Here is a 46,552-nt window from a genome sequence, read left to right on the forward strand (position 1 = left end):
GGGAGGCCGCTGTGCTCTTGATTTTGATCTGACTGCCCCATCCAGCCCGAGGCCGAACGCAGGCAGTGCGCAGCAGCCAACCTGCAACTACAGCCCCATCACCCGAGCCAAGGATTGGCCGCCAAATGCTCACGCTCAAACGCCTTGATCTGCTCACTGCGCTGCAACGTCGTGCCAATAGCATCCAACCCCAACAACAACGCAGTCTTGCGCAACGTATCGATCTGGAACGCAATCACCTGCCCGTCCGCCAAAAGGATCTCCTGCGCCTCCAGGTCCACACTGATCTGCGCCTGCTCAGGCTGACTCACCATCTGCCCCAACCGCTGCAACACCGCCTCCTCCAGCGTGATCAACAACACCCCGTTACGCTGGCAGTTGTCATAGAAAATCCCCGCAAAGCTGCTGCCGATCAACGCGCGAATGCCCATCTGCTTCAAGCCCCACACCGCATGCTCCCGGCTGGACCCACAGCCGAAGTTCGGCCCCACTACCATGAAGCTCGCGCCCTGCCAGGCCGGCTGGTTCAGCACAAATTGCGGGTCAGGCTCACCCGAGGGCAAAAAGCGCAAATCAAAGAACAACCCGCGATCCAGCCCGTTGCGGTCGATGCCCTTGAGAAACTGCTTGGGCATGATCACGTCGGTGTCGATATTGGCCGCCAGCATCGGCGCCGCCTTGCCGGTGATCCGAGTGAAGGGTTGCAAGCTCATGTGCGGTCTCCAAAGTGGCGAATATCCGTCAGCCGGCCAGTGATGGCCGCAGCGGCGACCATGGCCGGGCTCATCAGGTGCGTGCGGGCACCCGCGCCCTGGCGGCCTTCGAAATTGCGGTTGGTGCTGGAAGCGCAGCGGTCGCCCGGCTCCAGCACGTCGTCGTTCATCGCCAGGCACATCGAGCAGCCCGACTGGCGCCATTCAAACCCGGCGTCGATAAAGATCGCGGCAAGGCCTTCGGCTTCGGCCTGGTCACGCACTTCGGTGGAGCCCGGCACGATCATCGCCCGCACATGGTCGGCCACGTGCTTGCCGCGCACCACGCTGGCGGCGTCGCGCAGGTCTTCGATACGGGCGTTGGTGCAGGAGCCGATAAACGCGTGGCTGATCACAATGTCGCTCAACGGCATGCCGGCTTCCAGGCCCATGTAGTTCAAGGCGCGGCGCATGTCCTGGCGCAGGATCAGGTCGCTGATGTCTTGCGGGTCCGGCACGCGGGCGCCGATGGGGGCGGCCTGGTCGGGGCTGGTGCCCCAGGTGACCATCGGCTCAAGGGCGCTGGCATCCAGCTGCACTTCGAGGTCGAACACCGCGTCGGCATCCGAGTGCAGTTGGCGCCAGCCCACCAGGGCGCGTTCCCACAACTCGCCCTTCGGCGCGCGTGGCTTGCCCTTGAGGTAAGCGAAGACTTTTTCATCCGGCGCCATGAACGCTCCACGTGCGCCGGCTTCCACCGCCATGTTGCAAATGGTCATGCGCGCCTCGACGCTCAAGGCATCGATGGTCGACCCACAAAACTCAATGGCGTAGCCGGTGGCACCCGAGGCACCGATCTTGCCGATCAGCGCCATGATCACGTCCTTGGAGGTCAGCCCACGGGCCAGTTCGCCGTCCACGGTCACACGCAGGCTTTTCAGACGCTTGTAGACCAGGGTTTGCGAGGCCAGCAAATGCTCGATTTCCGAAGTGCCAATGCCAAAGCCGAACGCGCCCAAGGCCCCGTAGGTGGTGGTGTGGCTGTCGCCGGCGGCGATCACCATGCCCGGCAGGATAAAACCCTGCTCCGGGGCGATCACATGTTCGATGCCCTGGCGCTTGTCGAGGATATCCAACAGCTCGATCCCGAAATCCAGGCAGTTTTCCGCCAGGTACGACACCTGGCGCGCGCCGCCCGCATCCGGCATGGTCGCTATGCGCTTGGGCGTGGTGGGGTTCACATGGTCGACCACCGCCAGCGCCGTACCGGGCCGCCACACACCACGGCCCGCCTCGCGCAAGCCGCTGAAAGCTTGCGGGCTGGTGTATTCATTGATCACCTGGCGGTCGATGTACAGCAGCACATGGCCCTGGTCATCCAGGCGGCACACCGTGTGGGAATCGATGTGTTTGTCGTAGAGGGTTCTGGCAGAAGTCATTATGGGGCTCGCTCAACGGTATGACCCCATCATAGGCAGCGCCCCCGCCCTATCAATCCCGCCTTGGTGATGGCTCGGAACATGTTTCGTGTTGCATGAATGCGTATCTGAAACATTTACTTTCATATCCGCCTTAGGGTTTTGTGTTTCTCATCCGTCTTAACTTAGATACAGCCGCTCGCGTCAGCAAAAGCTACGGGTGGCGTTTTCCGGGCCTTTACCGCCTCCCTCCGATCAAGACCCTCATTCACATGTCGAAGAAGTCACGCTCAAAACTCTGGTTTCTCGTGCACAGCTGGCTGGCATTGCCCATCTGGTTCTTTGTGCTGATCGTCTGCGTCACCGGCACCCTGGCGGTGGTCAGCCAGGAGATCGTCTGGCTGGCCAACCCGGACATCCGCGCCAGCAAGCCGTCGGACGATGCCGAACCGCTCACCTACGACCAGGTGATCGGCGCCATCAAGCGCGCCGAACCCCAGGTGATCGTCGAATCCCTGAGCCGCCCGGACGAATCGCACTTCGCCCTCAGCGCCGACCTCAGCTACCCCGACGGGCGCTCGCTGGAGGTCTACGTCAACCCATACACCGGGGTGATCCAGGGCATCAGCCCATCGTTCAACTTCCAGCAATTTACCCGTGCCCTGCATGGCTGGTGGCTGGTGCCTTTCACCAATGGCTACAGCTGGGGCTGGTACCTGGTCTCGCTGCTGGGCTTGCCGCTGCTGGCCTCGCTGGTCACCGGCCTCGTGGTCTACAAGCGTTTCTGGAAAGGTTTTTTCAGGCCGACCCTGCGCATTCGTCACGGTGCGCGGATTTTCTGGGGCGACTTCCACCGGTTGAGCGGCATCTGGTCGATCTGGTTTATCGCGGTGATCTCGATCACCGGCACCTGGTTCCTGATCCAGGCGATCCTGGGCGATAACCAGATCACCATTTCCAGCGAGCCGATCGTCCCGGCGATTGCCCGCGACAAAGTGCCGATGTCCGCCCCGGGCGTACCGGCGCCCATGATTCCCCTGGACGAGGCGATCAACATCGCCACCCAGCGCATTCCCGGGCTTGAGGCCAGCTTCGTGAGCCTGCCCAGCAACGCCTACAGCCACCTGCGCATCGGCGGGCGTGGCTGGTACCCGCTGATGTTCCAGACCGCGGAAATCAACCCGTACAACGGCGAAATCGCCGCCTCGCACCTGCTGTCCGACCGTTCGGCCCTGGAGTTCGTCACCGAATCCATGCGCCCGTTGCACACCGGGGACTTTGGCGGGATCTGGATCAAGCTGATCTGGGCCTTCTTCGGCCTGGTGCTGAGCATGATGGTCTTGAGCGGCTTGCTGATCTGGACCAAACGCACGGCCCTGGCCACCCTCAATGCGCTGAAACGCGAAGCCAAGGCAGCCCGTCAACCGGCGAAAACCCAGGCCTTGCAGGCTGAGACCACGGAGGCCAACCCATGAACAAGGCCATGACGGTTCAACCCCCCTCGCCCCTGCGGGCCTTCTGGCTCAAATGGCGCTTCCACATCAATATCCTGCTGTTGCTGGTGCCCCTGGGCTTCATGCCCAAGTACTTTGCCGACGCGGCACTGTTTCGCGGCGACAGCGGCCTGGGCGAACGGGAGATCGGCGAAGTACAGGTCGGCCCCTGGAGCCTGAAGCTCGCCGAGCTACGCAACGAGCCGCCGCGCCCGGACCCGGCAGGCCCGATGAAATCCTTCAACGCTGCCCTGTGTGCCACGTGCATCGACCAGGTCAAGGCGACCTACCTGCGTATCGGCAAGCCCCGCAGCCTGCGGGCGGCCGGGGTGATTTTCTTTGGCACCCCATACCGCATGGGCGCCGCGTTGCCGATCCCTGAGCGCACCCCGCTGGACGCCGAAGTGTGGATCACCATGGAAGGCTGGGACGGCGCCATGCACCAGGCCTCCATTCCCTTGAGCCAGGCATCGCCGGCCACCATCGACTGGCTGAAAAAACGAGGAGTTAAACCATGACTTTGCCGCAACTGGCCCGCACCGTTGGCGCGCTGATCCTCAGTGCCGGTTTCAGTACCGTCGCCCTCGCCCACAACCCGATGTGCGAATGCAAGGAAATCGCCGGCGAGCAGATCCAGTGCACCGGTGGTTTCTCCGATGGCAGCGGTGCCCCCGGCGTGACCCTGGACGTGATCGGCTACGACGAGACCATCCTGGTGCCCGGCAAGCTGGGAGAAGACTCGAAGCTGACCTTCAAGAAACCCTCCGCCGAGTTCTACGTGTTGTTTGATGCCGGCCCCGGCCACGTGGTGGAAATCGACCAAGCGGATATCCAGCCCCAATGAGCCGTACAACCCAAGTCGTGCGCCCGGCCGGTGCCGGGCACGAAACCCTGTATGTCCTGCTGTTGTGCCTGATCATCCTCGCCGTTGCCGGCACGGTGGTGGCCTTGCGCGGTGAAAGCCAGGAGATCGCCGCCGTGCCCAGCCACCAACTGGACGCCCGCCGCGACCTCAGCGCCGCCGAGCAAGGCATCTATGCCGACCTGCGGGTGACCCTGGATGAAATCCACTTGCTGCAGGAGGAACACAGCGCCCTGCCGACGCCTGAACAGCTGGCCGAAGAGGGCTTCGCGCCCTTCGCCCAGGACGCCAGTTCGGTGAGCCGTGGCGACCACCGCTGGCAGTTGCTGGACGCGGCCTATCTGGGCCTGAGCCAGACGCCGGACCTCAGCGGTTCGCTGTTGATGCGCATCCGCGGCGCCGAGCCGGATATCTGGCTCAACCGCAGCGCCCACCTCACCGCCCCCACCGACCTCACTGACCAGGCGCTGATCAGCGCGGGCTGGCAGCAGGTAGTCGCGCAATTCGATGCCGGTGTCACCCGCCAGCATCGTCACTGAATTCACGTTGCAGCCGAGAGAAGACCATGTCTATTTCATCTCCATTATTACGCCTGGTGCTGGTCGGCCTGATCACCGTGCTGCTGGCCCCGTTCGCCAGTGCCGACCCGGCAAAACGCCTGCGCATCGGCATCACCCTGCACCCGTATTACAGCTACGTCGCCAATATCGTCGGCGACAAGGCTGAAGTTGTCCCGCTGATCCCGGCCGGTTTCAATCCCCATGCCTACGAACCCCGCGCCGAAGACATCAAACGCATCGGCACCCTCGATGTGATCGTGCTCAACGGCGTCGGCCATGACGATTTCGCCGACCGCATGATCGCCACCAGCGAGCGCCCGGACATCCCGGTGATCGAGGCCAACGCCAACGTGCCGCTGCTGGCCGCCACCGGCAACGCTGCGCGCGGTGCCGGCAAGGTGGTCAACCCGCACACCTTCCTGTCCATCAGCGCCTCGATTGCCCAGGTGAACAACATTGCCCGGGAACTGGGCAAGCTCGACCCGGACAACGCCAAGACCTACACCCAGAACGCCCGCGCCTACGGCAAGCGCCTGCGCCAGATGCGCGCCGACGCCCTGGCCAAGCTCACCAGCGCGCCCAACCCCGACCTGCGGGTGGCCACCGTGCACGCGGCATATGACTACCTGCTGCGGGAATTCGGCCTGGAAGTCACCGCCGTGGTGGAACCGGCCCACGGCATCGAGCCGAGCCCCAGCCAGTTGAAGAAAACCATCGACCAACTGCGGGAACTGGACGTGAAAGTGATCTTCTCGGAGATGGATTTCCCGTCCAGCTACGTCGACACCATCCAGCGTGAATCCGGGGTGAAGCTGTACCCGCTGTCGCATATTTCCTATGGCGACTACAGCGCGGAAAAATACGAAGTGGAAATGACCGGCAACCTCAACACCGTGGTGCGGGCGATTCAGGAGTCCGGGGCATGACGGCGGCTGAACACCTGAGTGTGGCCAGCGTTGGCCCGACCCTCGACTTCGATAACGTCGCGCTGACCCTGGGCCGTACGGTGATCCTCGATGCAGTGAGTTTCCAGGTGCAGCCCGGCAGCATCCATGCGCTGGTGGGCCCCAACGGCGGCGGCAAAAGCTCGCTGATCAAGACCCTGCTGGGGCAAACGCCGCACCAGGGCCAGTTGAGCCTGCATTGGCCGGATGCATCCGGCACCATCGGCTACGTACCCCAGGCGCTGGAGTTCGACCGGGGCTTGCCGATGACCGTCGACGATTTCATGGCCGCGATGTGCCAGCGGCGTCCGGCGTTTCTCGGGCTGTCCAAACATTACGCCGCCGCGATTGGCGACGCACTGGAACGGGTCGGCATGCAGGACAAGCGCAAGCGGCGCATGGGGGCCCTGTCTGGCGGTGAACGCCAGCGGGTGCTGTTGGCCCAGGGCTTGATCCCGGCACCGCACTTGCTGGTGCTGGACGAACCGATGTCGGCGCTGGACGAAGCCGGGATCCAGGTGTTCGAGCGGCTGCTGAACGATTGGCGCCAGGCCGGGATCACCGTGCTGTGGATCGAACACGACCTGGAAGCCGTCGGCCGCCTGGCCGATCGCGTCACCGGCCTGAACCGCCACGTGCTGTTCGACGCCACGCCGAAAGAAGCACTGACCCCGGACCGCCTGCTGACCCTGTTCTCCACCCACCCACGGAGCCCGGCCTTATGAGCTATGAAGCCTTTCGCCTGATGGTCCAGGGCTGGGCGTCTTCCGGGTATCTGCCGGAAGCGCTGGCCTATGGATTTGTAGTCAACGCCCTGCTCGCCGGCCTGCTGATCGGCCCGGTGCTGGGCGGTTTGGGCACCCTGGTGGTGGTCAAGCGCTTTGCGTTCTTTTCCGAAGCCGTGGGCCATGCCGCACTGACCGGCGTGGCCGTGGGCATTCTGCTGGGGGAACCCTACACCGGGCCTTACGGCAGCCTGTTCGGCTACTGCCTGTTGTTCGGGATCCTGCTCAACTACCTGCGCAACCGCACCGGCCTGGCGCCGGACACGCTGATCGGCGTATTCCTCTCGGTGTCCCTGGCCCTGGGCGCGAGCCTGCTGCTGATTCTGGCGGGCAAGATCAACGTGCACATTCTCGAAAACGTGCTGTTCGGCTCGGTGCTGACCGTCAACGGCAATGATCTGTTGGTGCTGGCGATTGTCGGCGCATTGGTGATGGCCCTGGCCCTGCCGCTGTACAACCGCATCATGCTCGCCAGCTTCAACCCGCAGTTGGCGGCGGTGCGCGGGGTGGCGGTGAAGACCCTGGACTACCTGTTCGTGATCCTGGTGACCCTGATCACCGTGGCGGCGGTCAAGGTCATCGGTGCGATCCTGGTGGGTGCGTTGCTGGTGATTCCGGCGGCCGCCGCACGCCTGTTGAGCCAATCGCTCAAGGGCTTCTTCTGGATCTCGGTGGTGATCGCCACCGTCAGCACCCTGTGCGGGATCCTGCTGCCGATCATCTTCGACCTGCCGATTCCGTCCGGTGCCGCGATCATCCTGGTAGCCGGTATCGCCTTCGCCCTCGCCGCCATCGCCCGCGGCACGGTCCCCAGCCTGAAAGGGAATCTTGGATAATGCGCCCGATGTTTCGACCACTGCTTCTGGCCCTGGCCATTGCCACACCGGCATTCGCCGCCGACGGCGTCAAGCCGCTACAGATCACCGCCAACCAAGGCGTTGGCCATGTTGCCTTGAACCAGGCCAAGGCGACAAAACCGGTAAAAGTCCTCGCCGCCTTGCCGATCACCTATGGCTTGGCGCAGGTGTTGCTCAAAGGCACTGACGTACAGCTTGAGCGCGCGGCACCGGCCAACCTGCCCGGCTCGCGGCAAGTCGCCTATTTCACCGGGCGCGGTGCGCAGGCGCTGAACACCCTGGCGCTGGACGCCGATGCAGCCATCGGCCTGCGCTCGCTGTGGCCCGACGACCCGCTGTACCCGGTGGCCCGGCGCAGCAATATCCGCATCGTCGAAGTCGACGCCGCGCGCCCGGTGGACGGCGGCTTGCCGGGGATTGCCGTGCAGCCGGGCGCCACCGACGGCCTGAACAGCCAGCCGTGGCAAGCCATCAACAACATGGGGCGTATGGCCGATGTGATGGCCGCCGACCTGAGCCGTCTGGCGCCCGAGGCCAAGCCGCAGATCGAAGCCAACCTGGCCGCGCTCAAGCAACGCCTGCTCAAGCTCACCGCCGACAGCGAAGCGCGACTGGCCAAGGCCGATAACCTGACGGTGGCCAGCTTGAGCGATCACTTTGGTTATCTCGTCAGTGGCTTGAACCTGGAGCTGGTCAGCACCGATGCAAGGGCGGATACCGAGTGGACACCCGAGGCGTTGCAGCAACTGAGCGAAGGCTTGAAGGAGAATGAGGTGGCCGTGGTGCTGCATCACCGCAAGCCAAGCGATGCGGTACAGGCGGCGGTCACGGCGGGCGGGGCGAAGTTGCTGGTGCTGGGCACCGATGGCGCCGACCCGGTGGCGGAACTGGAAGGCAATGTGGATCAGGTGATCAAGGCGCTGTAACGCGCCTCTCACCGGCGAAACACAGTAAATGTGGGAGCGGGCTTGCTCGCGAATGCGGTGTGACAGTCAACACATACGGTGACTGAAACAACGCCTTCGCGAGCAAGCCCGCTCCCACATTTGAGTCGGTGTTATGCCCGAGGTCCGGGTCAGCCGGCAAGTGCCTGGCTATCCATCTTCTGGCGCAGGCTCAGCGGACGCATGTCGGTCCACACTTCTTCGATGTAGGCCAGGCACTCCTTCTTCATCCCGCTCTTGCCCACGGTGCGCCAGCCTTCCGGCACGGCCTTGTAGTCGGGCCAGATGGAATATTGTTCTTCATGGTTGACCACTACCTGAAACAGGATGTCTTCGCGGTCGAATACTGAGGTCATTGCTGTTCTCCGTCGGTGTAAGGCTGGCTGCGCACCACGCACAGCTGATGTAAGAAGGAACGTGCCAGCCCGATAAAAAATTAGAGGCTGGTGACTGACGCCGCCAGGGCGCGACCAAAAATCTCGGCCACACGGTCGATTTCTGCGGCAGTAATCACCAGCGGCGGCAGGAAACGCACGACGCTGCCGTGTCGCCCGCCCAGTTCGAGAATCAACCCGCGCTTGAGGCATTCACGCTGCACCAGCGGCGCCAGTTGGCGATGCACCGGCGGGTGGCCCTGGGCATCAGGCGCACCGGCGGGGTCCACCAGTTCCACACCGAGCATCAGCCCACGGCCACGAATGTCCCCCAACTGCGGGAAGTCGCGCTGCAGGATGCGCAGGTGTTCGCCGAGGCGCTCGCCCATGGCGGCCGCGTGGGCGGGAATGTCGTGGTCCTTGAGGTAACGCATCACCGCCGAGCCGGCCGCCATGGCCATCTGATTACCGCGGAAGGTCCCGGCATGGGCGCCCGGCAACCAGGTGTCGAGCCAGTCGCGATACACCACCACCGCCAGTGGCAGGCTGCCGCCAATGGCTTTGGACAGCACGACCACGTCCGGGACAATGCCGGCATGTTCGAAGGCAAACATCTTGCCGGTGCGACCAAAGCCGCTCTGGATTTCGTCGACAATCAACGCCACACCAGCCTGCTCGGTAATGCGCCGCAGGCCGCGCAGCCAGTCGAGATCAGCCGGGATCACGCCGCCCTCGCCTTGCACCACCTCGACGATCACCGCCGCCGGCAGCAATACACCGGCCTCGGGATCGTTGAGCAGGTTTTCCAGATAATGCAGGTTGACCTTGACCCCTTCCGCGCCGCCCAGCCCGAACGGGCAACGGTAGTCGTACGGGAATGGCAGGAATTGCACGCCATTGCCGAGCAAGGCGCCCAGTGGCTTCTTCGGCCCCAGGCTGCCCATCAGGCTCAGGGCGCCTTGGCTCATGCCGTGATAACCGCCCTGGAATGACAACACCGTGCTCCGCCCGGTGGCGGTGCGCACCAGTTTCAGCGCGGCCTCCACCGCATCGGTGCCGGTGGGGCCGCAGAACTGGATCTTGGCTTCCTGCGCCAGCGCCGGCGGCAGCAGGCCGAACAGGTCCTGCACGAATTGGTCCTTGACCGGCGTGGTCAGGTCCAGGGTGTGCAACGGCAATTCATCGCTCAGCACCTGGCGAATGGCATCGATCACCACCGGGTGGTTGTGCCCCAGCGCCAGGGTGCCGGCACCGGCCAGGCAATCGATAAAGCTGCGGCCTTCGACGTCCTCGACATAGATCCCACGGGCGCGCTTGAGCGCCAGGGGAATGCGCCGTGGGTAGCTGCGGGCATTGGATTCCTGCTGGCGCTGGCGGGCCAGCAGCGGGGTTTCATCGAACTGGTAAAGCGTTTCCGCAGGGACCGCCTGGGTCTCTTCGATACGGCTGGTAGCGACTGACATCTCTCGATCCCTCAATACGCTGATGATGGTGACCAAACTGCCCACCCGTTGGCGCCAGGCCCAAGGGCCGCGCACGGATTTCCTGTTCTGGAAACGCATCAGCGAAGGGAGGATTTACACCTGTGGTCGTTAAAAACAGCTTTAGCGGATTTACCCGGCCACCCCGGTGTATTTTTCATTCAACGCATACAGGATCGCGCAGGTCTGCGCATCCAGCCGCCCACTGTAGTCAGAGGGCCGAAAATGCATCTGGAACGCACGGACACGTTGCTGGAAACCCAGGCGATTTTTCGCCGGGGCATAACCGTAGCGCTGGAACGCCCGCTCCACCTCAACCTCTGGCGGCAGGCCGATGTCGAACCGACGTTGATAGGCCATCTTGGCCACCTCTTCATACCAGGCCCCCACGCCCGCCTCGAACAGGCAGCGCCATGGCAAGCGGGGGCCGGGGTCGCTCTTGCGCCAATAGGCAATGTCGGAATGCCCGAGGATGTCGGTAGGACCGATCGCCGGGTAACGCACCTGAATGTCACGAATCAAGGCGATCAACACGTCAATCTGCTCTGCGCCATACGCCGGGAAGGTCAAGACACCGGCGTCATCCCGGGCCTGGTTGACGATTTCAATGCCGATGGAGCGGCTGTTGAGGTTATCGCGCCCGGCCCAGTGGCTGGTGCCGGCGTGCCAGGCGCGTTGCGCTTCGTCCACCAGGCGAAATACCCGCAACTCGTCATAGCCGGCGGCGTGGTAGCTGGCGTCATGGGGGTCGGCCAACAGGTAGTGGGCACTGAAACCGTCGCGGGTCAGTGCACGCAATGACGAGGCAAAGGGCGCGGCGGTGTAATGCACAATCACCTGGCGCACGGCCTGGCCATTGCGCTCATTGAAGTCGTTTGCGGGATACGTGGAATCGATAACCAACATAAGGGCTGTCCTTTTCAACACAGGCCGAGTCATTCAGCCGGTTCAAACACAAAAAATTACCGCCATCCTGAAGCGTTGCGCTTGAGGATGGCGGTAGCTATGTGTGCTGTGAAAAGAAGGTTTCAGCGCCGCAACGGCATGCCCAGGTCGACGCGCATGCCATCGGCCTGGCTGTCGAATTTCAGGGAGCACGAGCAGCGCTGCACGATGGCCTGGACGATCGCCAACCCCAGACCGCAACCCGGGCTGTTGCCGTTGCGCCAGAAGCGCTGGGTCAAGTGTTGCAAGTCTTCGCTGGAAATCGGCGCGCCATGGTCACGCACCCGGAACACCACATTGTCGCCAGCGCTGGACACACTCAGCTCCACCCGGGTATCGGCCGGGGTGTGGCGCAACGCGTTGTCCAGCAGGTTGCGCAGGGCGGCGACGGCCAGGCCCACCGGCATTTCCAAAGGTTTTTCGGACAAACCGTCTGCCAGGATCAGGTCAATACGCTGATTGTCGCCGCCGTTGGCATCCTGGATCGCCAGTTGCGCAACTTGCTCGGCACTCGATTGCAGGCCGTCATCAAACGACAGGCTGCCTTCGACCCGCGCCAGCAGCAGCAACTGCTCAAGGGTGCGGTGCAAGCGGTCGGCGCCCTCTTCAGCATGGGCCAGGGACTGGTCACGGGCGGCGCCTTCGGTCATGCGCGCCACTTGCAGGTGGGTCTTGATCGCGGTCAACGGGCTGCGCAGTTCGTGGGCCGCGTCACCGGTCAAGCGGCGTTCGCGTTCGATGGTCTTGGCGATGCGTTGCAGCAACTGGTTCTGGGTGTCGAGCAGTGGCTTGAGTTCGCTGGGCAGCGGGCTGATCTGCAACGGTTCGAGGGAGTCGGCACTGCGGCGCATCAAGGCGTCACGCATGCGGTTGAGCGGCAACAGGCTCTGGCCGATCCCCAGCCACAACAGGCACAGGCAGCCCAACAATGCCACGCCCACCGGCACCGAGGCGGCCAGCAGGATCGACAGGTTCAACGCTTCACGCTCCACCTGCCGGTCGGCGGTGGTGATAAACAAATCGCCACGGGACAGGGTAAAGCTGCGCCAGCCCACGCCATCAATCATCTGGTCGCGAAAGCCGCTCTTGCGCGACTCCAGGCCCTGGTCCGGAGTGGTGTGGCTGCGGGCGAGCACCACGCCACGCAAGGAACTGACCTGGCACGCCATGCCGCCCGGTACATTCAACTGTTCGGCGCTGAAGTGCGCGCCCTCCCCCGTGCTGGAAAGGCCGGGCATCTGCTCCATCAGGCCCGCCACCATGCGTGCCGACGCCACCAGGCGCTGGTCGAGGGAAAACATCATCTGGTTGCGCAGGTCGTTGAGCATCCACGCGGCGGCCAGGACCCAGATCAGCACGAAGGCTGCGCCGAGCTTGAAGGTCAGCCGCAGGCGCAGGCTCATCACGAAGCGTCCTCTCCACCGTCAGCCGGGCCCAGGCGATAGCCCAGGCCGCGCACGGTTTCGACGATGCCGTTGCCGAGTTTGCGCCGCAGGTGGTGGATGTGCACGTTGAGGGCGTTGCTTTCCAGTTCGTCGTTCAGGCCGTAGACGCTGTCCTTGAGCTGCTCGCTGGAGAGCACCCGACCACGGTTTTGCAACAGGGCCTGCAACAGCGCCTGCTCGCGGCGGGACAGGTCCACCGACTCACCGCCCAGCAACGTTTCGCGGCTGCTGGGGTTGTAGGTCAGGCGCCCGTGCTCGATCAGGTTGACGCTGCGGCCGGCTACCCGGCGCAACAGGGTGTGCAGGCGTGCGGCGAGTTCGCGCAGGTCGAAGGGTTTGAGCAGGTAGTCGTCGGCACCGGCCTGCAGGCCGTCGACGCGGTTGGTCACCGAATCCCGTGCGGTCAGGATCAGCACTGGAATCTCCAGGCCCTGGCTGCGCAGTTGCTGCAACAGCTTCAAGCCGTCTTCATCCGGCAGGCCGAGGTCGAGTACCATCACGTCGAATTCCGCCACCTTGAGCATCGCCCGGGCAGCCGCAGCCGTGCCGACGCGCTCGACCGTCAGGCCCTGGGCGCTGAGCCCGGCAACAATGCCGCTGGCGATCAGCTCGTCGTCTTCACAGACCAGTACGTGCATGGTGAACCCTTTGCAAAATGTGAGGGTGATTAAAAAGGCAGTGGATTAAGCGTGCATTATGCCGCCAACGCCAAGAATCCCGGATAATCCCTTCTTTCTAGGATAGCCCGGTTAATCATCGGTTAATCAACGCCACACATTGTGTGTCCCACTTGCTTCGAACTAAGGCTTGATCATGCGGCATCTGTTTATCTTCCTGCTGGTGTTGTTTGCTGGATTCACCCAGGCCGCGCCTGGCAACAATCCATTCGAGACCAAACCCGACTTCCTCCCGGTGGGCAAAGCCTTCACCTTTACCTCCGAGCGTCTGGCCTCCGGCGAAACCCAGTTGTATTGGCAGATTGCCGACGGTTACTACCTGTACCAGCAGCGCATGAAATTCGATGGCCTGGCCGAAAAGCCGACGTTGCCCCAGGGCGAAGCCCACAGCGACGAGTTCTTCGGCGAGCAGCAAGTCTATCGCCAGGGCCTGGAAGTGAAGATTCCCGCTGGCGCCACCGGCCAGGTCAAGCTCGGCTGGCAAGGCTGCGCCGATGCCGGCCTGTGCTACCCGCCGCAATCGATCACCGTGGACCTGGGCGGCAACCCTGCCGTCGCCGCCACCGGCCAGGCCCAGGACCAAAGCCTGGCCAGCGGCCTGCAACAACGCAGCCTGGGCTGGAGCCTGCTGGTGTTCTTCGGCCTGGGCCTGCTGCTGGCCTTCGCCCCGTGTTCCCTGCCGATGTTGCCGATCCTCGCCGGCCTTGTGGTCGGCAGCGGCGCCAGCCCACGGCGCGGCTTTGCCCTGGCCGCCAGCTACGTGGTGTGCATGGCGCTGGTGTATGCCGCGCTCGGTGTATTGGCTGCGCTGCTCGGCGGCAACCTCGCCGCCCTGCTGCAAACCCCGTGGATCCTCGGCAGCTTCGCTGCGTTGTTTGTGATTCTCGCCCTGCCGATGTTCGGCTTCTTTGAACTGCAACTGCCGGCCTTCCTGCGCGATCGCCTGGACAACGTCAGCCGCAACCAAAGCGGCGGCAGCCTGGTAGGCGCCGGCGTGCTCGGCGCCCTGTCCGGCTTGCTGGTGGGCCCGTGCATGACTGCGCCCCTGGCCGGCGCGCTGCTGTACATCGCCCAAAGCGGCAACGCCTTGCACGGCGGCCTGATCCTGTTTGCCATGGGCATCGGCATCGGTGTGCCACTGTTGCTGCTGGTGACCGTGGGCAACCGCTTCCTGCCCAAGCCTGGCACCTGGATGAATATCCTCAAGGGCATCTTCGGCTTCCTGTTCCTCGCCACCGCCGTGCTGATGATTCGCCCGGTGGTCGGTGAAACCCTGTGGCTCGGCTTGTGGGGTGTGCTGGCGCTGGTCATGGCCTACTGCGGCTGGCGCCTGGCCCGCGATTTCGGGCGTACCGCCATGCTGTTCGGTGCCGGTTCGCTGGTGTTGGGCCTCTGGGGCAGCGTATTGGTGATCGGCGCGGCCGGCGGCAGCGACGACCTCTGGCAACCGCTGAAGGTCTACAGCGGCTCGCGGGCAGCCGGTGCTCCCACCGCCCACGAAGCCTTCATGACCATCAACGACCCGGCCGTGCTGCAAAGCCAGCTCGACAGTGCCAAGGCCCAGGGCCAATGGGTGCTGGTGGACTACTACGCCGACTGGTGCGTGTCGTGCAAGATCATGGAAAAACAGGTGTTCGGCAAACCCGAGGTACTGGACGCCCTCAAGGATGTGCGCCTGCTGCGCCTCGACGTCACCGCCGACAACGCCGCCAGCCGCGAGCTGCTGGGCCGCTACAAGGTTCCCGGCCCGCCGAGCTTCGTCTGGATCGGCCCCGACGGTGAAGAGCGCCGCGCCCAGCGCATCACCGGCGAAGTCGACGCTGCCGCCTTCCTGCAACGCTGGACCCAAGCCCGGGAAGCCCTCTGATGCTGACACTGACCATCGGCACCTTCGCCATCGCCCTGAATCACTTGCTGCTGATCACGGCGTTGATCCTCGCCACCCTGGTGGGCTGGCGGGTGGCCAAGCGCGGCGGCGAGAACCCCGAGTCGGTGCTGTTCACCCTGTTTCTGCTGGGCATGCTCGCCGCACGCATCAGCTTCGTGCTGATGTACTGGTCGTACTACCAGAATGACCCGCTGCAAATCGTCGACCTGCGCGACGGCGGTTTTCTCGCCTGGCCCGGCGTGATCGTGCTGATCATCGGCGCGCTGATCTACGGCTGGCGCCGCCCGCTGCTGCGCAAGCCACTGAGCGCCGGTGTGATCACCGGCCTGGCGTTCTGGGCCTTGACCAGCCTGTCCCTGACCCTCTACGAAAAAGGCACGCACCTGCCGGACATTGCCCTGCGCAACGCCAATGGCGAAACCGTGCAACTGGCCGACTACAAGGGCGGCCCGCTGGTGATCAACCTGTGGGCCACCTGGTGCCCGCCGTGCCGGCGCGAAATGCCGGTACTGGAAAGTGCCCAGCGCCAGCGCCCGGACGTGACCTTCCTGTTCGTCAACCAGGCCGAAAGCATGCAAAGCGTCGCCACCTACCTGGCGACCCAGGGCCTGAACCTGGATAACGTGCTGTTCGACGCCAGCGGCCGCCTCGGCCAGGCCGTCGGCTCCATGGCCTTGCCCACCACCCTCTTCTACCAACCTGATGGTCGCCTGATCAACAGCCACCTGGGCGAACTCTCACAGGCCAGCCTGGCCCGCGCCATGGAGCGCTTCGAGCCGACCCCCGCCAAACCGGCCCTGCCGGCCACCACAAGGAATTCGCCATGCTCCGCCTCCGCCACCTGCTGACACTCCTGCCCCTGACCCTGGCCGCCAGCCTGGTCCACGCCGAAGACTGGCCGGCGCCGATCAAGAACATCGAAGCCAAGGGGGCCAAGATCATCGGCAAGTTCGATGCGCCCAGCGGCCTCACAGGTTACGCGGCGCAATACCAGAACCGTGGCATGGCGCTGTACCTGACTGCCGATGGCAAAAGCGTGATTGCCGGCAACCTGTACGACGCCGATGGCAATGACCTGAGCACCGCGCCGCTGGAGAAACTGGTGTATGCGCCGATGGCCAAGGAAGTCTGGGCCAAGATGGAACACAGCAACTGGATCCAGGACGGCAACAAGGACGCGCCGCGCATCGTGTACCTGTTCAGCGACCCGAACTGCCCGTACTGCAATATGTTCTGGGAGCAGGCGCGGCCTTGGGTGAAGTCGGGCAAGGTACAGTTGCGGCACATCATGGTGGGGATTATCCGTGAAGACAGCCCGGGCAAGTCGGCCGCGCTGTTTGCCGCCAAGGACCCGCAACAGGCCTTGGAAGCCCATGAGTCGGCCGGTAAAGGCAGCAAGTTGCAGGCGCTGGAGAAGATCCCGGCGGATATCCAGGCCAAGCTTGATTCGAATATGAAGCTGATGGACGAACTGGAGTTGTCGGCCACGCCGGCAATTTTCTATCTGGATGACAAGGGTGGATTGCAGCAACAGCAAGGAGCGCCGTCGCCGGATAAGCTGGTGAAGATTCTCGGTCCGAAATAAGCAGACTGTTGGAAAAGGCCTCCCAAAAGCCGGAGGCCTGTATCCTTCAAGCGACCAACTCCAAGCAGATCAAACCTCCTCCACCACCAGTAACGTCACATCGAAGTCATTGCCGGGGTTCCCCATCTGACGATTATCAACGCTGAGCCTTGTCGTTGAAGTGGCAGTAAAGGTTCCTTGGAGCAACTGCCAAGACAACCCAGGAGAGGTGATCGAAGTAATATCGGCCCCGTTTGCCACCAACACCATAGAAGGCTTTGGAGGTGAGCCGCTATTGTCACGTATCCAAGCACTGAACCTGTAAATACGGCCTGACTGCAGTTGAGTGTAGAGTTTGAAAAGCTTTTCGCGCTGTGTAACGGGGTTACTGGTGTACGTATTCCCCCAATCAAACAAGTAATACCCCGACGCAGCTCCCGGCACTGCCCCGGTTTTAAGTACCAGGTCACCCTGAGATGCTGCTCCCGCCCCTCTTTGCCAGTTATTCCAGCCTTTCTGGTTCGGGTTAAAGTCAGTTACATCTTTCATAGGCTTGGTAAAAACCAAACTCAGTACTGGGAAGACGATCTCCTGACCCGGGCTGGGACTGCCATCCGGCGTGCAGCCGAATGTCACGACCAACGGTGTAAGGTTACGCAACTGCTCCAACTCGGAGCGCAGGAGAACCCGTCTCAGGCCGTTCTCAACATCCCCCTCGGTAATCAGTTCGGCCATCATCACCCTGATGACATAGGCGCTCCCATCTTCCCTTGTGCCGTCTACTTGTAGCCAACCTCTCTGCCCCGCCAGGATAAACCACCATTTTTCCACAGTAATATGGGCATCTCCCGCGAATGTCCGCAGGTCCAGAATACCGCTTTGGGTCGCAGGTGGCGTGGCCTCGGGCACTACCGGCACCGGCAGCCGCACCGGTACACTGATGCGCAAATTGAGCGTTTTGGAGGGTGCCCGCTTGCAGGCACTGGTGACGGTGTAGTTAATCTGGATCGTTTTACCGGCGCCTTGAATCACCGCTTCACGGGGGATTGGGAAATCCACATAACCCGGGTCGCCGTTGCCGGGCTCCGGCGCCAACGGCAAGCGGGTACCGTCCGACCGAATCCAGTCCAGGCTGATCATTTGCCCCGAGCTGATGTGTGCATACTCCACACGCACCGTCACACCGTCCCGACCGTTCCAAATCGTCAGGTCCTGGCCGACTGCCTCCAGCACCCTTGGTGCGTCGAGCACCAGCGCTTCCTGTTCAAGCTCCAAGTGCAACACCGGGAACCGTTCAGCGCTGGCCAGATCAACCTGGCCATTGAAGTTCACCGCAAAGTGCACGCTCAACCCACTGCAATCCGCCAGTTTTTGCAGCTCATGCCGCGACAGCACCGCACTGACGCCGTCGTGCAACCACTCCTCGGCCAGCGGCTCCCCCTCCAGCACATCAAAATGGTAAGGCGTGCCATCGTCCAATTCACCGGTGGCCCATAACCAGCAAGGCTGGCCCAAGGCACGATAAGGGAAAGGAATCACCAGGGCTTGTGCGTCACCGTGGAAGGTATTGAGGTCCAGTACATGGCCTGTGGCCTGGAGAACCTGCGGTGCAGGCAACTCGCTGACATTGAGAATTTGCACATGGCGTTCAGGCGATGGCCACGTCTGACCTTCCCGCTGGACCGTGTAATGGACCGTGACCTGTTCATTGAAATTGGCGCTGATAGCCGAGGGTGGCACGTGAAATTCCACAAACGCCTCATCGCCAGCATTTTTACATTCCAGCTGCGGGCTACCCGCCCCGGGCGTGCCCTCCCAATAGGCACACACCCAGTCGCATGGGCACATCTGCTCATAACTGACCCGGATGGTAGCCCCCTCCTGGGCATTGACCGGATTGAGTGCATAGTGTTCAGGCGAAATCAGCGTCGCTTCAACCAGCGTAGGTGCCACGAGATTCAAATGGGGTTCAGTGAGCACCGTCAATGTGGTACTCGGAAAAAGTCTGGATGCATCATCCTCCGGACCGTTAAAGGCCACGATAAATACCAGGGTCAGTTGACTGCCCTGTTTAAGCCCCCGCAGTTTGTCCAAGGGTAAAGCTCTGCGCCATCCCTCATGCACCTCGGCTTCTGTCACCTGCTCGTGATTGACCAGGCGAAGCGTAAAGGCGCTCCCGTCCGCCAGGGTGCCATGGAGGTCCAGCCAAACGAACTGAATCGGATCAATAAACACCCAAGGCGTCACATACACCTGCGGGTCTTGCCCACACAATACTGTAAGGTCCAACACCCCATCGACCGCCTGAGGCACGTCAGGATGGGGAAGATCGTTGAACGGCAATGTCACATAAATATCGCTCTCACTGCTGGAAAACTCCTCGCCATTATGGGTAACCACACAACGAAACAGCGCAAAGCGATTGATACGCAGCCCGACGTAATAGGGCGGGATATGAAAATCCACACACCCCTCTGTCACACCATGCAGGGGCTCAGGCGCATATTCTTCCCCTGGCAAGCTCTTCCAGAACACCCGAATGAGGTCATCCTCACTCATTCCTTCATAACAAACTCGAAGCGTTGCGCCGTCGATCGCATCAAGCGGATCCAGCCTTCGTCCCACAGCTTGAACCAATGTAACCTCAGGAACGATGGCGGTTGCAGATTTGGCAGGCATACCTAAACTCCTTTTCCATGAGAAGAGCGCCTCATGACGGACTGAAACCAGTCCGACTGGCGAGCCCTTATCAAATGCTGAAAAAGAAACCGAATCTACTGTCAGAATTCACAGTTCCAACCTCAAAAACCACGCCGCACGACGAGTGGCACGTCGTGGCACGAGTGATTTTCTATCTGGATGACAAGGGCGAACAGCAAGGAGCGCCGTCGCCGGATAAGCTGGTGAAGATTCTCGGTCCGAAATAATCAGCCCTAGCCTGTAAAGACAATGCCCGCATCGAAGCGGGCATTGTCTTTTCAGCGCGGATTAAATCCCCTCGACCAGGAAATCATCCATGTACCAATCGTTGCCGCTCGTAGCGCCTTCATGGCTATAGATTTCCAGCAGCACGGGAGCGATGGTTGGCGTAAAGGTGAAGCTCAGTGTGTGCCAGTTCAGGTCAACCAACTCTTCCACCGGTGTTTGTTGAATGGAGTCTTTGCGCAACGATAACTTGGGCGTCGCGAACGCAACGCTGTACCGTCGAACCCGTACGGAAAACCGGTAAGTAAAACCGCTCTCCAAATCCAAGAAGCGCCGCTGCAGGATCGGGCCGAAACTGTTATTGGTAAATGTGAAATTCCTGACTGCGTAATCGGGCTTGCCGTCAGGTCCCGTCCCCATATATTCAATGCTGATATCCCTGGCATCGGGTGCGCCTGACCCTACGGTCCATAAACCCAAGGTCTGATCGTTGAAATCCGTCAGGTCTCTGTACTGCTTGCGCAACAGCAACATCAGCACAGGGAACACAATTGCTTCGCTCACATGGGAGCTGCCGTCCGCCGTAACCTTGAACACGATGTTCAATACGGACCTGTGGCGAAACTTTTCCAGTTCCTCACGAGGCAGAACGTGCGACAACCCATGGTTTGCCTGCTCTTGCGTGATCGGCTCATTGACCAGCAGCTTGAGGGTATGGGACGACCCGTCGAGCAAGGTTCCCGTACATTCCAGCCAGCCCTTTTGCCCCGCCAGGATGAACCACCAGGCTTGCAGCGTAATCTCGGCATCCCCGGTAAAGGTGCGCAAGTCCAGTGTCCCCTGGCCACCGGGCAATTGAGTGGCCTGCGGCACCTCTGGCGCAGGCAAACGCTGCGGGACACTGATCTGTAGCTCCAGGTCAGCTGACGTGACGTGCTTGCATGCGCTCGCGACGCTGTAACTGACGGGCACTGTTTTGCCGCTTCCAGCGATTACAGCCTCGCGGGGAATGGTGAAGTCAACGTACTTCGGATCAGTGTTACCCGGCTTGGGTGGCAACGGCAGGCAACTACCGTCCGATTGTGTCCAACACACGCTGATCTCGTCATGAGCACTGATGTGGTCATATTCCACCCGTGCCGTCACGCCATCACGGCCATTCCATACCGTCAACTGCGAGCCCACGGCCTCCCGAATGGTCAAGGGTTTCAGGACCAGGTCTTCCTGATGAATATCCAGGTGCAGCACAGGAAACGGCTCGGCGCTGGCCCTGTCGGACCGGCCATCGAAGTTCACCGCAAAATGCACGTCAAAGCGGCTGCAATCGGCCAGTTTTTGCAGGTCGCGCCGGGACAGCAGCGTACTGACGCCCTCCTGCAGCCATTGCTCGGAGAGCGGCTCGCCATCCAGCACATCGAAGCGATAAGGCGCGCCATCTTCCCGCTCACCGGTTACCCACATCCAGCAGGGCTGCCCCAAGGCGCCGTAGGCATAGGCCGCCACCGTCAGTTGCGCGTCCCCCTGGAACGTATTGAGGTCCAGCGTACTGCCCGTGGCCTGTTCCACCTGCGGCTTGGGCAGGCCGGAGATATTCAGGATTTTTACCGGTCGCGGCAGCGCCGACCAGGTTTGCCCTTCCCGTCGGACGGTGTAGCGGACCGACACCTGCTTATTGAAATTGGCGCTGATGGCTGACGCCGGCACATTAAAATCAACAACGTCCCGATTGTCGGCCTGCTTGCACTCGAGTACCGGAGTGCCTGCCCCGGCAGTCCCTTCCCAGAAGGCGCAAACCCAGTCGCAAGGGCACATATGCTCATAGCTGACCCGGATGGTCGCACCGTCCCGGGTATTGACCGGATTCAATACGAGATTTTCAGGTGTGATTTGCGTGGCTTCCACCACCGTGGGCGCTACGAGATCCAAATGAGGCTCGATGAGCAACGTCAACACCAAACCAGAAATCAGCCGATACACCGGACTGGAATCCGCACGCGGCAAAAACTCAACGTAGAACGCAATATAAAGCTCACTGTCATGCTTGAGCGTGGCCAGCTCGGCACGAGACAACTTTCGGGTCCAGCCATGGCGCACGTCCTCATCTGTTACCGGTGCATCTTCATAAGGGTAGAGACTGGCCTTGGACCCATCAGGGTAAATCCCCCCGATATAGACCTGAGCCACTTGAACCGGGTCGATGAACGGCCAGGCGTCGACATGCAGAACCGGGTCTTCACCGCACAACAAGGACAGGTCCAGAACACCACCTGAGGCTTGAAAGATCTGCAGTTGCGGCAAATTGGACGGCAACTTGATGAACACGTCGGCAACGGGGGAAGGATGTTCCTCGCCATCGCGGGTAACGACATAGGAAAACAGCGCGAAGTTATCAATGCGCAGCCCTACGTAATACGGGGGTACGTGGAACTCGACCGAGCCCGCTTCGACGCCATCCAGGGAGGCAATCGGCGCGTATCCCCCCGGTGTCGACTCCCAGCGCAACGCAATACTGTCGGTGCTGAGCATCCCTTCGTAGAACACCCGGACAGTAGCCCCCTCCAGCAACTGGAGCGGGTCAACCCGGGGCTCTCCCTCGGCTTCGACCAACTGTGGCTTGGGCAGGTCAAGGGTCAACGGTGATGACTTGGGCATGATAGAACTCCATTTCAACGAGTGATGGTGTTGCCCATCACACGCCGAAATACCCCCCTTGCCTACTGTCAGAATTCACAGTTCGAACCTTAACAACCGCGCCACCCGACGAGTGGCGCGTTGCGATCCGAGTTAAAAACCCTCCAGCTCCGCCATCAAATCACTCAACCGATCCACCTTCTCGGCGCTGATCTCATTCGCCGCCAGCCCGTCGATATACCCCGCCAACGCCTCCACCGTGCTGCACTCGAACATCGCCCGCAACGGCACATCCCGCTGCAGCGTCTTCTGCACCCGTGAAGCTATCTGCGTGGCCAGCAACGAATGCCCGCCCAGTTCGAAGAAGTTGTCCTGCACGCCGACGCGCTCGACCTTGAGCACCTCGGCCCAGATCCCGGCCAGCGTCTGCTCCAGCTCATTGCGCGGCGCCAGATAATCCTGGCTGTGCAACTGGCCGATCTCCAGTGCCGGCAAGGCCTTGCGGTCCAGCTTGCCGTTGGCGTTCAGCGGCAACCGGTCGAGCCACAACCAATGCAACGGCACCATGTATTCCGGCAGCTCGGCCCGCAGGCGTTGCTTGATGCGATCGAGGCGCTCACCCGGGTTGAGCTGCGCATCCGCCGCCACCAGGTAGCCCACCAGATGCTTGCCGTTGACGCCCTCCTGCACGCCCACCGCCGCATCCCGCACTTCAGGCTGCTCATGCAGGCGCGCTTCGATTTCACCCAGCTCGATCCGGTAACCGCGAATCTTCACCTGATGGTCGATGCGCCCGACGTACTCCAACACACCGTCGCTGCGACGGCGGGCCAAATCCCCTGTTCGATACAACCGGTCCGCACCCAATGGATTCGGCACAAACGCTTGCGCCGTGCGCAGCGGATCGCTGACATAACCACGACCCACGCCCGTCCCGGCCACGCACAACTCGCCAACCGCGCCTTGGGGCACCAATTCCAGCGCGCCATCCAGCAGGTACAACCGGTTGTTGTCGGTCGGCGTACCAATCGGCAGATAAGTGCCACGGGTCGACGCCAGGTCGACGCGGAAGAACGCCACGTCGTCCGAACATTCCGCCGGGCCATACGCGTTGACCAGGCCAATCTGCGGATAACGCAGCAACCACTGGTGCGCCAGTTCCGGCGGCATCGCCTCACCCGTCGGCAGCATCCAGCGCAAGCCATCCAGGCTCATGCGCTCCTGGGCGAGCATGCCCTGGATCAGTGACGGCACGCTTTCCAGCACGGTAATGCCCTGGGCCTGGACGTGAGCGAGCAAGCCTTGCGGATCATGGGCAATGGTATTTGGCACAATGTCCACCCGCGCCCCGAACAGCGGCGCCGCGAGGAACTGCCACACCGAGATATCGAAACTTTGCGAGGCGGTCTGGGCGATCACATCGTGCTCAGTCAGTTGCAGATACGGCACCTTGCTCAACTGGTTATTGAGCATGCCGCGCTGTTCGACCATCACGCCCTTGGGCAGGCCAGTGGAGCCCGAGGTGTAGATCACGTAGGCCAGGTTATCCGGCGCGCTGTAGATGCCCGGGTTCTGCTCTGAACCCACCAGCGCCTCCCACACCAGCAGCCTCGGTCGCGAGCCACAGGCAAACTCTTCCAGCAACAGATCCGCCTGTTCCCGACAAGCCTCGGTGCACACCAGCAACGGCGTACGACTGAGGTCGATAATCCGGCTCAAGCGCTGGCTCGGCAGGCCCGGGTCCAGCGGCAGGTAACCGGCACCGGCCTTGAAGCTGCCGATGATCATGCCCAGCAAATCCAGATTACGTTCAGCCAGCAACGCCACCGGTTGGTCCAGCCCGACACCCGCGGCAATCAGCGCATGACCCAGGCGGTTACTGCGCCGGTTCAGCTCAGAGTAGGTCCATTGCTGATCCAGGCAACTGGCGGCAATCCGCTGTGGATGCTGTGCCACCTGGGCTTCGAACAGCTCGATGTAACTGCGCTCCAGCGGATATTCATGCTCACTCTGGTTGCAGCCGTCCACCAGGAACTCACGCTCCTGCTCGCCAATCAGCGGCAAGTCGGCCATGTCGCCATGGAAGCCCTGCACCAGCGCCAGCAGCAGCCGCTTGAATTCAGCGAGCATGCCTTGCACGGTGGTTTCATCGAAATAACGCTGGTCGTAGGACAGGTGCAAGCCCAGGTCATCGCCCGGGTAGCACACGGCCGTCAGCGGGAAGTTGGTGTGGGTGCGACCGGAATCCGAGGTGGCATTCAGGCTTTGCGCACGATCCAGTACCGAGACTTCCACCGGGGCGTTCTCGAACACGAACAGGCTGTCGAACAGCGGCTGGCCTTTCGGCAGTTCGCTGTGCTCCTGGATGGTCACCAGCGGCAGGTACTCGTACTCGCGCAGTTGCATATTGCTGTCGAGCAGGCCGCTCAACCATTGGCGCACGCTGCACTGCTGATCGTCCTCCGGCAGCTTGACCCGCAAGGCGATACTGTTGATAAACAGCCCGACAGTGCGCTGCATCTCGGGCATTTCTACCGGGCGCCCGGCCACGGTGACGCCGAACAGCACGTCGCGATCGCCACTCAAGCGCCGCAGCACCAGGGCCCATGCCGCCTGGGCGAAGGTGTTCACCGTCAATTGATGAGCCTGGGCCAGCTCGCGCAATTGCGCGCCGTCGCGCACATCCAGGCGGGTGTAGCAGTCGCCTACCACCATGCCGCCGCTGTGGCCGGCATGCTCGCGCAGGAACGGCCGGTCGCTCGGAATCGGTGTGGTGCGCTCGAACCCTTGCAGGTTCTGCTGCCACCACTGGCGCGCCTCGGCGAGGTTCTGGCGTTGCAGCCAGGCGATGTAATCGCGGTAACGCGGTGGCGTCGCCAGTTGCGCTTCGCGACCTTCGCCGAGGGCCATGTAGATGTCGAAGAAATCGTTCATCAGCAACGAGCGGCACCACGCATCGATCAGGATGTGATGGTTGCTCATCATGAACCAGTAGCGGGCTTCGCCCACGCGGATCAGCCGCAGGTGGAAGGGCGCCTGGTTAAGCAGATCGAAACCGGCTTCACGCTCGCTTTTCAGCAACGCTTGCAGGCGCGGTTCCTGCTCGCTTTCCGGCTCCTGGCTCCAGTCGAGGTACTCGATCGGCGTGCTGCCGGGCTTGTGGATAACCTGCAACATGTCTTCGCCGACGTTCCAGCAGAACGAGGCGCGCAAGGCTTCATGACGGGCGATCACCGCCTGCCAGGCCTGGGCGAAACGCTCGGGGTCCAGGGCGCTGTTGATGCGGTAGCGGTCCTGCATGTAGTAGAGGCCGGTGCCCGGTTCCAGCAGGGTGTGCAGCAGCAAGCCTTCCTGCATCGGGGTCAGCGGGTACACGTCTTCGATGGCATTGGCCGGCACCGGCAGCGCATCGAGTTGCCCCTGGGTCAGGTGCGCCAGCGGGAAGTCCGACGGCGTAAGGCCGCCCGCGTCTGCCTTGAGGCAATGTTCGATCAGGCTTTGCAGTTCCGCCAGGTAAGCGTCCGCCAGTTCAGCGATGGTCTGGCTGTGGTGACGCTCGCGGCTGAAGGTCCAGCGCAGCACCAGCTCACCGCCGTACACCTGGCTGTCGACACTCAGCGCGTTGGGCAACGGCGCGTCCGGGTCGTGGGCGATCCCGGCGGACTCGTCCAGCGGGTGGAACAGTGCGTCGGCGCCAAAGCTCTGATCGAACTGGCCGAGGTAGTTGAAGGTGATACTGGCGCTCGGCAACGCGGCCATGGTCTGGCGGCACAGGTCGTCGGCCAGGTAGCGCAGCACGCCATAACCTAACCCTTTGTGGGGCACGCCGCGCAGTTGCTCCTTGATCGCCTTGATCGAGGCGCCCTGCCCGGCGGCCTCTTCGATATGCAGCGGGGTCAGGCGCAGCGGGTAGGCGCTGGTGAACCAGCCGACGCTGCGGGTCAGGTCGATCTCGTCGAATAGCGGTTCGCGGCCGTGGCCTTCCAGCTGGATCAATGCGGATTCATGGCCACTCCAACGGCACAGCACACGGGCCAGGGCGGTCAGCAGCAAATCGTTGACCTGGGTGCGGTAGGCACTTGGTGCCTGCTGCAACAACTGGCGGGTGCGCTCGGCATCCAGGCGCACGCTGACGGTATCGGCGTCGCGATTGCGCAGCGAACCCTGTGGGCGATCCACCGGCAATTCAACGGCAGGGCCGGCCAACTGTTGCTGCCACACGTGCAGCTCCTCACGCAGGGATTCGCTGCCGGCATACGCCTGCAACCGCGCCGCCCAGTCGCGCAAGGCGCTGGTCTTGGCCGGCAGGTTGACCGGCTGGCCGTCGCTCAACTGGCGATACACGGTCTGCAAATCTTCCAGCAATACCCGCCAGGAAACGCCGTCCACCACCAGGTGATGGATCGCGATCAGCAGCCGGCGCTGGCCTTGCGGGCCGTCCACCAGCAGCGCGCGCAACAACGGGCCATGGGCGAGGTTGAGGCTGCGCTGGGTGTCGATGAACAGCGCGCTGCACTGCTCCATGTCCGCTACCTGGGCTTGCAACAGCAGGCCGCCTTCCGGCACCGCCAAGTGTTCGGCGTGCCATTGGGCGTCGCGCTGGGTGAAGCTCAGGCGCAGGGCGTCGTGATGTTCCAGCACCGCCAGCAACGCTTGTTCCAGGCGATGAGGTTCCAGGGCCTGAACCGGCTCCAGCAGCAATGCCTGGTTCCAGTGTTGGCGCTCCGGGATGTCGGTGTCGAAGAACCAGTGCTGGATCGGCGTCAGCCCGGACGCGCCGGTCAACACGCCTTGTTCGGCGCTGACCTGCTCGCTGCGGGTCGCCACGGCGGCCAGGGTTTGCACGGTCTGGTGCTGGAACAAATCACGCGGGCTGAAATGAATCCCCGCCTGCCGGGCCCGGCTGACCACCTGGATCGACAGGATCGAGTCGCCGCCCAACTCGAAGAAGTTGTCATCAAGGCCTACCTGTTGCACGTTCAGTACCGCGCACCAGATGGCCGCCAGGGTTTGCTCCAGCTCGTTGCGCGGCGCCACGTACTGTTGACGATTCGCCTCGGGGTCCGGCTGCGGCAAGGCGCGGCGGTCGAGTTTGCCGTTGGCGGTCAGCGGCATGCTGTCGAGGACGATCAGGTGCGCGGGCACCATGTAGTCCGGCAGCTGCGCTTTCAAATGCGCCTTGAGGGATTCACGCAGCGCGCCCTGCTCCTGGTCGCTGACCAGATAGGCCACCAACTGCTTGCCGCTCGGAGAGTCCAGCGCCAACACCACCGCTTCACGCACCGCCTCGTGTTCCAGCAGGCGGGTTTCAATTTCTCCCAGCTCGATGCGGAAACCACGAATCTTCACTTGATGGTCGATACGACCGAGGTATTCCACCAGGCCATCGGCACGCTGGCGCACCAGGTCACCGGTGCGATACAGGCGACCGCCGTTCGTGGCAAACGGGTCCGCGACAAAGCGCTCCGCGGTCATGCCCGGACGCTGGTGATACCCCTGGGCCAGGCCTGCACCGCCGACGTACAACTCGCCGGTCGCGCCTTGCGGCACCAGCGCCAGATCCGCATCCAGAATGTAGGCCACACGCGCGCCGATGATGCTGCCGATCGGCACGCTGCCGGCGCCCTCTTCCAAGGCTTCCGGGGCCAGGCTGGCCAACGGCATCACCACGGTTTCAGTCGGACCATAGGCGTTGAAAAACAGCGCCGGCTTGAATGCCGCGCGAATGCGCTGCAAGTGTTCGCCGGTCAGGGCCTCACCGCCGGTGATGCACATGCGCACCGCCAGGGTCTGGTCTTGCGTGGCCAGCCATTGCGCCAACTGGCTGCCATAGCTTGGGGTGAAGCCCAGGATATTGATGCGGTGCCGACGAATCAGCCCGCAGATTTCTTCCGCGTCCCACTGGCCCTGGGCCCGCAACACAACCTGGGCACCACTGAGCAACGGCACCAGCAGACGCTCGGTGGCAGCGTCAAAGTTGATGGAATAGAAGTGCAGCTCGCAGTCATCCGGGCGCATGCCGAAGCGCTCGATCACCGCCTGGCAATGCATGGCGATTTCGCCGTGGGACACCACCACGCCCTTGGGCTTGCCGGTAGAACCGGAGGTGTAGATCAAGTAGGCCTGATGTTGCGGGAGGCTGATGAAAGGCAACTCGCTTGCCGGGTAGTCCGCCAGGGTCGGCAGGTCCTCTTCCAGGCACCAGCGGCCGACACTCTCAGGCAGTTCGCCCAATGCGTCGAACATCGCGGCATCGCTGAGCAACAGGCCGATGCCACTGTCTTCGATCATGTAGTGCAGGCGGTCCAGCGGGTATTCCGGGTCCAGCGGCACATAGGCGCCGCCGGCCTTGAGGATTGCCAGCAGGCCAACCACCATCTCCAGCGAACGCGGCAACGCCAGGCCGACCCGCACCTGCGGGCCCACGCCGCGCTCGCGGAGCATCCAGGCCAGGCGATTGGCACGGCTATCGAGTTCGCTGTAGCTCAGGGTCTGCCCGGCAAAGGTCAACGCCGGTGCATCGGCACGGGCCAGGGCCTGCTCGCTGAACAGGTGATGGATGCACTGGTCGAGGCGATGCTCGCCAGCCTCAATGCCAAGGCTGTCTTGCAGGGCGCGCTGTTCGCCAGCCTCCAGCAACGGCAACTCACTCAGGCGCTGTTGCGGATCGGCGAGCAAGGCTTCCAGCAGGTTTTGCCAATGCGCCGCCATGCGCGCAATGCGCGGCTCGTCGAACAGGTCGGTGCTGTAGGTCAGGCAGCAACCCAGGCGATGATCGAGGTCAGTGACTTCCAGGTTGAGGTCGAACTTGGTGGCGCGGGCGTCGTTGGCCAGGTATTCGACGGTCATCCCGGCCAGGGTGCGGCTTTGCTGGAATTCCCAGCGCTGCACGTTGCACATCACCTGGAACAGCGGGTTGTACGCCGCGCTGCGGGTTGGTTGCAGGGCCTCCACCAGATGGTCGAACGGCAGGTCCTGATGGGACTGGCCTTCGATCACGGTGTGGCGAACCTGGTCAAACAGTTCGCCGACACTCATCTGCCCGTTGAGCTGGCAACGCAGCACCTGGGTGTTGAGAAATGCGCCAATCAGCCCTTCGCTTTCCGGGCGAATCCGGTTGGCCACCGGCGCACCGATGCGCAGGTCGGTCTGGCCGCTGTAACGGTAGAGCAATACCGCGAGGGTGGCGGTCATGGTCATGAACAGGGTCAGGCCGCGTTCGGCGTTGAAGGCACGCACGCGGGCGGCGAGGTCGTCGCTCAAATCGAAACGGTACAGCTCGCCCTGGTGACTTTGCACCGGCGGCCGCGGACGGTCGGCCGGCAGTTCCAGCAGCGGATGTTCGGTGCCCAGTTGCGCGGTCCAGTAATCCAGTTGGCGCTGGCGTTCGCCGGACTCCAGCCACTGGCGCTGCCACACGCTGTAGTCGAGGTACTGCACCGGCAGTGGCGCCAGTGGCGATTCGCGGTCGTCGATGAACGCTTCGTACAGCGCGCTGAGTTCACGGGCAAAGATGTCCATGGCCCAGCCTTCGGTGACGATATGGTGCAGGGTCAGCACCAGGTAATGTTCCTGCTCGCCGGCCTTGACCAGGCAGGCGCGCAGCAGTGGACCGGTCTCCAGATTGAACGGCGTGTGGGCTTCATGATCGGCCAGTTGCTGCACACGCCGTTGCCGCTCGGCCTCACTGAACGCCGAGAAATCCTGCCAATCCATGCGCACGCCGGTTTGCGCCGCAACCTTCTGTTGCGCCACGCCATTGATGCTCGGGAAAGTCGTGCGCAGGGTTTCATGACGCATGATCAAGGCCTGCAACGCCGCCTCGAAACGGCCCACGTCCAGCACCCCGCGAAAGCGCGCCATGCCGCCGACGTTATACGCCGGGCTGTCGGGCTCCATCTGCCAGAGGAACCACATGCGCTGCTGGGAATAGGACAGTGGCACCGGTTGGCTGCGGTCGACCTTGCCGATGGCCAGCTGTTGGTTACGTTGCCCGGCGGCCTGGATCAGCCGGACCTGCTCGGCGAAAGCCCCCAGCTCGCTGGCGTCGAACAGCGTGCGCAACGGCAGTTCGACGTCACAGGCCTGGCGGGTGCGGGAGATGATTTGCGTGGCCAGCAACGAATGGCCGCCAAGGGCGAAGAAGTCGTCCCGCAGGCCGATGCGTGGCAGCGCCAGGACTTCACGCCAGATCGCGGCGATTTGCTGTTCCAGCGCTGTTTCAGGTTCGACGTGCTCACGTACCTGCCACACCGGTTCCGGCAAGGCGCGGCGATCCAGTTTGCCGCTTGGGCTCAGGGGCATCGCGTCCAGGCGCATCAACTGCGCCGGGACCATGTACTCCGGCAGCTCGGCGGCCAGGGCGGTTTTTACGTCCTGTTCATCCAACGGTTCGCTGGCGGTGTAGTAACCGATCAACTGCGCACCGGCTGCGGTTTCCCGCACCAGCACCACCGCTTGGGCGATGCCGTCGAGAGCCAGCAGGCGGGCTTCGATTTCTTCAGGCTCGACACGGAAGCCACGCAGTTTGACCTGCTGATCCAGGCGCCCGAGGTATTCCAGCACACCGTCGGTGCTCCAGCGCACGCGGTCACCGGTGCGATACAGGCGTGCGCCCGCCTCACCCAGCGGGTCGGCGACAAAGCGTTCGGCGGTCAGCCCCGCACGCCCGAGGTAACCCCGGGCCAGGCCGATGCCGCCGATGCACAACTCACCCGGCACACCCATCGGCAGCGGCTTGAACTGATCATCCAGCACCCGGCAAATCACATTGCCCAGCGGCCGGCCAATCGGCGAACGCTCGCCGTCCTCGGCCTGGCAATGCCAGTGCGTCACGTTGATCGCGGTTTCGGTGGGGCCATACCGGTTGTGCAACTGCACCGCCGGCAACTGCGCCAGCACCCGGTTGCGCAACTCGGCAGGCAGCGCTTCACCGCCGGAGAACAGGCGACGCAGGCTGGTGCATTCGGCAGCCAACGGTTCGTCGACAAACAGCTGCAACAGCGGCGGCACAAAGTGCAGCGTGGTCACGCCGTGCTCCTGCACCAACTGCGCGATGCGATGGGGATCGCGATGCTCGCCGGGGCCGGCCAGCACCAGGCGGCAACCGGTGATCAGCGGCCAGAAACACTCCCACACCGACACGTCGAAACTGATGGGCGCCTTTTGCATCAGCACATCGGTTTCATCCAATTGGTAGGTGGCTTGCATCCACTGCAAGCGCTCGGCCAGCGCGGCATGGGTGTTGCCCACGCCCTTGGGCTGGCCGGTGGAGCCGGAGGTGTAGATCACATAGGCGAGGTTGTCGCCATTGAGGTGCAAACCCGGCGCGTGGGTCGGCCAACTGTCGAGCTTGAGGCTGTCCATGGCGATGACGCACACGCCTTGCGCCGTGGGCAGTTGTTCCAGCAGTGAAGTCTGGGTCAGCAGCAGTTGCACGCCGCTGTCCTTAAGCATGTAGGCCAGGCGTTCGGCGGGATAATCCGGGTCCAGCGGCACATAGGCGCCGCCGGCCTTGATGATTGCCAGCAGGCCGATCAGCAGTTGCGGCGAACGCTCGGCGGCGATGGCCACGCACACGTCCGGGCCGACGCCCTTGTCCCGCAGGTAATGGGCCAGGCGGTTGGCCTGGGTGTGCAATTGCGCGAAGGTCAGGCTGCCGTCCTGCCACACCACTGCGCTGCGTTCCGAGACGTGTTGGTTGAGTTGTTCCGGCAGCCAGCGCTGCGCCGGTGTGCACGGCGCAGCGCTCCACTGCTGTTGTTGGCGCTGCTCGTCGGCGTGCAACAGCTTCAGGTCGCCGATGGCCTGTTGCGGCTGTTCGCAGATGGCTTGCAGCAGGTTGATGAAGTGCCCGGCCAGGCGCTCGATGGTGGCGGCGTCGAACAGCTCATCGGCGTAGTCGAAGGACAGGCTCAGGCGCCCGTTGCGGTCTTCTTCCGTGTGCAGTTGCAGGTCGAACTTGGCTTCGCGGCTGTGCCATGCCAGCTCGTCGGCAAGCAGGCCCGGCAAGCGGCGCAGGGCGCCGAGGTCACGCTGCTGGTGGTTGAACATCACCTGGAACAGGCCTTGTTCCCGGGCTTGGGGGAAGGCTTCCAGCAGCTGTTCGAAAGGCAGGTCCTGATGGGCCTGGGCACCCAGCGCTGCGGTGCGGGTTGCCGTCAGCAACTCGGCGAAGGGCAGGCGCGCATCCAGTTCGGCGCGCAGTACGAGGGTGTTGATAAAGAACCCGATCAGGCCTTGGGTTTCCTGGCGCGGACGGTTGGCGTTGGGCACGCCGATGCGGATATCGCGCTGGCCGCTGTAGCGATAGAGCAGGCTCTGGAACGCCGCGAGCAACAGCATGAACGGCGTGGATTCGTGGCTTTGGGCAGTCTTGCGAATGGCTTCGCCGAGGCTCGCGCTCACACGCACACTGTGACGCGAGGCACTGCGCAGGTGCTGCGCCGAACGCGGGTGATCGGTGGCCAGGCTCAGGGTTGGGTGCTCGTCGCCCAGTTGTTGTTTCCAGTAAGCCAGTTGCCGCTGGCCCTCGCCTTCGGCCAGCCACTGGCGCTGCCAACTTCCGTAGTCGGCGTATTGCAGGGCCAGCGCTGGCAGCTCCAGGGGTTGGCCCTGGGACGCAGCGGCGTACAGTCGCGAGAATTCGTCGATCAACACGTTCAGCGACCAGCCGTCCGCGATGATGTGGTGCATCGTCACCAGCAGTTGGTGGTCTTCGTCATCCAGGCGTACCAGCGTTACCCACAGCAGCGGGCCTTTCTCCAGGTCGAACTGGGTGCGGGCTTCGTCTTCACGAATCTGCTTGGCGCGGGCTTCCCGCTCGGCGGCAGGCAAATCGCTGAGGTCGATGACTTGCAGGTCGAAATCAGCCTTGGCGTCGACCCGCTGTAAGGCTTGGCCATCGCGCTCGAAGAAGCGCGTGCGCAGGGCTTCGTGGCGCTGGATCAATTGCTGGAAGCTTGAGCGCACCGCGTCTTCATCCAGCTCGCCGCGCAACCGCAAGGCGCCGGGAATGGTGTAGGCGCTGCTGTGCGGGTCGAGTTGCCAGGTGATCCACAAGCGGTTTTGCGCGAGGGATTGCGGCAGGTCTTCCTGTCGCGACAACCCATGGATTGCGCCTTGGGCCACGCCGCCGTCCTGCTGCAATTGCCCGACGCTGGTGGCGAAGGCGGCCAGGGTGGGCGCTTCGAACAACAGGCGCAGGTTCAGTTCCAAGCCGAGGGTTTCCCGCAGCCGGGCGACGACCTGGGTGGCGCTGATGGAGTTGCCCCCCAGCAGGAAGAAGTGATCGTCGGCGGCGACCTGCGTCACCTGCAATTGCTCGCACCAGATCGCGGCAATCTGGTTTTGCAGTTCGGATTGCAGGACAGCATCGCCGACCGGCGCCTGCACGCCGGGGAACTGCGCATAACTGTCGAGGCTGCCATCCGCCAACCGTGTGCGGCAGGCCGAGCGCTGCACCTTGCCGCTGGACGTTTTCGGCAAGCCACCGGGGTTGAGCAACACCACCACGCTCGGCGCTTCCTGGCAGGCTTCGGCCACCGCCTGGCGAATCGCCTTGATCAGTGCTTCCGGCGGCAGGATTTTCTGCACGCTGCGGCTGATTTCGGCAGCAATACCGATGCCTTCCAGGCCCTGGTCATTCACCGCGAACGCGGCGACCCGGCCCTTGCGCACCACTTCCACTTCACGCTCGATGGCTTGCTCGATGTCTTGGGGATACAGGTTGTGGCCCCGCACGATCAGCAGGTCTTTCAGCCGGCCGGTGATGAACACTTCACCTTCGCGGATAAACCCGAGGTCGCCGGTCCGCAGCCAGGTACGGCCTTCGTGCTGGACGAAGGTCTTGGCGGTGGCTTCAGGGTTGCGCCAATAACCATGGGCGATGCTCGGGCCGGTGGCCCAGATTTCACCGACGGCATTGTCGGGGAGCGTCGCCAGGGTGGCGGGGTCGACAATCAGCACCGCGTGCTCGGGCTGGCTGGTGCCGCAACTCATGATCGCCGCGCCCTGCCCTGGCTCGGCGCGATTGGCGGCCAGAGCCTGTTCGTCCAGGCGCAGGGCCGGGATGCCGTGGCCACGGGTGCCGCCGGCAACGAACAAGGTGGCCTCCGCCAAGCCGTAGGAGGCGAAGAAATTGTTCGGAGTAAAACCGCAGGCGGCGAACTTCTCGGCGAAGCGTTCGAGGGTGTCGAGGCGGATCGGCTCGGAGCCGGAATACGCCACGCGCCATTTGCTCAGGTCCAGGCGATCCAATGCCGATTCGCTGACTCGCTCGCTGCACAAGCGATAGGCGAAGTCCGGCCCGCCGCTGATGGTGCCGCCGTATTCGCTGATCGCTTCGAGCCAGCGCAATGGCCGGCCAAGGAAGTACGCCGGCGACATCAATACGCACGGCACACCGCTGAAGATCGGCTGCAGCAGCCCGCCGATCAGGCCCATGTCGTGGTACAGCGGCAACCAGCTGACGATCACGTCGTCGGGGTTCAGGTCGATGCCGAAGCCGCGACGGATCAGCAATTCGTTGGCCACCAGGTTGCCGTGGGTCACTTGCACGCCCTTGGGCAACGCAGTGGAGCCGGAGGTGTATTGCAGGAAGGCGATGTCATCGTCCTGCAAGTTGGGCGCGATCCAATTGCCCGCGATTTCAACATGGAGACTGTCAACGCACAGCAACTGCGGCGCGCCTTCGAGTTGCGCCAGCGAATCACCGAGGCTGGACGTGGTCAGCAGCAACCGCGGCTCGGCGTCTGCAATGATCGACAGCAGCCGCTCCTGATGATGGCGGCGGGCGGACTCCGGCGGATAGGCCGGCACCGCGATGACCCCGGCGTACAGGCAACCAAAGAACGCCGCGACGTAATCCGGCCCGCTGGGGAACAGCAGCACCGCACGATCGCCCAGCCCGGCGTCGGCCTGCAAGGCGGCGGCAATGGTGCGGGCGCGCAGGTCGAGGTCGCGGTAACTGAGGACAACGCTCTGTTCGGCCGTCTCGGCAAGGAAGCGCAACGCCAGTCGATCCGGGGTTTGCGCGGCGCGGCGTTGAAGGGACTGAACCAGGGTGCGGGGAAGTTCGAAGGCGTCCATCATGGGGTTCCTGCCTGAAATCGGCTTACTGGGAAATCGGGGAATGTGTGGCCGGGGGCTTGTTCAGCCGGTCGCCCGGGCCATCTGCCGCGCGGCGTCATTGCGCCAGCGGGCCAGGTGTTCGTCGGCGTAACGCCGCACACAGCGCAGTACGGAACTCTCGTGCTGCACCAGGAAGAAGTGGTGACCGTCGAACATGTCGAGGGAGAAACCGCTGGCGGTGTCTTGCTGCCAGTCCAGCAGTTGATCGGCGCGCACCGTGTCCTGCTTGCCGCCGAATACATGGATGGGCAGGCTCAGCGGCTCACGCTCGCCGTATTCGAAACTGCCGCACAGCAGGAAGTCGGCCCGCAGGATCGGCAGCATCAACTGCATCAGTTCGGCGTTGGCCAGCACGTCTTCGCCCGTGCCCTTGAGTTCCCGCAGGCGGGCGATCAGTTGCTCGTCGTTTTTCTCGATGGCGTATTCGCTGACATCGCGACAGGCCGGTCCGGCGGTACCCGAGGCAAACAGCGCCAATGGCGGCGGCGCGCCCCGTTCGCGCAGGGCATGGGCCAGCTCGAAGGCCAGCAGGCCGCCGAGGCTGTGGCCGAACAAGGCGTAGGGGCCGTCCAACTCGGCGCGGATCTCATCAGCCAGTTGCCCGGCCAGGTTTTTGATATCGCGCTGCAACGGCTCGTCCATGCGCATGCCGCGCCCCGGCAACTCCAGCGGCCGCACCTGCAACCACTCCGGCAGCGCCCGTCGCCAGCGGCTGTAGACCATGGCGCTGGCGCCGGAGTAAGGCAGGCAAAACAGGCGTAATCGAGCCGGCGTGTTCATTTCAGACCACTCCCGCTCACACGATAAAAACGCATTTTGTCCTCCTCCAGGCGCTGATCCTTGGCCGGTTTGTTAACTGGCCTTTCACCCATGAGAACGGATGGCACCGGGAAATAATTAGTCAGCGAGACGCCGTTCACACCTCTCGATAAAGCATAAGATTAGTTCGTCTTCTCATTTGACAATCATTATCATTAAGCATAATTTGTTGCCCGATGTGTAGGAGGCCTCAGCAAGGACGCCCTCCCCCAACCTTCTCTTGCAACAAGGTGATTTCCATGACGGAACAAGTATCCACAGGCAGGTGCGACTCACCCCTACTCCAGGCCTTCGTCGACAATCGACTGATCCTGGTCAAGATCGCAGCGCGTATTACCGGCTGCCGATCCCGCGCCGAAGACGTGGTGCAAGACGCCTACTTCCGGTTGCAATCGGCCCCCACCATCACGTCATCGTTCAAGGCGCAGCTCAGTTACCTGTTCCAGATCGTGCGCAACCTGGCTATTGATCACTACCGCAAGCAGGCGCTGGAGCTGAAATATTCCGGCACGGAAGAGGAAGGCTTGAATGTGGTTATTCACGGCGCTTCACCTGAGACCTCGCACATCAACTTTTCGACGCTGGAGAACATTGCCGACGCCTTGACCGAGTTGCCTCAGCGCACGCGTTACGCGTTTGAGATGTACCGGCTGCACGGGGTGCCGCAGAAGGATATTGCCAAGGAGCTGGGGGTTTCACCGACGTTGGTGAACTTTATGATTCGCGATGCGCTGGTGCATTGCCGGAAGGTTTCCGGGACCCATAGCGACACGTTTGCGCGGCGGGCCTGACGCGCCACACATCCCATGTGGGAGCGGGCTTGCTCGCGAAAGCGGTGGATCAGTCACACATGCATTGACTGACACTGCGCTTTCGCGAGCAAGCCCGCTCCCACATTTGATCTTCGTGCACTCAGATTTTTTGCTCAGTCAAACCAACCCACACCGCTCAAAAAACCGTTCCCGCCCCAGAATCATCAACGCCGCCCGCTTATGAGGAAAATCAAACTCCTTCTCACAGTGGAAACACTGATTCTGCATATGCCCAATCATCTTCCCGTTATCCGCCCGAGGCTCAGCCACCACACGCTGCGTACGCGGATCATCGAGAAACAAGTAATGCACCAGCGCCGACAACCAGCTCGCTACCTTGTGCGGACCACGGTGGTGCTCTTCGCCCACCAGCATATGAATCCCGCGATCGTAATCCGCCGCATCATAAAACGGCGCAATCCGATCCTCCTTCGCCCAATACGCCTCGAAATAAGCAAACGGCTCATCATCGAAACAGCCAATCAACGTCAACGCATGGGGATCCGCTTCCAGCTTGTCCAGATACTCCCGATGCTGTTCCAGGCTGCCAGTTTCCTGCCAGAAATTCGCCACCCGCGCACTGTTCTGCCAACGATTGAAGCGCGCCAGATCAACATCAATCTCCACCGTACGCAGTGAAATCCACGCCCCCAGCCGCGCATCAAACCGTCGATACACCTCGCCCCGCGGCTTCGGCGCACGGGCAGGATGACGCTTGCCACCGCTGATGATCATCTGCTGCGGATAAGTCCCCGTGAGAGATTGCCCCAGCCACGGTTGCGGCAACTGCCAGAACAACGTGCGCTCGCAATGAAACTGCCCGGCAACCCCGGTCGCCACCAGCAACCCACTGCGCAAGGCATCTTCCGGCGCATGCTCAAGACACCAGACCAGTCGCTGACGCCCGGGCTCCCTGGCAAACAGCCAATAACACGCCGCCCACAAGGCACGGGCAGCCGGCACACTGGCGGGCTCCTGCAAATGCACCTGCACCTCATCACCCCGCTCAAGGCGCAGGCGAATCAGCGGCTGGCCCTTAAGGGTGAGGCTCAGGCGGCTATCAGTTTCATCAGCATTCAGGGCGGGTCCCGCCGGCAAGGGCAGCACTGACAGGTCATTCAGATTGGACATGGGATGGGCTCACGAATCGTCGACAGTTCAACAAGTGACGTGAGCCGAGGGCAAAAATTTAGACGATCACGGTACCGGCATCACATCGATGCGGTAAGGCTCGAAGATCTTCAGCAACTGGCCGTTGTCCCTCAGCTGCTTGAGCAGCCCGGCGAACGCCGGCCCCGAGATCGGCGCCTTGGGCCGCAGCAACGCATAGTGGTGGTACACCTGGTCGATCCGCTCGGACACCAGGAACTGCCCCGCCGTATCGGCATTGCGCACCAGGAAATCGCTGAGGTAGGAACGCGTCACCAGGGCAATGTCGGCCCGGCCCCGGGCGACCATCAGCAGGTTGCTGTCGTGGGAATAGGTCAAGGTGGCGTTGAAGTGCTCCGCCATGTACTTGGGGTCGGGGTTGAAGTTGGCGAACGCGTAGTGATAACCGCTGAACACCGCCAGGCGCTTGCCGGTCAGGTCGGCGAAATACGACTGGTCGCGACCGGGCTCCTGCTGGGCCACGAAGATTTCCGCATCCTCCAGGCCCATGTCGACATCGGTGTGGGCAATATCCTGCCAGCCCCACTTGGGGTTTTCGAAGATCGCCATGTCCACCCGACCTTGCTGGAAGTCGCGAAAACGCCGGGGAATCGAGGTGGGTACCAGCACAAACTGGTAGTCGGTTTGCAGGGTGTTCAAGGCTTCCACCAGTTGCGGCAGCAACCCGGTGTCGGCGCCCTGCTCCGGGCGCACGGTGTATGGCGGGAAATGCGCAGCACCGACCCTCACCAGTTGGGCGGCCGAGGCAGGCATCAGCCACAGTGCGCCAAGTGCCCATATTGAGAGTCCTGCAGCCAATCGCCAAGGCGAAAACATCAAGGCACACACCGTCGAAAACTTTGATCCCGCTAAGCTAGGCGTTTTTGTCTATCGAGACAACTTTCTGCCACACAATTAATAGCTTGCGCGAAAGGGCTAGTCAGCTTTCAACACCATCAGCAAGGCTTCGTCGGCCAGTTGCTCCAGGGTCATGCTGCCCTGGGCGCGAAACCAGGTGGTGGTCCAGGACAAGGCGCCCGTCAGGAAACGCCGCGTGATAAACACATCGCCCTTGATGTAACCGGCGTTTTTCGCCTCCCTCAGCACCTGCAACCAGATCTCTTCGTAGATATCGCGCAAGGCCAGCACCTGGGCCTGGCCCTCGGCCGACAGGGAACGCCATTCATACACCAGCACCGCCATGGCCTCGCCACTGCCGCCCATGATCGACTGCAATTCGCAACGAATCAGCGCCAGCACCCGCTCGCGCACGTTGCTCGCCTCGGCCAGGGAAGCGCGCATCAGGGCGGTGTTGTAGTGGATGGTTTCCTCCATCACCGCCCGCAGGATTTCGTCCTTGCTCTTGAAGTGATGAAAGATGCTGCCGGACTGGATCCCGACCGCGCCGGCCAGGTCACGCACGGTGGTGCGCTCAAAACCCTTGTTGCGAAACAGGTGGGCCGCGGTTTGCAGCAGCTTGCCACGGGCACTGTCGGGGTCGGTCAATTGGCCGGCGTCGACCATGGTGCGCATCACCCGCAGGGCTTTTTGCTCATCCATGCTGCTCTCCTTAACTTCTGGTTACGTCTTGGGCGGCAATTTAGGCCGTGGCAGCCAACCAAGCAAGCGCTTGGGGCAAAGTTATGACCAGAGTTTACAAACCAAGCGCTTGCTTGGTAGTGTTGGTATCAGCAAACCAGAGGAAGGACGCCCCATGAACAAGACGGTACGCATCGGCTGCGCCAGCGCCTTCTGGGGCGACACCTGCACCGCCGCTGCGCAGTTGGTGCACGGCGGCACACTGGATTACCTGGTGTTCGACTACCTGGCGGAAGTCACCCTGTCGATCCTCGCCGGAGCGCGAATGAAAGACCCCCAGGCCGGCTATGCCACGGATTTCGTCGAGGTGCTGACGCCGCTGCTGGCGGATATCCAGCGCCAGGGCATCCGCGTGATCAGCAACGCTGGCGGGATCAACCCCCAGGCCTGCGCCGCCGCGTTGCAGGCGGCCTGCGACCAGGCCCGAATCCCGTTGAAGATCGCCGTACTGCTGGGGGATGACCTGCAACCGCAGTTCAAGCAACTGCACGGCGTCACCGACATGTTCAGCGGCGCGCCCTTTCCGCCGATGTGCGTATCCACCAACGCCTACCTCGGCGCGCCCGGTATCGTGCAGGCGCTGGAGCTGGGTGCCGATATCGTCATCACCGGCCGTGTGGTGGACAGCGCGGTGGTCAGCGCGGCGCTGGTGCATGAGTTCGACTGGTCCTGGCAGGACTACGACCGCCTGGCCCAGGCGGCATTGGCCGGGCATATCATCGAATGCGGCGCGCAGTGCACCGGCGGCAACTTCACCGATTGGCGGGAGGTGCCGGACTACGAACACATCGGTTTCCCGATTGTGGAGGTCAGTGCCGACGGCCAGTTCACCGTCAGCAAGGTCGAGGGCACCGGCGGACTGATCAGCGAACTGAGCGTCGCCGAGCAACTGCTGTATGAAATCGGCGACCCGCGCGCCTACCTGTTGCCCGACGTGATCTGCGACTTCAGCCAGGTCAAGCTCCGGCAACAAGGCAAAAACCGCGTGCATCTGCACGGCGCCAAGGGCCTGCCGCCCACCGACCAATACAAGGTCAGCGCCACCTACCCGGATGGTTTTCGCTGCACCGCCAGTTGCCTGATCGCCGGGATCGACGCGGTGGCCAAGGCCGAACGAGTCAGCCAGGCGATCATCAACAAGACCTCAGAGCTGTTCAGCCAGCGCGGCTGGGCGCCCTACACCGACATCAACATCGAACTGCTGGGCAGCGAAGCCACCTACGGCCCCCATGCCCAACGCCAGGACTGCCGCGAAGTGGTGGTGAAACTGGCGGTGCGTCACCCCAGCAAACAGGCGCTGGTGCTGTTCGCCCGGGAGATTGCCCAGGCGGCCACCGGCATGGCGCCGGGGCTCACCGGGATCGTCGGCGGGCGACCCACGGTGTACCCGCTGATTCGGTTGTTTTCATTCCTGATCGATAAAAGCGCCTGCCAATTGCACGTCGACTTCCTTGGCGAACGGCATGCCTGCGAATTGCCCGTCGCCAAACCGCTGAACACCTCGATCGCATTGATCGATCCGCCCAAACCCCAAGGCCGCGCCGACGCCAACGTGCCGCTGGTCAAGCTGGCCGTGGCCCGCTCCGGCGACAAGGGCAACCACAGCAACATCGGGGTGATCGCCCGCGAGCCCGACTACCTGCCGTGGATCGCCGAGGCACTGACGCCCGAAGTGATCGTCGACTGGATGAGCCACGTGCTCGACCCGATCCACGGCCGCGTCGAGCGCTGGTATTTGCCCGGCAGCCACAGCCTGAACTTCCTGCTGGAAAACGCCCTGGGTGGCGGCGGGATTGCCAGCCTGCGCATCGATCCCCAAGGCAAGGCCTTCGCCCAGCAACTGCTGGAAATCCCGATTGCCGTGCCGCAGCACATTGCCGATCAATTCACTTAAAGGACCCGCGCCGTGGCCTTCGACTCGATCTTCAAAGCCGACCTGTTCCAGGGGCAGACCATCATCGTTACCGGCGGCGGCAGTGGCATTGGCCGTTGCACCGCCCACGAGCTGGCAGCCCTCGGCGCCCATGTGATCCTGGTGGGGCGCAAGCCGGAAAAACTGCAAACGGTGGCCGCGGAGATCAGTGAGGACGGCGGTCGCGCCAGCTGGCAGGCCTGCGATATTCGTGATGAAGACGCGGTCAAGGCGCTGGTCGGCCAGGTCCTGCAGGAGCACGGCCCGATCCATGGCCTGGTGAACAACGCCGGCGGCCAGTACCCCTCGCCGCTCGCGTCGATCAACCAGAAGGGCTTTGAAACCGTGTTGCGCACCAACCTGGTGGGCGGTTTCCTGATGGCCCGGGAAGTGTTCAACCAGAGCATGAGCAAGCACGGCGGATCCATCGTCAACATGCTCGCCGACATGTGGGGCGGCATGCCCGGCATGGGGCACTCCGGTGCGGCACGTTCGGGCATGGACAACTTCACCAAGACCGCCGCCGTTGAATGGGGTTACGCGGGGGTGCGGGTCAACGCCGTGGCGCCGGGCTGGATTGCCTCCAGCGGCATGGACACCTACGAAGGCGCATTCAAGGCGGTGATCCCGACCTTGCGCGAGCATGTACCGCTCAAGCGTATCGGCACCGAATCGGAAGTCAGCGCGGCGATTGTGTTCTTGCTCAGCCCCGCCGCCGCGTTCGTCAGCGGCAGCACCTTGCGCATCGACGGCGCCGCCAGCCTGGGCAGCCGCGCCTGGCCGCTGCACAAGGCGCAACCGCCGAGCGTGTCCTTTAATGGTTTCCACCGGGCTTACTTGCCGGACGTGCTCAAGGAGGAGAAATAAGCCATGCCGGTGATCGACTCGCAACTCGACGCCCACAGCCCGCAATTCGCGCAGAACCGCGAAGCGATGCTCACGGGCGTCAATCAATTGCGCCAGCTGGAGCAAAACCTGCTGGGCAAGGCCGCCGAAGCCAAGACCAGGTTCGACAAGCGCGGGCAACTGCTGCCACGGGAACGCCTGAATTTATTGCTCGACCCCGGCGCGCCGTTCCTCGAACTGGCGAGCCTGGCCGGCTACAAACTGCACGATGACAAGGACGGCAGCGCCGCTGGCGGCGGGTTGATCGCCGGCATCGGCTACGTCAGCGGCGTGCGCATGCTGGTGGTGGCCAACAACAGCGCGATCAAGGGCGGGACCATTTCCCCCTCGGGCCTGAAAAAATCCCTGCGCCTGCAACAGATCGCCATGGAAAACAAACTGCCGGTGGTGACGCTGGCAGAAAGCGGCGGCGCCAACCTCAACTACGCCGCCGAGATTTTCGTCGAAGGCGCCCGCAGCTTCGCCAACCAGGCGCGGATGTCGGCCATGGGCTTGCCGCAAATCACCGTGGTGCATGGCTCGGCCACGGCGGGCGGCGCTTATCAGCCGGGTCTTTCGGATTACGTGGTGGTGGTGCGTGGCAAGGCCAAGCTGTTCCTGGCCGGCCCGCCGCTGCTCAAGGCCGCTACCGGCGAAGTCGCCACCGATGAAGAACTGGGCGGCGCCGAGATGCATGCGCAAACCGCCGGCACCGCTGAATACCTGGCGGAAAACGACGCTGACGGTGTGCGCATCGTGCGTGAGATTGTCAGCCTGTTGCCGTGGGATGACCGCTTGCCGCCTGTGCCAAAGCGCGCTTACAGCGAGCCGCTGTACCCGATTGACGAGCTGTTGGGGCTGATCCCCGACGATCCGAAAAAGCCCTACGACGTGCGCGAAATCCTCGCGCGGTTGGCGGATGCTTCCAACTTCCTGGAGTTCAAGGGCGAGTTCGACCCGCACACCGTCTGCGGCCACTTGCATATCCAAGGCCGGGCCTGTGGCTTTATCGGCAACAACGGGCCGATCACCCCGAAGGGTGCGAGCAAGGCCGCGCAATTTATCCAGCTGTGCGACCAGAGCCAGACACCGCTGCTGTTCTTCCACAACACCACCGGCTTCATGGTGGGCACCGAGTCGGAACAGCAAGGCGTGATCAAGCACGGCGCGAAGATGATCCAGGCGGTGGCCAATGCCCGGGTGCCGAAACTGACCATCGTCGTCGGCGGCTCCTATGGTGCCGGCAACTATGCGATGTGCGGCCGTGGGCTCGACCCGCGTTTTATCTTCGCCTGGCCCAACAGTCGCACCGCCGTGATGGGCGGCGCCCAGGCGGGCAAGGTGCTGCGGATCGTCACCGAAGCCAAGCAACTGAAAGACGGCCTGGTGCCCGACCCCAAGGTGCTCGACATGCTCGAACAGGTCACCGCACAGAAACTCGACAGCCAGTCCACCGCCCTTTATGGCAGCGCGAACCTGTGGGACGACGGGCTGATTGATCCACGTGATACACGAACCTTGCTCGGGTTTCTGCTGGACATCTGCCACGAGGCCGAGGTGCGGCAACTACAGCCCAACAGCTTTGGTGCAGCGCGGTTTTGATGATCGTTCCCACGCCCCGCGTGGGAATGCAGCCCGGGACGCCCCGCGTCCCCATAGGGAGAACAATAAAAATGATCTTCACCCAGGAACACGAAGCACTGCGTCGCACCGTCCGTGGCTTTGTCGAGCGCGAGATCAACCCGCATGTGGATGAGTGGGAAAAGGCCGGACGCTTTCCGATCCACGAGATCTTCCGCAAGGCCGGCGACCTCGGTTTGCTGGGTATTTCCAAGCCGGAAAAATTCGGTGGCATGGGCCTCGACTACAGCTACTCGATCGTCGCCGCCGAAGAGTTCGGCAGCATTCGCTGCGGCGGCATCCCGATGTCCATCGGCGTGCAGACCGACATGTGCACCCCGGCCCTCGCCCGCTTCGGCTCCGATGAATTGCGCGAAGAATTCCTGCGCCCGGCCATCAGCGGCGAACAGGTGGGCTGCATCGGCGTCTCGGAAACCGGCGCCGGCTCCGACGTGGCCGGGCTGAAAACCCATGCCCGCAAGGACGGCACCGACTACGTGATCAACGGCAGCAAGATGTGGATCACCAACTCCCCGAGTGCCGACTTTATCTGCCTGCTGGCCAACACCTCGGACGACAAGCCGCACATCAACAAGTCGCTGATCATGGTGCCGATGAACACCCCCGGCATCAGCGTCAGCCCGCCCCTGGAAAAGCTCGGCATGCACAGCTCGGAAACCGCCCAGGTGTTTTTCGACGACGTGCGCATCCCTCAGCGCAACCGCATCGGCCATGAAGGTGCGGGATTCATGATGCAGATGCTGCAGTTCCAGGAAGAGCGGCTGTTCGGCGCGGCCAATATGGTCAAGGGCCTGGAGTACTGCATCGACAGCACCATCGATTACTGCAAGGAACGCAAGACCTTCGGCAAGGCGCTGATCGACAACCAGGTGATCCACTTCCGCCTGGCCGAACTGTCCACCGAAATCGAATGCCTGCGGGCGCTGGTGTACCAGGCCACCGAGCAGTACATCAAGGGCCAGGACGTGACGCGCCTGGCCTCCATGGCCAAGCTCAAGGCCGGCCGCCTGGGCCGGGAAGTCAGCGACAGTTGCCTGCAATATTGGGGCGGCATGGGGTTCATGTGGGACAACCCGGTGGCCCGGGCTTATCGCGATGTGCGGCTGGTGTCGATTGGTGGTGGGGCGGACGAGATCATGCTGGGGATCATCTGTAAATTGATGGGCACCCTGCCGGGGAGAAAGTCGTGAACACGTTGTTGCTGGAACCGCATAACGGGGTGCTGCATGTGACCCTCAATCGGCCGGACAGCCGCAATGCCATGAGCCTGGAAATGGTCAACGAACTGCGTGCGGTACTGGCCGATGTGGCTGGGGACAAGAGCGTGCGGGCGTTGGTTATCAGCGGCGCGGGTGGGCATTTTTCGGCCGGTGGCGATGTGAAGGACATGGCTCGCGCGGGAGCCGCGGGCGGCTTGCAGGCGTTGAACCGGGCGTTCGGTACGCTGTTGCAGGAAGTGGAGGCGCTGCCGCAGGTGGTGATTGTGGTGCTTGAGGGTGCCGTGCTGGGCGGCGGGTTTGGGTTGGTGTGTGTCAGTGATGTGGCGATTGCGGATCATCAGGCGCAGTTTGGGTTGCCGGAGACCGGCCTTGGGTTGTTGCCGGCGCAGATTGCCCCGTTCGTGGTGAAGCGTATCGGGCTGACCCAGGCGCGGCGGCTGGCTTTGACGGCGGCGCGGTTTGATGGGGTTGAGGCGCTGCGGTTGGGGTTGGTGCATTTTGTGGAGCACGATCCGCAGGCGTTGGCGGAGCGGCTGGATGAGGTGTTGGGGCAGGTTTTGCGGTGTGCTCCGGGGGCTAATGCGCGGACCAAGGCGTTGCTGCTGGCCAGTGGTGAGCAGGTTTTGGGGCCGTTGTTGGACCAGGCTGCCGAGTGGTTTGCCGAGGCGGTTTGTGGTGAGGAAGGGGTTGAGGGGACTCAGGCGTTTGTGCAGAAGCGCAGGCCGGGGTGGGCGCGATGAATCGGGGGCATATCCGTTATTTTTGTAATGGCGACTATGGGTTCCGCTCTTACAGCGGGTCACTTTTGAAAAGCGCAAAAGTAACCAAAACGCTCTTGCCCCACCACTCGGCACCTCGCCTAGGCTCGGTGTGCCCTCACTCCGGCTTTGGACCGTGGG

31 protein-coding genes and 1 pseudogene are annotated in these 46,552 nt (G+C 62.8%); 18 read left to right on the plus strand and 14 right to left on the minus strand.

All coding sequences use genetic code 11. The annotated features are described in order from the left end of the window. Positions 1–98: 98 nt before the first annotated feature. Both leuD and leuC read right to left on the minus strand, forming a co-directional pair. The gene (gene leuD, locus HX839_RS14555) at positions 99–713 is read right to left on the minus strand and encodes a 3-isopropylmalate dehydratase small subunit (RefSeq protein ID WP_003208984.1); all 615 of its coding nucleotides are present in this window, start codon (positions 711–713) and stop codon (positions 99–101) included. Beyond that, entirely contained in the window at positions 710–2,131 is a 1,422-nt protein-coding gene (gene leuC / locus HX839_RS14560) for a 3-isopropylmalate dehydratase large subunit (protein WP_177067234.1), read from the minus strand. The genes leuD and leuC overlap by 4 nt, the downstream gene beginning before the upstream one ends. A 251-nt stretch (positions 2,132–2,382) precedes the next feature. Between leuC and HX839_RS14565 the strand changes: the two genes are divergently transcribed. From HX839_RS14565 to HX839_RS14600, 8 genes are read left to right on the plus strand one after another with little or no spacing between them, the layout of a single operon-like run. Then, entirely contained in the window at positions 2,383–3,585 is a 1,203-nt protein-coding gene (locus HX839_RS14565; RefSeq protein WP_087695105.1) for a PepSY domain-containing protein, read from the plus strand. Then, positions 3,582–4,121, plus strand: coding sequence for a hypothetical protein (locus tag HX839_RS14570; RefSeq protein ID WP_008431660.1), 540 nt, complete (start codon positions 3,582–3,584; stop codon positions 4,119–4,121). The genes HX839_RS14565 and HX839_RS14570 overlap by 4 nt, the downstream gene beginning before the upstream one ends. After that, entirely contained in the window at positions 4,118–4,447 is a 330-nt protein-coding gene (locus HX839_RS14575; protein ID WP_003208992.1) for a hypothetical protein, read from the plus strand. Before HX839_RS14570 ends, HX839_RS14575 begins: the two co-directional genes overlap by 4 nt. Then, positions 4,444–5,004, plus strand: coding sequence for a DUF6162 family protein (locus HX839_RS14580; protein WP_102605703.1), 561 nt, complete (start codon positions 4,444–4,446; stop codon positions 5,002–5,004). Before HX839_RS14575 ends, HX839_RS14580 begins: the two co-directional genes overlap by 4 nt. A 26-nt stretch (positions 5,005–5,030) precedes the next feature. Then, positions 5,031–5,951, plus strand: a complete 921-nt coding sequence (locus HX839_RS14585) for a metal ABC transporter substrate-binding protein (protein WP_023659272.1) — start codon at positions 5,031–5,033, stop codon at positions 5,949–5,951. Continuing rightward, positions 5,948–6,694, plus strand: a complete 747-nt coding sequence (locus tag HX839_RS14590) for a metal ABC transporter ATP-binding protein (protein ID WP_177067235.1) — start codon at positions 5,948–5,950, stop codon at positions 6,692–6,694. The genes HX839_RS14585 and HX839_RS14590 overlap by 4 nt, the downstream gene beginning before the upstream one ends. Beyond that, positions 6,691–7,590, plus strand: coding sequence for a metal ABC transporter permease (locus HX839_RS14595; RefSeq protein ID WP_003208998.1), 900 nt, complete (start codon positions 6,691–6,693; stop codon positions 7,588–7,590). Before HX839_RS14590 ends, HX839_RS14595 begins: the two co-directional genes overlap by 4 nt. After that, entirely contained in the window at positions 7,590–8,537 is a 948-nt protein-coding gene (locus HX839_RS14600; protein ID WP_134327059.1) for a metal ABC transporter solute-binding protein, Zn/Mn family, read from the plus strand. The genes HX839_RS14595 and HX839_RS14600 overlap by 1 nt, the downstream gene beginning before the upstream one ends. A 149-nt stretch (positions 8,538–8,686) precedes the next feature. Here HX839_RS14600 and HX839_RS14605 read toward each other — a convergent pair whose 3' ends face one another. The 5 genes from HX839_RS14605 to HX839_RS14625 form a co-directional block, all read right to left on the minus strand. Continuing rightward, positions 8,687–8,911 carry an MbtH family protein gene (locus HX839_RS14605; RefSeq protein ID WP_003209001.1) on the minus strand — a complete coding sequence of 75 codons (225 nt, stop codon included), beginning with the start codon at positions 8,909–8,911 and terminating at the stop codon, positions 8,687–8,689. 80 nt (positions 8,912–8,991) lie between these two features. Beyond that, positions 8,992–10,392: an aspartate aminotransferase family protein gene (locus HX839_RS14610; RefSeq protein ID WP_087695097.1), complete on the minus strand. Its 1,401-nt coding sequence runs from the start codon at positions 10,390–10,392 to the stop codon at positions 8,992–8,994. A gap of 150 nt (positions 10,393–10,542) precedes the next feature. Next, on the minus strand, positions 10,543–11,316 hold the full coding sequence (locus tag HX839_RS14615) for an N-acetylmuramoyl-L-alanine amidase (RefSeq protein ID WP_177020577.1): 774 nt from the start codon (positions 11,314–11,316) through the stop codon (positions 10,543–10,545). A gap of 122 nt (positions 11,317–11,438) precedes the next feature. Continuing rightward, positions 11,439–12,758 (minus strand): ATP-binding protein, encoded by a 1,320-nt coding sequence (locus tag HX839_RS14620; RefSeq protein WP_008431673.1) that lies wholly within the window; start codon positions 12,756–12,758, stop codon positions 11,439–11,441. After that, positions 12,758–13,438 carry a response regulator gene (locus HX839_RS14625; protein ID WP_003209011.1) on the minus strand — a complete coding sequence of 227 codons (681 nt, stop codon included), beginning with the start codon at positions 13,436–13,438 and terminating at the stop codon, positions 12,758–12,760. Before HX839_RS14625 ends, HX839_RS14620 begins: the two co-directional genes overlap by 1 nt. Before the next feature lie 175 nt (positions 13,439–13,613). On the opposite strand from HX839_RS14625, the gene dsbD reads away from it, so the two are divergent. From dsbD to dsbG, 3 genes are read left to right on the plus strand one after another with little or no spacing between them, the layout of a single operon-like run. Continuing rightward, positions 13,614–15,344, plus strand: a complete 1,731-nt coding sequence (gene dsbD / locus HX839_RS14630) for a protein-disulfide reductase DsbD (protein WP_177020578.1) — start codon at positions 13,614–13,616, stop codon at positions 15,342–15,344. After that, positions 15,344–16,213, plus strand: a complete 870-nt coding sequence (locus HX839_RS14635) for a TlpA disulfide reductase family protein (protein ID WP_008431675.1) — start codon at positions 15,344–15,346, stop codon at positions 16,211–16,213. The genes dsbD and HX839_RS14635 overlap by 1 nt, the downstream gene beginning before the upstream one ends. After that, on the plus strand, positions 16,189–16,950 hold the full coding sequence (gene dsbG, locus HX839_RS14640; protein ID WP_003209017.1) for a thiol:disulfide interchange protein DsbG: 762 nt from the start codon (positions 16,189–16,191) through the stop codon (positions 16,948–16,950). Before HX839_RS14635 ends, dsbG begins: the two co-directional genes overlap by 25 nt. Positions 16,951–17,019: 69 nt before the next feature. Here the strand turns inward: dsbG and HX839_RS14645 are convergent, their stop codons facing one another. Then, complete coding sequence (locus HX839_RS14645) at positions 17,020–19,608, minus strand: hypothetical protein (protein ID WP_102605700.1); 2,589 nt, start codon at positions 19,606–19,608, stop codon at positions 17,020–17,022. Between the two features lie 167 nt (positions 19,609–19,775). Here HX839_RS14645 and HX839_RS14650 point away from each other — a divergent pair. Further along, positions 19,776–19,856: pseudogene (locus HX839_RS14650) on the plus strand (thiol:disulfide interchange protein DsbG); the annotation flags it as partial. A 61-nt stretch (positions 19,857–19,917) separates the two neighbouring features. Here the strand turns inward: HX839_RS14650 and HX839_RS14655 are convergent. The 3 genes from HX839_RS14655 to HX839_RS14665 all read right to left on the minus strand — a co-directional run bounded on the left by HX839_RS14655 (position 19,918) and on the right by HX839_RS14665 (position 36,396). After that, positions 19,918–22,506: a hypothetical protein gene (locus tag HX839_RS14655; RefSeq protein ID WP_177067236.1), complete on the minus strand. Its 2,589-nt coding sequence runs from the start codon at positions 22,504–22,506 to the stop codon at positions 19,918–19,920. Positions 22,507–22,638: 132 nt separating this feature from the next. Beyond that, on the minus strand, positions 22,639–35,577 hold the full coding sequence (locus HX839_RS14660) for a non-ribosomal peptide synthetase (RefSeq protein WP_177067237.1): 12,939 nt from the start codon (positions 35,575–35,577) through the stop codon (positions 22,639–22,641). Positions 35,578–35,637: 60 nt separating this feature from the next. Then, on the minus strand, positions 35,638–36,396 hold the full coding sequence (locus tag HX839_RS14665) for a thioesterase II family protein (protein ID WP_003209023.1): 759 nt from the start codon (positions 36,394–36,396) through the stop codon (positions 35,638–35,640). A 278-nt stretch (positions 36,397–36,674) separates the two neighbouring features. Between HX839_RS14665 and HX839_RS14670 the strand changes: the two genes are divergently transcribed. Next, positions 36,675–37,226 (plus strand): RNA polymerase factor sigma-70, encoded by a 552-nt coding sequence (locus HX839_RS14670; protein WP_003209024.1) that lies wholly within the window; start codon positions 36,675–36,677, stop codon positions 37,224–37,226. 138 nt (positions 37,227–37,364) lie between these two features. Here the strand turns inward: HX839_RS14670 and HX839_RS14675 are convergent, their stop codons facing one another. The 3 genes from HX839_RS14675 to HX839_RS14685 all read right to left on the minus strand — a co-directional run bounded on the left by HX839_RS14675 (position 37,365) and on the right by HX839_RS14685 (position 39,956). Next, positions 37,365–38,378 carry a GNAT family N-acetyltransferase gene (locus HX839_RS14675; RefSeq protein ID WP_177067238.1) on the minus strand — a complete coding sequence of 338 codons (1,014 nt, stop codon included), beginning with the start codon at positions 38,376–38,378 and terminating at the stop codon, positions 37,365–37,367. Between the two features lie 66 nt (positions 38,379–38,444). Continuing rightward, the gene (locus HX839_RS14680) at positions 38,445–39,233 is read right to left on the minus strand and encodes an ABC transporter substrate-binding protein (protein ID WP_177067239.1); all 789 of its coding nucleotides are present in this window, start codon (positions 39,231–39,233) and stop codon (positions 38,445–38,447) included. Between the two features lie 99 nt (positions 39,234–39,332). Further along, positions 39,333–39,956, minus strand: coding sequence for a TetR/AcrR family transcriptional regulator (locus HX839_RS14685; protein ID WP_177067240.1), 624 nt, complete (start codon positions 39,954–39,956; stop codon positions 39,333–39,335). Between the two features lie 154 nt (positions 39,957–40,110). On the opposite strand from HX839_RS14685, the gene HX839_RS14690 reads away from it, so the two are divergent. The 5 genes from HX839_RS14690 to HX839_RS14710 all read left to right on the plus strand — a co-directional run bounded on the left by HX839_RS14690 (position 40,111) and on the right by HX839_RS14710 (position 46,393). Beyond that, positions 40,111–41,889, plus strand: coding sequence for an acyclic terpene utilization AtuA family protein (locus HX839_RS14690; protein WP_177067241.1), 1,779 nt, complete (start codon positions 40,111–40,113; stop codon positions 41,887–41,889). A gap of 12 nt (positions 41,890–41,901) precedes the next feature. After that, entirely contained in the window at positions 41,902–42,774 is an 873-nt protein-coding gene (locus tag HX839_RS14695) for an SDR family oxidoreductase (protein WP_177067242.1), read from the plus strand. Positions 42,775–42,777: 3 nt separating this feature from the next. After that, on the plus strand, positions 42,778–44,394 hold the full coding sequence (atuC, locus tag HX839_RS14700) for a geranyl-CoA carboxylase subunit beta (RefSeq protein WP_177067243.1): 1,617 nt from the start codon (positions 42,778–42,780) through the stop codon (positions 44,392–44,394). 71 nt (positions 44,395–44,465) lie between these two features. Next, the gene (gene atuD, locus HX839_RS14705; RefSeq protein ID WP_087695085.1) at positions 44,466–45,623 is read left to right on the plus strand and encodes a citronellyl-CoA dehydrogenase; all 1,158 of its coding nucleotides are present in this window, start codon (positions 44,466–44,468) and stop codon (positions 45,621–45,623) included. Beyond that, positions 45,620–46,393, plus strand: coding sequence for an enoyl-CoA hydratase/isomerase family protein (locus HX839_RS14710; RefSeq protein ID WP_008431696.1), 774 nt, complete (start codon positions 45,620–45,622; stop codon positions 46,391–46,393). The genes atuD and HX839_RS14710 overlap by 4 nt, the downstream gene beginning before the upstream one ends. The last annotated feature ends 159 nt before the right edge of the window (positions 46,394–46,552 follow it).

This window comes from Pseudomonas sp. I8001, assembly GCF_013385345.1.
In the GTDB taxonomy this organism is placed as follows: domain Bacteria; phylum Pseudomonadota; class Gammaproteobacteria; order Pseudomonadales; family Pseudomonadaceae; genus Aquipseudomonas.

Excerpts from the sequence above, each read along its gene's own strand:
- leuD (WP_003208984.1), bottom strand. The coding sequence starts at position 713 with ATGAGCTTGCAACCCTTCACTCGGATCACCGGCAAGGCGGCGCCGATG.
- leuC (WP_177067234.1), bottom strand. The coding sequence starts at position 2,131 with ATGACTTCTGCCAGAACCCTCTACGACAAACACATCGATTCCCACACG.
- HX839_RS14565 (WP_087695105.1), top strand. The coding sequence starts at position 2,383 with ATGTCGAAGAAGTCACGCTCAAAACTCTGGTTTCTCGTGCACAGCTGG.
- HX839_RS14570 (WP_008431660.1), top strand. The coding sequence starts at position 3,582 with ATGAACAAGGCCATGACGGTTCAACCCCCCTCGCCCCTGCGGGCCTTC.
- HX839_RS14575 (WP_003208992.1), top strand. The coding sequence starts at position 4,118 with ATGACTTTGCCGCAACTGGCCCGCACCGTTGGCGCGCTGATCCTCAGT.
- HX839_RS14580 (WP_102605703.1), top strand. The coding sequence starts at position 4,444 with ATGAGCCGTACAACCCAAGTCGTGCGCCCGGCCGGTGCCGGGCACGAA.
- HX839_RS14585 (WP_023659272.1), top strand. The coding sequence starts at position 5,031 with ATGTCTATTTCATCTCCATTATTACGCCTGGTGCTGGTCGGCCTGATC.
- HX839_RS14590 (WP_177067235.1), top strand. The coding sequence starts at position 5,948 with ATGACGGCGGCTGAACACCTGAGTGTGGCCAGCGTTGGCCCGACCCTC.
- HX839_RS14595 (WP_003208998.1), top strand. The coding sequence starts at position 6,691 with ATGAGCTATGAAGCCTTTCGCCTGATGGTCCAGGGCTGGGCGTCTTCC.
- HX839_RS14600 (WP_134327059.1), top strand. The coding sequence starts at position 7,590 with ATGCGCCCGATGTTTCGACCACTGCTTCTGGCCCTGGCCATTGCCACA.
- HX839_RS14605 (WP_003209001.1), bottom strand. The coding sequence starts at position 8,911 with ATGACCTCAGTATTCGACCGCGAAGACATCCTGTTTCAGGTAGTGGTC.
- HX839_RS14610 (WP_087695097.1), bottom strand. The coding sequence starts at position 10,392 with ATGTCAGTCGCTACCAGCCGTATCGAAGAGACCCAGGCGGTCCCTGCG.
- HX839_RS14615 (WP_177020577.1), bottom strand. The coding sequence starts at position 11,316 with ATGTTGGTTATCGATTCCACGTATCCCGCAAACGACTTCAATGAGCGC.
- HX839_RS14620 (WP_008431673.1), bottom strand. The coding sequence starts at position 12,758 with ATGAGCCTGCGCCTGCGGCTGACCTTCAAGCTCGGCGCAGCCTTCGTG.
- HX839_RS14625 (WP_003209011.1), bottom strand. The coding sequence starts at position 13,438 with ATGCACGTACTGGTCTGTGAAGACGACGAGCTGATCGCCAGCGGCATT.
- dsbD (WP_177020578.1), top strand. The coding sequence starts at position 13,614 with ATGCGGCATCTGTTTATCTTCCTGCTGGTGTTGTTTGCTGGATTCACC.
- HX839_RS14635 (WP_008431675.1), top strand. The coding sequence starts at position 15,344 with ATGCTGACACTGACCATCGGCACCTTCGCCATCGCCCTGAATCACTTG.
- dsbG (WP_003209017.1), top strand. The coding sequence starts at position 16,189 with ATGCTCCGCCTCCGCCACCTGCTGACACTCCTGCCCCTGACCCTGGCC.
- HX839_RS14645 (WP_102605700.1), bottom strand. The coding sequence starts at position 19,608 with ATGCCTGCCAAATCTGCAACCGCCATCGTTCCTGAGGTTACATTGGTT.
- HX839_RS14655 (WP_177067236.1), bottom strand. The coding sequence starts at position 22,506 with ATGCCCAAGTCATCACCGTTGACCCTTGACCTGCCCAAGCCACAGTTG.
- HX839_RS14660 (WP_177067237.1), bottom strand. The coding sequence starts at position 35,577 with ATGATGGACGCCTTCGAACTTCCCCGCACCCTGGTTCAGTCCCTTCAA.
- HX839_RS14665 (WP_003209023.1), bottom strand. The coding sequence starts at position 36,396 with ATGAACACGCCGGCTCGATTACGCCTGTTTTGCCTGCCTTACTCCGGC.
- HX839_RS14670 (WP_003209024.1), top strand. The coding sequence starts at position 36,675 with ATGACGGAACAAGTATCCACAGGCAGGTGCGACTCACCCCTACTCCAG.
- HX839_RS14675 (WP_177067238.1), bottom strand. The coding sequence starts at position 38,378 with ATGTCCAATCTGAATGACCTGTCAGTGCTGCCCTTGCCGGCGGGACCC.
- HX839_RS14680 (WP_177067239.1), bottom strand. The coding sequence starts at position 39,233 with ATGTTTTCGCCTTGGCGATTGGCTGCAGGACTCTCAATATGGGCACTT.
- HX839_RS14685 (WP_177067240.1), bottom strand. The coding sequence starts at position 39,956 with ATGGATGAGCAAAAAGCCCTGCGGGTGATGCGCACCATGGTCGACGCC.
- HX839_RS14690 (WP_177067241.1), top strand. The coding sequence starts at position 40,111 with ATGAACAAGACGGTACGCATCGGCTGCGCCAGCGCCTTCTGGGGCGAC.
- atuC (WP_177067243.1), top strand. The coding sequence starts at position 42,778 with ATGCCGGTGATCGACTCGCAACTCGACGCCCACAGCCCGCAATTCGCG.
- atuD (WP_087695085.1), top strand. The coding sequence starts at position 44,466 with ATGATCTTCACCCAGGAACACGAAGCACTGCGTCGCACCGTCCGTGGC.